Source organism: Longimicrobium sp., from assembly GCA_036377595.1.
Taxonomy (GTDB): domain Bacteria; phylum Gemmatimonadota; class Gemmatimonadetes; order Longimicrobiales; family Longimicrobiaceae; genus Longimicrobium.
Window position 1 is genome coordinate 1 of record DASUYB010000023.1, and the last position, 54,781, is coordinate 54,781.

Here is a 54,781-nt window from a genome sequence, read left to right on the forward strand (position 1 = left end):
CTGGTTCTACGACCTGGACCTCCTGTGGCGGCCGCTGTTCTGGTCGTCCAACGGCGGCACGCTGAGCTCGCTGTACGTGTTCCTGGGCGGCGGCGGTCTGACGTCGGACCCGGTGGGCCAGCGGCAGTGCGTGAACTACGCCCTGTTCATCCTCAACGGCGTGTGCGTGCCGGACAGCCCGAAGATCGGCACGGTGGGGCAGGGTGTCGCGGGCCTGGGCCTCGACATCTTCCCGATCACGCCGGCCATCGGGATCTTCCTGGAGGCGGGCGTGCACGGCTACGACTCGCCCGCGCACGTGGGCGAGACGTCGCAGAACGCGTCGGACAAGTTCGCCTTCACGCCGTACGGCGTGCTGGGGCTGAAGGTCGGGTTCGGCAACATCATTCCGCCGCCCCCGCCCCCGCCGCCCCCGCCGCCGCCGCCCCCGCCGCCGCCGCCGCCCCCGCCGCCGCCCCCGGTGACGGAGCAGCCGGTGACCGTGTGCGTGGTGCAGAACGGCGCGCTGAGCACGGTGACGGGCTCGTACAACCCGAGCACGGGTGACACCACCGGCCTGCCGGGGATGGAGGCCAACGCCCAGAGCGCGACCTGGTTCATCAACAACGAGCCGATCACGTTCAATGGTCACCGCTACGTGAAGTACGGCCTGCCGCGCGTGCTGAACGTGGGCGACGTGAACAACATCGGCACGTTCGAGGGGGTGGCGGTGTTCGCGGAGCCGAGCGCAGCCACGCCGCAGGAAGTGATCTACGTGCCGGTCGGTTCGCGCTGCGAGTTCCAGCCGTACCAGATCGAGCGCAAGGCGGGCGCGGTCCGCGGCTGACGCCGCAAGCCGCAACAGCCTGAGATCGACGGAAGGGCGTCCCCGCGAGGGGGCGCCCTTCCGGCGTCTGGTGCGTGAGTGTGTCGGAGTCCGTCGGAGTGCGTGAGTGCGTGAGTGCGTGAGTGCGTGAGTGCGTGAGTGCGTGAGTGCGTGAGTGCGTGAGTGCGTGAGTGCGCCGTCAGGGCGGTCGATGCGCACTGCCGCACTCACGCACTTCCGCACTTCTGTTCCATCCGCGTCCGCTCCCCGTACATTGTCGCGCGAGCGAAGACCGGACTTTCACATCAAACCGATGGCGATTGGATGGAGACGGCGGCCGGCGGCGCGGAGGCGCTGAAGCGGAAGGCGGCGGAGCGCGCGGCGGAGTGGATCCGCGACGGGATGACGCTGGGGCTGGGCACCGGGTCCACCGTGCGCCATCTCCTCGACGTGATCGCCGAGCGGCGCGCCGCGGGCGAGTGGCGGGAGATCGTGGGCGTGCCCACCTCGGTCGACACCGAGCGGCGGGCGCGTGCGCTCGGCATCCCCCTGGCCACGCTGGCCGAGCGGCCGCGCATCGACCTCACCATCGACGGCGCCGACGAGGTCGACCCCGAGCTGCGGCTGATCAAGGGGCTCGGCGGCGCGCTGCTGCGCGAGAAGATCGTGGCCGCCGTCAGCGCGCAGCTGGTCATCGTCGCCGACGAGTCGAAGGTGGTGGAGAGGCTGGGGACCAGGGCGCCGCTCCCCGTCGAGGTCGATCCCTTCGGCGAGCCGGTCCAGCCCGATTTCCTGCGCTCGCTCGGCTGCGAGCCGGTGCGGCGGACGGGCGGCGACGGCGGCCCGTTCGTCACCGACGGCGGCAACCACGTGCTGGACTGCCGCTTCGCTCGCGGGATCGGCGACCCCCAGGGGGTGGAGCGCGCGCTGGCGATGCGGCCGGGGATCGTGGAGTCCGGGCTGTTCCTGGGGATGTCGACCGCGGCGGTGATCGCCGCGGCCGGCGGCGTGCGCGTCCTCCGGCGCGGGGAGGTGGCGTCGTGAGGCAGGTGAAGCTGGCCCCGTCGATCCTCTCCGCCGACTTCACCCGGCTGGGGGAGCAGGTCCGCGAGGCCGAGGAGGGCGGCGCCGACTGGATCCACGTGGACGTGATGGATGGGCACTTCGTCCCCAACATCACCATCGGACCGCTGATCGCCGCCGCGGCCAAGCGGTCGACGTCGCGGGTGATCGACGTGCACCTGATGATCGAGCACCCGGAGCGCTACCTCGAGGCGTTCGCGAAGGCCGGCGCGGACCACCTGGTGGTGCACGTGGAGACCTGCCCCCATCTCCACCGCACCGTGCAGCAGATCCGCGAGCTGGGCGTGAAGCCGGGGGTGACGCTGAACCCCGCCACCCCCGCCGAGGCGCTGTCGGAGATCCTCTCCTACGTGGACCTGGTGCTGGTGATGTCGGTGAACCCCGGCTTCGGCGGGCAGTCGTACATCCCCACCAGCACCGCCAAGATCGCGAAGATCCGGAGGATGCTCGACGAGCGCGGGCTGGTGGACGTGGAGCTGGAGGTGGACGGCGGGATCGTCCCCGAGAACGCGGCGGCCGTCGTCCGCGCGGGGGCGACGGCGCTCGTGGCGGGCTCGGCGGTGTACAACGCGCAGGCCTCCGTTGCCGAGAACCTGCGGCGGCTGCGCGCGGCGGCGGAGTCGGCCCTGCAGTCGTGACGGTGGACCGCTCCGCTGGCGCCGGTTATCTTTGCACCGCCGCCGGGATGGTGGAACGGTAGACACAGGAGACTTAAAATCTCCCGGGCGCGAGCCCGTGCGGGTTCGAGTCCCGCTCCCGGCATCGCATCGACGACGAGCCCCCGCGAGCCGCGCGCCCGCGGGGGCTTCGCCATTTCAACGAATCCGACGAATCTGGAAATTGGGTCCGCAGGAGTGCGGAGCGGCCGTGCGGCCGACCATCGGGGCTCGGCAGGACCGTTGCGATGCGAAGCGGGAGCCGCGGAGTGGCGCAAAAGCGGTCCTGAGATCCAAGATCTGTCCTTTTGCAATCCCTGGCTGCCGGATTGCTTGACAGTGGTGCAAGGCTGCACCATTTTGCAGAAACCTTCAACATCAGTCTGAAAAGGGAATGAGCGCCTCGGGGGCGGGCAGGGGCCGGCCGCGGGGGGCGGGGTCCGTGCGGATGCCGTCCGCACGGGCGCACAGGCCGCGCGCACTTGCCGGGCGCGGCCGGTTGGGCTACCTTCCGACCTGACGGACCCCCTGGCCACTTCCTGAGCCGCACCTGCACTCCGCGCCTCTCCGGCCCGGTCCGCCTTCCGCCTGTCCTTCACTCGTAAAGCAGCAGCCGAATTGAAGTTACCGGCACTCTCGCAGGCTCGCTCCGGCCGCGCACCGGCCGCCGGCGCCCCGGCGCCCCGCCCCGGTGCCTCCGCGAGCCACGGCGGTGCGCCGCGCTCACCCCGCCCGCACCAGGGCACCGCCTCCCGGGAGGAGTGATGGGTCTGATCGAGAAGTGCAGCCGCTACACGCGGGCCCGCGAGGTCCAGGCGTCGGGGTTCTATCCGTACTTCATCCCCATCGAGGCCAGCCACGACACCGAGGTGGTGATCGACGGCAAGACCAAGATCATGGTGGGCTCCAACAACTACATGGGGCTCACGCACCACCCGTACGTGCTGGAGCGGGCGAAGGAGGCGCTGTACCGCTACGGCACCGGGTGCACCGGCAGCCGCTTCCTGAACGGCACGCTCGACCTGCACGTGGAGCTGGAGGAGAAGCTGGCCGAGCTGATGGGCACCGAGGCGGCGCTCGTGTTCAGCACCGGCTACCAGACCAACCTGGGCGTGATCTCCACCCTGGTGGGGCGCGGCGACCACCTCTTCCTCGACAAGCTGAACCACGCCAGCATCGTCGACGGCGCGTCGCTGGTGTACGGCACCGTGCACCGCTACGCGCACGGCGACCTGCGCGTGCTGGAGCGGCAGCTGCAGGCGGTGCCCGACACGGCGCACAAGCTGGTGGTGACCGACGGCGTGTTCAGCATGGAGGGCGACATCGCCGACCTGCCGGCGCTGGTGAAGCTGGCGGAGCAGTACGGCGCCGAGCTGATGGTCGACGACGCGCACTCGATCGGCGTGCTGGGCCCCGACGGCGCGGGAACGGCGGCGCACTTCGGGCTGACCGACAAGGTGCTGCTGACGATGGGCACCTTCTCCAAGAGCTTCGCCTCGATCGGCGGGTTCGTGGCCGGGCCGGAGCCGATCCTGCACTACCTGCGGCACCACGCGCGCTCGCTGATCTTCAGCGCCAGCATGCCGCCGGCCTCGGTGGCCACGGTGCTGGCGGCGCTGGAGGTGATGAAGCGCGAGCCGGAGCGGCGCGACGAGCTGTGGCGGCTGACGCGGCGCATGCAGGAGGGGCTGAAGTCGCTGGGCTTCGACATCGCCGGGAGCGAGACGCCCATCATCCCCGTGGTGATCGGGGAGATGGAGGACACCTTCGTGATGTGGAAGGCGCTCTTCGACGCCGGCGTGTTCACCAACCCGGTGATGCCGCCCGCGGTGCCCGAGAGCCAGTGCCGCCTGCGCATCTCGCTGATGGCCACGCACACCGACGACCACATCGACGCCGTGCTCGAGGCCTTCGCCACCGTCGGCCGCGCGATCGCGGTGATCTGATCGCCCTCGACAACTGCGGCAGGACAACGGCAAAGAGCCGCCGGACCCCGGGTCCGGCGGCTCTTCGCTTGGATCCAGAACAGAAGGTCTCTCACAGAGGACACAGAGAACACAGAGGTCGACATCTTTTCTCCGTGGCCTCCATGCCCTCTGTGAGAGAATCAAGGGATTCGAGGATCCGCGACGCAGGCGGCTTCACGGTGAGTTTCTCCGCGCCTCCGCGGCTCCGCGTGAGACTCATGGGTATCCGTACAGTGAGACGAAGGTGCGGCACGGCGCGGCGCACGGTATCTTCCGCAGGCTGCGGCCCGGCGTCGCACGGGGATTGCTCTGGCGACGGCGCGGCCGGGACGAGGAGGAGCTGAGGCGTGACGATGGACGACGACGATCTGGCGGCGGGGAGCAACGGCGCGGGCGGCGAGGGCGGCGACGCGGCGGCGGTCGCGGAGATGGTGGCCGAGGCCGAGTCGCTGGGCGCCGAGGACCGCTGGGAGGACGCGCGCGAGCTGCTGCTGGAGGCGCTCCCCGACCACGAGAACGACGCGCTGCTGCTCTGCTGGCTGGGGATCGCCTCGGAGCGGCTGGGCGACGAGGGCGAGGCCTACGAGTTCTTCCGCCGCTCGCTGGCGCAGGCGCCCACCGATCCGTTCGTGCTGGCGGCGGCGGGGACCGGCGTGTCGGTGTACGACGACCCCGACGCGGAGGGCGCGCTGCGGCTGGCGGCCATCACCGCGCCGCAGTTTCCCTTCGCGCGCTCGGCGTACGGCGCCTACCTGGCGCGCGAGGGGCTGTTCGACGACGCGCTGCGCGAGCTGGAGGCCGCGCGCGACCTGGCGCCCGACGACGCGGCCATCCGCGCCGAGCTGGGGGTGACGATGCTGCTGGCGGGGCGCACGGCGGGCGGGGTGGACGAGCTGGAGGAGGCGCTGTCGAAGATCGACGAGCCGTGGCTGCGCGGGCTGTACGGCCTGGCGCTGCTGGAGACGGACCGCCGCGAGGAGGGCGCCGAGCAGCTCCACCGCGCCTCGAACGAGCGTCCCGAGGACGTGGAGATCCACCTCCTTTCCGCCCTGGCTTCCGCCGTGGAGGGGTGGGAGGACGAGGCGTGGGCGGCCATCGCGCGTGCCGAGCTGGCCGCCGAGGCGCTGGACGCCGACCTGATCCGCGAGGTGGAGGAGGCCGTGGAAGACGGCCCCGAGGCCGCGCGCCTCCTCCTGCGAGAGCACCTGGGCCCCTCGCTGCTGCGCGAGCGGCTCCACCAGCGCGACTGAGACACGACCCTGGCTCCGCTCTTTTCCCCCGGCCCCGGCGCGCCGCCGCCCGACGACGACCGCACGCTGGCGTACGGCGAGCCGCCGCCCGCGCCCGCCCCGCGCCCCGAGCCGCGCGCGCGCCGGCGCGACCGACGGCCGCGTGCGCCGCTGCCGGTGCGGCTGGTGCGCGGGGTGCTGCGCCTGCTGCTGATCCTGGTGGCCATCTGGGCGCTGCTGCTGGCGGCCATCGCCGTGTACGGCCGGCGCGACGAGGCGCGCGCGGCGGACGCCATCGTCGTCCTCGGCGCGGCGCAGTACAACGGCCACCCGTCGCCGGTGCTGGAGGCGCGGCTGGAGCACGCCCTGGAGCTGTACCGCGCGGGGCACGCGCAGGCGCTGATCATGACCGGCGGCCAGGCGCCCGGCGACACGGTGAGCGAGGCCGTGGTCTCGCGGCGCTGGGCCGTGCGGCACGGCGTGCCGCGCGGCGCCATCCTGGTGGAGACGTCGGGGATGACGACGCGCGAGTCGATGCGGGCGGTGTCGCGGCTGATGCGGTCGCGCGGGATGCGGAGCGCGGTGCTGGTGAGCGACCCGTTCCACATGCTACGGCTGAAGCTGCTGGCCAGGCAGATGGGGGTGCGGGGCTTCACCTCGCCCACGCACACCAGCCCGATTTCGCGCAACCCGGCGCAGGAGCGGAAGTTCCTGCTGCGCGAGAGCATCGGGCTGCCGCTGGCGCTGCTGGGGATGGCGTAGGGGGATGCAGGGGACAGGGGACAGGGGACAGGGGACAGGGGCGGACGGTCGGCGACGCAGGTCTCGGCCGGGCAGGGGATTGCCGGGCCGGAGAGATGCCGGGGCGAATGAATTCGCGGCAACAACCACACGAAGTCCGCCTTCGCGGACTACAGGCTCGGGCGCGGGTGAGATGGCGGTGCGCGCGGCAGGACTCGCCGCTGGGCTTGAGGATCTCCCCCCGCGCCGACGCGTGAGGGATGCGCGCCCGGAGGGCCGGGACACCGCCGCGCGTGACGGGATGCCGGGGGTCCGCATCGATGCCTGGCGCGGCGGGGGCCCGGCGCGGTTGGGCACAGTCGTATCGTGCCCTACCGCGCGCGCAGCCCGGCCCGGAGCGCAGCGGAGGGACACGCCCGCATCACGCAGTTGCAGTTGCTGTTGCTGTTCTCCCGACGACGCAGAGACCGAGAACGAGAGCGAGAGAGCACGGACGGAATGCAGATCCCGATCGAACGATACGAGCTGGACAACGGGCTGAAGGTGGTGCTGAGCGAGGACCACTCCACGCCCGTGGTCGCGCTCAACATCTGGTACGACGTGGGAAGCCGGAACGAGCTGCCGGGGAAGACCGGGCTGGCGCACCTGTTCGAGCACATGATGTTCCAGGGCACCGTGCACGTTCCCGGCACCAACCACATCGCGCACGTGGAGCGCGTGGGCGGCTCGCTGAACGCGTCGACCTACCTGGACCGCACCAACTACTACGACACGGTGCCGTCGGACCGGCTGGAGCTGGTGCTGTGGCTGGAGAGCGACCGGCTGGGGTTCTTCCTTCCCGCGCTGACGCAGGAGAAGCTCGACCTGCAGCGCGACGTGGTGAAGAACGAGCGCCGCCAGCGGGTGGACAACCAGCCCTATGGCGACTGGGACGAGCGGCTGCAGGCGCTGCTCTATCCCCCCGACCACCCGTACCACCACCCCGTGATCGGCAGCATGGCGGACCTGGACGCCGCCAGCCTGGACGACGTCGCCGACTTCTTCCGGACCTACTACGCGCCCGACAACGGCGTGCTGACGCTGTGCGGCGACTTCGACCCCGACGAGGCGCGGCGGCTGATCGAGCGCTGGTTCGGCCCCATCCCCCGCGGGCCGGGCGTGCCCCCGATTCCCGGGCGCCCCGTGCTGGAGCCGTTCAAGCTGGGGCGCGAGGTGCGCGAGACACGCGGCGGCGTGCCCCTCCCGCGCGTGTACCTGGCGTGGCGCGTGCCCGCGTACGGCACCCGCGACTACTACGTGGGCGACGTGGCCAGCGAGCTGCTGGCGGGCGGGAAGTCGGCGCGGCTGTACCGCTCGCTGGTGCGCGAGCGGCGCATGGCGCGCGGCATCGCCGCGTTCCTGCTGCCGGTGGTGACCGGCGCCAGCTCGCTGATCGCCCGCGGCAACGTGCCCGACGGCGAGGACCCCGCCGTGCTGGAGCGCGCCATGCGCGACGAGGTGGCGCGGCTGGCGTCGGGCGACATCACCGCCGCCGAGGTGGAGCGCGCGGTGACGGGGATCGAGGCGCGGCACCTGTTCGACCTGCAGAAGGTGAACGAGCGCGCCGACCAGATCTCGCAGCTCACCACCTTCTTCGACGATCCCGGCCTGATCAACACCGAGCTCGACCACTACCGCGCCATCACCGCCGACGACGTGCGGACCTTCGCGGCCGAGTACCTGACCGACGACAACCTCGTGGTGCTGACCTACATTGCCGACGGGCAGGAGGCGGGCTCGTGAGCGCCGTCGACCGCGCGCTCGCGCCGCCGCGGGGGCCGCTGCGCCCCTTCCGCTTTCCCCCCGTGCACCGCCGCCGGCTGGCCAACGGGGTGAACCTGCTGGTGGCGGAGATGCACAGCTTTCCCGTGGTCACCGTCGACGTGGTGTTCGACGCGGGCGGGCTGACCGAGAACCGCGAGCACGCCGGCGTGGCCGCGATCACCACCGCGCTGCTGGAGAGCGGGGCGGGGGAGATGGACGCCGACGAGATCGCCGAGCGGGTGGACGGGCTGGGGATTTCGCTCGATTCGGGCGTGTCGTGGGACACCGGGCAGAGCGGCTTCACCTGCCTGCGCGCGCGGCTGGAGCCCGCGTTCGGGGTGCTGGCCGACATCCTCCGCCGCCCCACCTTTCCCGAGCGCGAGGTGGAGCGCGCGCGCGACGAGCGGATGGCCACCATCCAGCAGCGCCGCGGCACGCCCAGCACGCTGGCCGACGAGGCGGAGAGCCGCTGGGTGTTCGCGCCGGGCTCGTCGTTCGGGCGGCCGCTGGGCGGGCTGCTGCGCACCGTGGCCGAGGTGTCGCGCGACGCGGTGGCCGCCTTCCACGCCGCCCGCTACCGCCCCGCGGGCGCCACCCTCGTGGCCGCGGGCGACGTGACCGCCGACGAGGTGCAGGCGCTGGCCGAGCGCTGGTTCGGCGACTGGGAGGGCGCCCCGGACCCCGTGGCCCCCGCCGACGTGCGGCCCCGGCTGGACCGCACGACGATCATCGTGGTCGACCGCCCCGGCTCGGTGCAGAGCGAGATCCGCGTGGGGCACGTGGGGATCGAGCGCGCGGCGCCCGACTACTTCGCGGTGTCGGTGCTGAACGCCATCCTGGGCGGCACCTTCTCGTCGCGGATGAACCTGAACCTGCGCGAGCGGCTGGGCTACACCTACGGCGCCTCGTCGTCGTTCGCCTCGCGCCGCCAGCCGGGGCTGTTCACCATGTCGACGGCGGTGCAGACGGAGGTGACCGCGCACTCGGTGAGCGAGATGCTGCGCGAGATGCGGGAGCTGCAACACGAACCGGTGACCGGTGCGGAGCTCGACGACGCGCGCAACTTCCTGGCGGGCGTCTTTCCCCTGGGCCTGCAGACGACGGACGGGGTGGCGTCGAAGCTCAGCACCATCGTCACCTACGGGCTGCCGGACGACTACTACGACGGCTACCGCGACGGCCTCCTCTCGGTGACCGCGGCCGAGGTGCAGGAGGCCGCCCGGCGCCGCCTGTGGCCCGACCGCGCCGCCGTCGTCATCGTCGGCGACGCGGAGAAGATCCGCGGCGAGCTGGAGGCACTGGACGTGGGCCCCGTGCAGGTGGTCGGCGCGGAGGAGATGGAGGCCTGATACGAAATCCGGGAATTTGGTTGATGCACCCGGACCGATCCCACGCTGACGTCATCCTGAGGCCAGCCAGACCGTAATCAGCGTCTGTACAAGCGTTTGCAGGCCGAAGGATCTATAATCGCGGCAGCACGAGGTTCGGTCGGACGCACCAATACTTCACCCGGATTCGGTATGACGCGGCTTTCGCACGCGGCCGGGAGACGGATCGATCTCACGCGGAGGCGCGGAGACGCGGAGGCGCACGCCGCGTCTCCGCGCCAGGCGATCTCCGCTCCTGCTGGGCAATTAGCATTGAGTTAACGTTCGTTCGAACGGGTTGAGCGGGGGCCGCTCGACCCGCATCTTCTTCCCGTAAGGTGACATGAGCGACACGCACGGCCCGGCCGGCGCGGGGATGGTCTCGCGCCGGCCGGTGCACAGGGGGCCGGTGGTGGACCTGGGGATCGACACCGTGCGCTTCCCCGACGGCTCCGTCGGCGAGCTGGAGATGGTGCGGCACTCGGGCGCCGCGGCGGTGCTCCCCGTCCTGAGCGACGCGGACGGGCCGGACCCGCAGGTGATGCTGATCCGGCAGTACCGCTACGCCACCGGCGGCTGGCTGTACGAGGTCCCCGCCGGGCGCCCCGACCGCCCCGGCGAGCCGTGGGACGACTGCGCGCGGCGCGAGCTGCTGGAGGAGACGGGGCTGGTCGCGGGCGAGCTGCGGTACCTCACCACCATCTGGACCACGCCGGGCTTCACCGACGAGCAGATCCGGCTCTACCTGGCCACGAATCTTTCCGGGGGGCCAGACCTCGTACGATCAGGACGAGTTCGTGGAGCTGGTGCCGATGCCGCTCTCCCGCGCGCTGGAGATGGTGCGCGACGGCGGGATCAGCGACGGAAAGACGATCTGCACGCTCCTCTACGCCGCCGGGTTCGTGTTCGGGATGTAGGCGTGTCAGACTGCCACGGCCGGGCGCGTTCAAGGGAGCAGGACGGCGGCCGGTGTGTCTTCCGGCGACGCACCGCGTCCCCCGCGGTGGACAGCCGCGCGACAGGGGCGGATGGGGCGGGCGGGAAAAAACGAGGCAGAATCAGGGCTTCAGCGCCTGCGGCCGCCGGGTACGACCCGTGCCTTTCCTCCGCATCCGGAAGCCTGCCACACAAGCGGTTCCTCACGAAGGGGGTTCCATGTTCGAAGTGCTGACCCACAGCCACTCGCCGCCCCGGCGCGGCCTCAAGACGCTGGACGACAGCGAGGTGGTGGCCGCGTTCCTGGCGGGGAACCGCCGCGCCTTCGACGAGCTGGTCGAGCGCTACCAGAACCGGCTGCTGAACTTCGTCTACCGCACCACCGGCGACCGCGAGCGCGCCGAAGACCTGGTGCAGGAGACGTTCATCCGCGTGTACCGGCACCTGCACCGCTTCGACCAGACCAAGAAGTTCTCGACCTGGATCTACACCATCGCCAGCAACCTGGCCAAGAACGAGCTGCGCAACCGCTCCCGCAACCCGCTGGTGCTGTTCCAGACGATCCTGAAGAACCGGCAGGAGGACCAGCGCCCGCTGGAGTGGGAGGACAACACCTACCGCCCCGACGATCTGTTCCGGAAGCGCGCGCTGAAGGCCCAGGTGGACGCCGCGGTGGACCAGCTTCCCGAGCATCACCGCACCGTCTTCATCCTGCGCGAGATGGAGGGGAAGACGTACGAGGAGATCGCCGACATCACCGACACCAACCTGGGCACGGTGAAGAGCCGCCTGAACCGCGCGCGCAACAGCTTCGCGCGGATCATCGCCCCGCTGCTGGACTGACCCCCGGCAAGGAGACGCGTTAGCGACGCTACCTGGTCCGACGAACGACGAGAGGGCGGGCTGCCGAGACGGCGGCTCGCCCTTCTCCGTCTCGGGCTATCTTGACAGAGAATTCTCACGCAGAGTCAGCAGGGTCAGCAGAGAACTGCGGTTTTTTAACTGCTAACCCTGCTGACTCTGCGTGAGCCAATAGGGATGTATGGTCGGGCACGAGGTCAGGAGATCTCGCCGGAGCTCACGTCCACCCCATCTTCATCTTCCCCTAATCTCGCTGGAACTCCAGAACGGGGCGCGCGTACAACGCAGCGTTGCCGGCCCACGGCGGGGCCGCACGGCCAACCAGCGGTGCTACCATGATCGACTGCGATACCTACCTGGCGCGCTACTCGGACTACCTCGACCACGACATGACCGTGGCCGAGCGCGACGAGATGGAGGCCCACGCCGACGAGTGCCCCCACTGCGCGCATTACGACCGCGTGGTGCGCCGCGGCACCGACGTGCTGCGCGACCTCCCCGAGCTGGAGGTGTCGGAGGACTTCGCCGACCGGCTGCGCTGGCGCCTGTACGCCGCCGACGAGGAGGAGCGCCGCGGCCGCCGCCTGGCCACGCCGTCGCAGGCCGCCGGGACGCTCGTCATCGCCGCCGTGCTGGCCGTGGCCGCGTGGGTGCCGCTGATGCGCCCGCGCCCGCACGTGGGCCAGCTTCCCGCGGTGGCCGCCTCGGCGCCGCGCGAGGGGACGATCCTCCGCCGCCTGACCGCGGGGCCGCTGCATCAGGAGGCCACCAGCCTGACCTCGCGGCTGGCGCAGATCGGCGTGAGCGTGCGCGAGATGCCGTATCACGACGTGGTGTTCCGCACGCAGGGGCCGCTGGTGGGGCAGCTCGCCGTGTTCTCGCCGCAGGCCGCCGCGGCGCAGCAGCCGTAACCCGTTCGCACTCCTCACGATCCACCGGCGTGCCGCAGATCTCCTACGACCAGCTGCAGCGCACTCTCCGCGACCGGGCCGCGGGGGGTGCGTTCTTCTTCCACGGCGACGAGGACTTCTTCCGCGAGGAGGCGGTCGGCCGGGTCGTGTCGACGTACCTGGACGAGGCCACGCGCGACTTCAACTTCGACCAGCTGCGCGGCGGCGACGTGGACGGCGACGCGCTGGCCTCCGTCCTCGCGACGCCGCCCATGATGGCCGAGCACCGCGTGGTGGTCGTCCGCGACGCGCAGGGGCTGGGGCAGAAGGCGCGCGAGGTGGTCGAGGCTGCGGTCAAGTCGCCCGAGCCGGGGCTGGTGCTCGTCATCTCCGCCTCGATCCCCTCGGGCTCGAAGGCCAAGTTCTACGACGAGCTGAAGAAGCACGCCACCTCCGTGGAGTTCAACCCGCTGGCCGCGGACGACGCGCCGGGGTGGCTGATGGAGGAGGCGCGCGGAACGCACGGGGTGGAGCTGGACGCCGACGCCGCCCGCGCCATCGTCGGCGCCATGGGGGTGGAGCTGGGGATGCTGGTGAGCGAGCTGAAGAAGCTGGCCGCCTACGCGGGCGACCGGAAGCGCCTCACCCTCGACGACGTGAAGGCGGTGGGCGGCGCCATCCCGCGGCAGGACCGCTGGGCCTGGTTCGACCTCGTCGCAGAACGCCGCTTCCGCGAGGCGCTGGACGCGCTTCCCGTCCTCCTCGAGCAGGGGGAGAACGGCGTGGGGCTGGTGATCGGGATGGGCGGGCAGCTGCTGAAGGTGGGGATCGTCTGCGCCGGCGGGCAGGGTGCGCTGGAGCGCGAGCTGAAGCCGTTCCAGCGGTGGATGGCGCGCCGCATCGTCCCCGTTGCTCGCAAGTGGACGCTGCCGGAGGTCGACGCCGCGCTAGCCGAGCTGCTGCGCACCGACCGCCTGCTCAAGTCCGCCTCCATGAGCGACCGCCAGGCCATGGAGGAGCTCCTCCTCCGCCTCTGGGCCATCCGCCCCGAGCGCGAGGGGCGCGCGGCGTAGGGTGACCGCGAACACCACCTGGATGCAACGGAGCCCGTGTCGCCCCATGGCGGCACGGGCTCGGTGCGAGTAGGAGACGCGCGTATCCGCCTAGTTCCCGTCGTTCACGGCGGCCCGGAATCCGGGGGCTCGCGTGCACCTACAGTTCCCACCTGGTGACGCAGTTGGCAGAAGCATCGGCCCGCGCCGGCGACGGGGGATTGAAGAAGCGCCTGTCCCAGTCCTCTGTGCCTCCGCGATCTCTGTGTCCTCTTGTGAAAATTAAGATCGTCCGACGCCCGAACGATCTTTCGGATTGGGGGATGACGATCATCCTCAGGGATGATGCGCGGATCTGCTTGCTCTGTGCATCTCCAAGGTCGTCCGGAGTTGCCGTCCGGCGGCCGCATGCGTAGATTCCGGCCACTTCCCGCGACCGATTCGCAGTCCCTGCGCCGGGCCTCCGGCGCGCTCCCCTCGCCCCGCCCGATGGCGTCCGACGACACTCCGCTGATGCTGCAGTGGCGCGAGGTGAAGGCGCGCCACCCGGATGCGCTCGTCTTCTTTCGTGTCGGCGACTTCTACGAGCTGTTCAACGAGGACGCGGTGGAAGGGTCGCGCCTCCTCGACCTGACGCTCACCTCGCGCAACAACGGCGGGTCGAAAGCGCCGCTCGCCGGCATCCCCGCGCACGCGCTGGACACCTATCTCCGCCGCCTCGTCGCGGCCGGCCGCCGCGTGGCCATCTGCGACCAGGTGGAAGACCCCGCGCTGGCCAAGGGGCTGGTCAAGCGCGCGGTCACGGAGATGGTGACGCCCGGCGCCATCTTCTCCGACACTCTCCTCGACGCGCGCCGCAACAACTTCCTGGCCGCCATCGCCGGGGATGCGGCGGGGGAGGGAAGCGTCGGCCTGGCGCTGGGCGACCTGACCACGGGGGAGATGACGGTGCGCCGCCTCTCCTGGGACGATCTCCCCGACGCGCTGGGGGTGTTCCAGCCGGCGGAGATCCTGCTGCCGCGCACCTGGGAGCTCTTTCCCATCCCCGGCGCGGCGGAGGTGACGCGGACCTATCGCCCCGACTGGCTGTTCGACGCGCGGACGGCGGCGGAGGAGCTGGGGCGGCACTTCCGCGTGGCCAATCTCGCCGGCTACGGCTTCGAGCCGGGCGACGAGTCGCTAGTGGCCGCCTGCGGCGCGCTGGTCGCCTACCTGGCCGAGGTGCAGCCGGCGGGGTTCGGGGGCCTGCGCCCCCCGCGGATCGAGCGGTCGGGGCACGTGATGGTGCTGGACGAGATGACGCGGCGGAACCTGGAGCTGGTGGAGCCGATCCGCGGCGCGGGAACGCAGGGGACGCTGCTGGGGGTGCTCGACGAGGCGCTGACGCCGATGGGCGGCCGGCTGCTGCGGAGATGGCTCCTCGCCCCGCTGGTCGACGTCCCCGCCATCGACGCGCGGCTGGACGCGGTGGCCGAGCTGGTGGAGTCCGACGCCGTGCGCCGCGGCGTGCGCGACGCGCTGGGCGAGGTGCGCGACCTGGAGCGGCTGGCGGTGAAGGTGGGCTCCGGCCGCGCGAACCCGCGCGAGATGCTGGCGCTGGCCGCCTCGCTCGGCCGCATCCCCCTCCTTCGCGACGCGCTGGGGGACGTGCGGTCGCCGATGCTGCGCGGCCTGCTGGACGGGCTCGATCCGCTCGACGAGGTGAGGGAGCGGATCGAGTGCACGGTCGCGGCCGACACGCCCATCTCCACTGCGGAGGGCGGGGTGATCCGCGGCGGGTGCCACGCCGAGCTCGACGAGCTGCGCGGGGTGCGCGACGGCGCGGTGGACTTCATCGCCCGGCTGCAGGCGCGCGAGCGCGAGCGGACGGGGATTCAGACGCTGAAGGTCGGCTTCAACCGCGTCTTCGGCTACTACCTGGAGGTCACCCGCACGCACGCCGAGCGCGTCCCCGGCGACTACATGCGCAAGCAGACGCTGGCCAACGCCGAGCGCTACTTCACCCCCGAGCTGAAGGAGTGGGAGGAGAAGGTCCTGGGCGCCGAGGAGAAGATCAACGCGCTCGAGGCGCGCCTCTTTTCCGAGCTGCGCGAGGCCGCCGCGCGCGAGGTGCCGCGCATCCAGGCCGTCGCCGAGCGGGTGGCGGCGATCGACGTCCTCTCCGCGCTGGCCGAGGTCGCCGTCCGCCGCGACTTCGCCCGGCCGGAGGTGGACGGCGGCTTCACGCTGGAGGTGCGCGGGGGACGGCATCCCGTCGTCGAGACGATGATGCCGCGCGAGGAGTTCATCCCCAACGACGTGCGGCTGGACCACGACGCGCGGGTGATGATCCTCACCGGGCCCAACATGGCGGGGAAGTCCACCGTCCTCCGCCAGGTGGGCCTAGTGGTCCTCCTGGCCCAGGTCGGCTCCTTCGTCCCCGCGCGCTACGCCCGGGTCGGCATCGTCGACCGCATCTTCACCCGCGTGGGCGCGTCGGACAACCTGGTCCGCGGGCAGTCGACGTTCATGGTGGAGAGGAACGAGACGGCGGCGATCCTCCATGGCGCCACGGCCCGGTCGCTGGTGCTGCTGGACGAGATCGGCCGGGGGACGTCGACCTGGGACGGGCTCTCGGTGGCCACGGCCACGACGGAGCATCTCCACGACGAAGTCGGCGCGAAGACGATCTTCGCCACGCACTACCACGAGCTGACGCGGCTTTCCAACCGCTTGCCGGGCGTGGTGAACTTCTCCGTCGCGGTCCGCGAGGTGGGCGACGACATCGTCTTCCTCCGCCGCTTGGTCGCCGGCGGCGCGGACCGCAGCTACGGCGTGGAGGTGGCGCGGCTGGCGGGGCTGCCCGAGAGCGTCGTGGCCCGCGCGCGGGAGATCCTGCGCGAGCTGGAGACGGCGGCCGCGCCGCAGCCCGAGGCGCCGCGGCACGAACCCGAGCTGCAGCTGGGGCTCTTCGGCCCGCCCATCCATCCCGCCGTGGAGAAGCTACGCGGGGTCGACGTGAACCGGCTGACGCCGCTGCAGGCGCTGAACCTGCTGTCCGAGCTCACCGACGCGGCGAAGGCATAGGCGCGCCGCTTCCATCCCCCCAGTGACAAAAACCCGCCGGCCGCGGCGAGCATGGGACGCTCGCCGCGGCCAACGCCGCCCTGGGGTGGAGCGCGCCGGCGGTGTTCGCCAACGCGCTGGGCGTGGGCGTGCTTGCCGGCGCCGACACCCTCCGCATCGAGCATCGCCCGGACGAGGCGGTGGAGGTGCTGGCCAGCGGCTCGCACGGCGGCGTACGGGGCCGCGGCGGCGCGCGCCGCCGGGTGGCGGGAAGCAGCTTTGCCGCGCCGGTCGTCACCGGGATCGTCGCCCTCCACCTGCAGCGCCATCCCGGCGCCCCGGCGGCCGGGGTGCACGACCTGCTCTCCCGCCTCGCCGTCCGTTCCGCGCCGTGAGCCGGGAGCGCCGGCCCGGGGGGCGGCGCGGCGGAGAGCGGCGGGTTGCTGGGACCGGCCGTCCGCGCCATCTTCCCGCGGAGATCGCCGCAGCGGCCCGCTGCGGCCTACCCGCACGCCGCAGCCGATGCTCGGACACGCCGCCCGCACCACCGCCCTGCTCGCCGCCGGACTGCTGCTCGCCGCCTGCGAGCGCGGGCCGGTGCCCGAGACGCCGCCGCGCCAGGTCTCCGCGTCGCCGTTCCAGTATCCCGAAGAGCTGTGGGACGCGCAGGTCGAGGGACAGACCACGCTCAAGCTCTTCATCTCCGAGCGCGGCACGGTGGACACGTCGAAGGTGGACCGCAGCAGCGGCTACCCGGCGTTCGACTCGGCCGCGCTGGCGGGAAGCCGCGAGCTGCGCTTCCGGCCGGCCACGCGCAACGGCCGACCCGTGGCCGCGTGGTTCCTCCTTCCCGTGCAGTTCGAGCTGAACGCGGCCGACTCGGCCGCCGCGCCGGCGACGGCGCCCGATACGCAGAGCCGGCAATGAGCGCCACCGAGAGCTTCACCGCGGCCGTGATGGCCGCGCCGCGCCACCAGCGGCCGTACGACAACGTGATGGCCACCATCGGGTGGACGCCGCTGATCCGCCTGAACCGCGTGGCCGCCGGGATCCGCACGCCGGTGTACGGCAAGGCCGAGTTCATGAACCCCGGCGGGAGCCTGAAGGACCGCATCGGCCCCGCCATCATCGAGGCGGCCGAGCGCGAGGGGCGGCTCCGGCCCGGCGGCACCGTCGTCGAAGGCACCAGCGGCAACACCGGCGTCGGCCTCGCCATCGCCGCCGCCATCAAGGGGTACCGCTGCATCTTCACCCTCTCCGACAAGTTCAGCCAGGAGAAGGTGCGGCTGCTGAAGGCGTTTGGCGCCGAGGTCATCGTCACCTCCGCCGCGCTCGCGCCCGACCATCCCGACAACTACGTGAACCTGGCCAAGCGCATCGCGCAGGACACGCCCAACGCGGTGCTGGCCGACCAGTTCTACAACCTGGCCAATCCTGAGGCGCACTACCGCACCACCGGGCCGGAGCTCTGGGAGCAGACGGAGGGGCGGATCACCCACTTCGTCTCGGGCTCGGGGACGGGGGGGACGATCAGCGGCGTCGGGCGATATCTGAAGGAGCGCAACCTGGCGGTCCGCGTCATCGGCGCGGACCCCGTGGGCTCCATCGTCAAGCAGTTCGCCGAGACGGGGGAGATGGGCGAGAGCGCGCCGTACAAGGTGGAGGGGATCGGGCAGGACAAGATCCCCGGCACGCTCGACCTCTCCGTGGTGGACGAGTGGCGCAACGTGGACGATCGCTCGGCGATGCAGCTGACCCGGCGGCTGACCCGCGAGGAGGGGCTGTTCGTGGGCGGATCGACCGGCCTGATCGCCCACGTCGCCCTGCAGGTGGCGCGGGAGGTGGACGACCCCGACGCGTGCGTGGTCTTCGTCCTCTGCGACACCGGCGAGCGGTACCTGAGCAAGGTCTACAACGACGAGTGGATGCGCGAGAACCGGCTGATGGACCCCGCGCGCCTCTCCGCCGACGACGTGGTGCGCGGGAAGAGCGAGACCTCGCCGCCGCAGCTGATCGCGGTGGCGCCCGAGACGCCGGTGCGGCAGGCGCTGTCGTTCATCACCCAGCACAACGTCTCGCAGCTTCCCGTGGTGTCCGAGGGCGACTGCGTGGGGCACGTGGGCGAGACCAGCCTGATGGGGAAGGTGCTGGAGAACACGGCCGTGCTCGACCAGTCGGTGCAGCACGTGATGGACGCGCCGCTCCCGGTGGTCGACGGGCACATCGAGCTTCCCGCGGTCACGCGCCTCCTCTCGCGCAACCCGGCGGTGCTGGTGCGCCGCGGCGGCCGGCTGGAGGGGATCGTCACCCGCTTCGACGTGATGCGCTACGTGACGAACGGCGCCTGATCTCGAGTCCCGGGGAATCGTTCGGGGCCGGCGGTCGTTTGATTTCACGCGGAGGACACGGAGATCACGGAGGCACGGAGGACCACGGTGAGTTCTCCGTGCCTCCGTGTCCTCCGTGTGATGATTCTTTCCAGGGACGGTCCAGGGCGATGTCGGCACCGTCGGCGACCTGACGTAAGTGCGCGTAAGTGTCACCCGGAGAGTGCACCCGCGGGTTCGCGAGGGCGCGTGGGGAGCGCGCCGGGAGCGGGGCCGCGGCGAGGTGTGGCGCAATCGTCCAGACGTGGCGCGGAAGGACGACGAAGTCCTTGCAACAAATTACCTAACAGTTACATTTTCGGCGTCCCCCGGGGTACTCTGATACGCTAGGTTGGCGCAGGACCTCCATACGGGGACGGATCCCCCATCATCACCACTCCAGAGGTACACTCGATGAAACGAGTTTCGCAGGCGGCAGCCTGGCTGCTGTGCGCGTTCCTGCTGGCGTTCGGCGCCGCGGGCACCGCGCACGCGCAGGCGGTCACCACGTCGGCGCTGGCCGGGCGCATCACCAACGAGCAGGGAGCCGGCGTGCCCGGCGCCACCGTGCTGGTGGTGAACACGGCGACGGGGACCACGAACCGCGGCGTGACCGCGGCCGACGGCCGCTACTCGGTGCAGGGGCTGCAGCCGGGCGGGCCGTACCGCGTGACCGTGAGCGGGCTGGGGCTGGCCACGCAGACGCGCGAGAACCTCCGCCTGGCGCTGGGTGCCACGCAGGAGCAGAACTTCCAGATGGCCGGCCAGGCGGTGGCGCTGGCGGGGATCACCGCCACCGCCGAGCGCGGGGCCGTGATCTCGCCCACCCACACCGGCGCGGCCGCCACCATCAGCGACTCGGCCATCAGCCGCATGCCGACGCTGACCCGCGACTTCACCGACTTCACCCGCCTGGTGCCGCAGGTCAGCACCAGCGGCGCGGGGACGAACGGCGGCGGGCGCAACAACCGCTTCAACAACATCCAGATCGACGGCGCGGTGAACAACGACCTGTTCGGCCTGGCGGCCAGCGGCACGCCGGGCGGGCAGGCGGGCACCAAGCCCATCACCCTGGAAGCCATCCAGGAGTTCCAGGTGGTGCTGGCGCCCTTCGACGTGCGCCAGGGCGGCTTCACCGGCGTGGGGATCAACGCGGTGACCAAGTCGGGGACCAACAAGTTCGACGGCACCCTGACGTTCTTCGGCCGCAACCAGGACCTCACCGGCCGCTACCGCTTCACGCAGGGCGACAGCTCGGCCATCTCGCCGCGCTTGGCCGACTTCAAGAACTACGAGACGGCCTTCTCGCTGGGCGGCCCGATCGTGCGCAACCGCGCCTTCTTCTTCGTGGCGGGCGAGCTGGCCCGGCGCAACGCGCCGATCGGCACCTTCATCGGCGGCCCCGGCATCACGCTGCGCCAGACGGCGGTGGACTCGGTGGTCAACTACCTGTCCACGCTGGGCCTCGACCCGGGGACCACGGCCGACGTGAACCTGCGCCGCCAGAGCAACAACGTGTTCGGGCGCCTGGACTTCAACCTGGGTGGAAGCAACCGCCTGACGCTGCGCCACAACTACGTGGACGCGTGGGACGACAACTTCGCCACCCGCACCGACGCGTTCTACCAGCTGACCAACGGCGGCTACCGCTTCAACAGCAAGACGCACGCGACGGTGGCGCAACTGAACAGCACCTTCTTCGGCACGCTGTTCAACGAGTTCCGCGCCGGCTTCACCACCGTGCGCGAGAGCCGCGACGTGGGGCAGTCGCCCTTCCCGCGCATCGAGGTGCTGATCCCCGGCGGCTGCTCGGGCGGCACCTGCCTGGTCACGGCCGGGCCCGAGAACTCGTCGGTGGCAAACGCGCTGGACCAGGACATCCTGGAGATCACCAACGACGTGAACTTCTCGCTGGGCGCGCACAACCTGACCATCGGCACGCACGACGAGTTCTTCAAGTTCAGCAACCTGTTCGCGCAGAACATCTACGGCCTGTACCGCTTCACCAACCTCGACTCGCTGAGGGCGGGGCGGCCGCAGCGCTACGACTTCACCTTCTTCAACGACTCCACGCCGGGCGCCAGCCGCCGCGCCGAGTTCCCGGTGCGCAGCTACTCGGTGTACACGCAGGACAAGGTGGCCTTCGGCAACCTGAACATCACCGCGGGCGTGCGGCTGGACTGGACCACCCTGCCGAAGAACCCGGGCGACAACGTGCGGTTCGCGCAGCGCATGGACAGCGCCTTCACGGCCAACGGGTTCCAGTGGGGCGGGCGCCGCACCAGCCAGATCCCCAGCAACAACTTCCTGATCAACCCGCGCATCGGCTTCAACTGGGACGCCATGGGCGACGGCTCCACGCAGGTGCGCGGCGGCGTCGGCCTGTTCTCGGGGCGCACGCCGTACGTGTGGATCTCGAACGCCTACGGCAACACGGGGCTCGACTACACCAGCTTCGCCTGCACCACGGCGGCGCAGGCGCCGAACTTCTCGTCGGACCCGTTCAACCAGCCGCACGGCTGCCGCACGTCGGGCGGCGGGATCTCGCTTCCCTCGCTGGCGCCGAACAACATCAACACGGTCGACCCCGACTTCAAGATGCCGCAGGTGCTGCGCTACTCGCTGGCGCTGGACCGCGAGCTTCCGCTGGGGCTGATCGGCACGCTCGAGGGGCTGTACACCAAGAGCATCAACGACGTGACCTACCGCGACCTGACGGTGGTGGGCTTCCGCACCACCGCGGCCGGGGCCGACTCGGTCATCGAGGGCCGCCGGGTGATCCGCCGCATCACGGCGCCGGGCTTCGGCAACGTGTACGACGTGACCAACACCGACAAGAACTACAGCTACAGCCTGACGGCGCAGCTGCAGCGGCCGTTCAGCAACGGCTGGAGCGGGTCGCTGGCGTACACCTTCGGGCACGCGTACGACCTGAACGCCACGCGCTCGAGCACCGCGCGCAGCCAGTTCCGCTTCAACCAGGTGCCCGAGAACCCGAACGACCCGCCGCTGGCGCGCTCGGACTACGACGTGCGGCACCGCATCGTGGCGGACTTCTCGCGGCAGTTCATGTTCATCCGCCGCGCGCCGCTGGACCTCTCGCTGATCTACGTGGGCGAGAGCGGCCGTCCGTACTCGTACACCTACTTCGGCGACGTCAACGGCGACAGCCAGGACTCGAACGACCTGATCTACGTGCCGGCGTCGCAGAGCGAGGTGCGCTTCGCCGGCACCTCGGCGATCTCGGCGGCGCAGTCGTGGCAGAACCTGAACGACTTCATCGAGCGGGTGGACTGCCTGCGCGAGAACCGCGGCAAGGTGCTGAAGCGCAACGCCTGCGAGCAGCCCTGGAGCAACCGCCTGGACGTGCGCGTGGCACAGACGCTGCCCACCATCCGCGGCCAGGGGCTGCAGCTGACGATGGACATCCTGAACTTCGCCAACCTGATCAACTCGGAGTGGGGGCGGAGCCAGTTCATCAACAACCAGTCCGAGACGCTGCTGTCGCGCTCGGGCACCACGGACACCGGCGGCCACGTGCTGCTGAACGCCTTCGCGGCCAAGCCGGGCGTGTTCCAGAACAGCGACCTGAGCTCGCGCTACCAGATCCAGGTCGGCATCAAGTACAGCTTCTGATGGCTTCGGCCTGACGGAGTGACGAAGCGGGGGCGGCGCCAGCCGCCCCCGCTTCTTTTGTATGAGTAGATTCCTCTCACGCGGAGACGCGGAGGCGCGGAGAAACCAACCGTACGCTGAGTTCTCCGCGTTCTCCGCGTCTCCGCGTGAGGCAAAATCGGTTCTTGAGAAGTACGGAAGTCCGCCGTTGGTGGTGGGGCGATTGCGCGTTTTGCCAAGTATACATACGTTTACAGACGATAAATAGATGTAGATCGAATCCCGCAAGGCTGGCCTTCCGTGTCGCCGGGGGATCGGGCTGCCTCTCGTCCGCTTCACGACAGGAGGACCATGTCCGCCAGACGTACACGTCTTGCCGCCGGCGCCGTGGCGGCCCTCTTCCTTGCCGCCTGCGGCGACCAGCGCTCGCCGGTGGCGCCCGCGGACGAGGTTCCGGCCGCCGATCTTGCCGCGCTGCGGACGCTCGGGTTCTCGGACGCCGGCGTCGTCGACCACGGTGACTACTACGTGGTCGAGGGCGACGTCGAGGTGAGCAAGAGCACTCTCCGCGCCACTCCGTCGATGCAGCCCGCCCGGCGCATCGTGCTGCGCGGCGACGTGGCGGCGATGATCAACCCACCCGTGACCGGGGCCACGCGCGGTTGGAGCTGGCACGCGCCGCGGCTCAGCGCGGCCCCCGGCGATCCGCGCATGCAGTGGCAGACCTGGGCCATCGTGTCGGCCTCGCGGGCGCGGACGATCCACGTGGACCTGTCGGCGATCGCCTCGTCGACGGACTGGCAGGACGCCGCCCGGTCGGCGCTGCAGAACTGGACGAACATCCTGGGTTCGGCGGTCACGATGGTGGAGGGCGGGGGCGCCGACATCACCATCCGCTTCGAGAATCTCAACGACACCACCGAGATCGCCCGGGCCTCGTGGCCCAGGGACGCCACCGGCGGCGGCCCCGGCCCGCTCATCCGCATCAACACCTACTTCCTCAACGGGCTGTCGGTCTCGCAGATGGAGCGTGCAATCACCCACGAGCTGGGCCACACGATCGGCTTCCGGCACAGCAACTGGCAGGCGCGCGGCGAGACGAACGGCGATCCCGGCGCCGTGCGCATCGGCGACACGCCCGCGACCGACGCGGCCTCGGTGATGAACGCGGTCAACACCTTCTGGAACGGCTTCAGCCCCAACGACGAGCGCGCCGCCATCATCCTCTATCCCGACACCACGCAGGTGACGGTGACGAACTCCGCGGGGCAGCCGTTCCTTTCGTGGAACGCGCTCACCGGCGCCACGAGCTACGGGGTGATGGTGGTGTGGCAGGGCGAGGAGAGCTGGACCGACCCCAACGACCGCGAGAACTCGTACACCACCTGGGTGGTGGACGGGATGGAACTGGTGAGCTCCACGACCGCGACCACGTTCCTCGACACGGTGACGCCGTGGACCGGCACCAGCACCTGCTGGCGCACGAGCTCCACCGATCCCGCGTGGAGCGGCGGCGAGAAGACCTCGAGCTACTGGGTCAGCGCCGCCTTCCAGAACGGGACCACCAACACCAGCGTGGTGGCGCCCGTCTGCCAGAGCAACTGATGGCAGGTCCGGATGAAGTATTGGTGTGCCCGACCGGTTCTCGTGCTGCCGCAGTTATAGATCCTTCGGCCTGCAAGCGCTTGCGCAGACGCTGATTGCGGTCTGGCCGGCCTCAGGATGACGCCGGCGTGGGATCAGTCGGGATGCATCAACCAAATTCCCCGGAGTACGTCGCGAACGGCGAGCGGGCATCCTTCCCTGGGGGAGGATGCCCGCTCGCCTCTTCGCGCTACCGTCCGACGCCCATCCTGCGCTCCAGCTCCTCGACGCGGGTGCGGCTGACCTTGAGCTTCACGCCGTTCTTCAGACGCACCGCGTAGTCGCCGCCGCCGCCGCGCAGGAGGGTGTCGATGGTGTCGAGCCGGACGATGATGGAGCGGTGGATGCGCAGGAAGCGCGCGGGGTCCAGCCGCTCCTCCAGCGCCTGCATCCGCTCGCGGATGACGTAGCCGCGCTCGGACGTGTGCAGCTCGGCGTAGGGGCCGCTGGCGGTGATGTACTCGATCTGCTCCACCGGCACCACCCGCACCTGCCCCCGCATCTCCACCGCGATCCGCTCGGTCCACGGCGACGGAGACTTCGTCGCGGCCGGACGCGGCTCCGTTGCGGGAATCGCATCCGCCGCAGGCGTGGGAGACGGCGCGCCGTCTCCGCCGAGGAGGGCGCGGAGGCGGCCGGCCAGGCGGCCGACCTCGGAGAGCTCGGCGATCTTCTGCGCGCGGCGGAAGGCCTGCTCGAAGCGCTCGTCGTCGTACGGCTTCAGCAGGTAGTCCACCGCGGCCACGTCGAACGCCTGCAGCGCGAACTGGTCGTACGCGGTGACGAACACGGTTGCGGGCATCCGCTCGGGGCCGATCTCGCGCACCACCTCCATCCCCGTCTTCCCCGGCATCTGCACGTCCAGGAAGACGAGATCGGGGCGGAGCGTGCGGATCGCCTCCACCGCCTCGTCGCCGTCGGCCGCCGTCCCCACCAGCTCGGCGCCCTCCTCGCGGGCGAGCAGGTCTTCCAGCCGCTGGCGGGCGAGCGGCTCGTCGTCGACCACCAGGACGCGGAGCGGCGGGGCGCCCATCATCACCCCACCACGCCCACGCCGGCGGCGTGCAGGTCGCCGGCGGTGTGGTAGGGGAGGACGACCTCGGCCTCCACGCCGCCGCCGTCCGCCGGCCGGAGCACGAGCGCCTGCGCATCGCCGTACAGCTGCTCCAGGCGCTGGCGGGTGTTGCGCACGCCCACGCCCTCGCGCGGCGTCTCCGCGCCCAGCCCCGGCCCGTTGTCGCGGACGGAGAGGACCACGCGGCCATCGTCGCGCCGCGCGGAGATGTGGATGCGGCCGCCGGACTTCATCCGGCTGACGCCGTGCTTCACCGCGTTCTCCACCAGCGGCTGCAGCACCAGGTTGGGCACCAGCGCGTCCATCACCCCGCCCTCCACCTCCGTCTCCACCTCGAGCGTGCCCTGAAAGCGGATGCGCATGATCTCCAGGTAGCGCTCCACGAACTCCATCTCCTTGGCCAGCGTCACCTCCGCATCCCCCGCGCCCTCCAGCGAGTGGCGCAGGAGCTCGCTCAGCCGCGCGATCATCCTCCTCACGCCCTTCGGGTCCCGCTCGACCAGCGCGGAGACGGCGTTCAGGGTGTTGAAGAGGAAGTGGGGATCGACCTGGCTGCGGAGCGCGGAGAGGCGCGCCTCGGCCAGCTGGGCGCGGAGCTGCGCGGTCTCGGCCTGCAGGCGCGTGGCCTCGTCCTGCCGCTGGCGGTAGCGCAGCGAGTAGTCGCGCGCCACGCCCGCCGCCACGATGCCGCAGTAGACGACCATCTCCCGCAGGAACCAGAGGTGGGTAATGGCGCGCAGCGGGTCGGAGAAGAAGTTGTGCCGCTGCGGGAGCCCGAGCAGCCACCAGCGGGTGACGTCGAGCACCAGGTCCACCAGGATCGACGCCGCGACGCCGGTGACGGCCAGCGCCGCCACCAGCGTCCAGCGCCGCTCGCGCGCGGTGAAGAAGCGGCGGCTGAGCAGGAAGATCGCGCAGGTGACCACCGCCCAGACGAGCGACTCGGCGAAGGCGAGCGCCACCGGGGCGGAGGGGAAGGTCGGCTGGATTCCCGGCGGGCGGCGCGGGTCGAGCAGGCGGTTGGCGGCGGTCAGCACCGCCATGAACAGCCAGAACGCGAAGATGGCCAGCACCTCGCCGCGCGTGAGCCGGGCGCCGTGGGACGCCGGCTCGTGCGCGGCGGCAGCGCCGGCGGAGCTCGCGGGATTCGGATTCACCATCGGACAGCATCTCTTCCGTGCGCGCGCGGGAATGCGCGTGTACGGCGAAACGATGTGTCCCGTCCTTATTCCGCGCAAACTGTGGCGGCACGAACTGCACCGGCACCACTCTCACCTGCACCTCGCGCGCACGAACTCTCGGAGAGCACAGGGACGACGTCTCCCGGCCGCTACGCGGTCCTCAATGCGAGGGAGTGAGATTTACGTAATCCCAACGGCGCCGGTGGACGCGCTCACGCGACGCTCGAGATTTCGTCCAGGATCGCGGGGATCTCCGGGAAGTAATTAAACCAGATGACGTTCAGGCCAAGCGTATTCGCGTCCTGCTCCTCCAACAGCTTCGCAACTCTGTCGAGTCCGTCTCCGTTGGACATCCGTGGAATCTCCCTAAGGATGTAATGAGACGGGGTCTTATCGACACGCCTGCGCATCGCTACGTCCAACAACCGGCGCAGGTTCGGGTCTTTCAAACTGATCCCGACGAGCAGACAGGTGGTGTGTGTCAGCTTCGTAAGCTGGATCAGATTCGACCAACTGAATGGATCAATGAATTGGCTGTGATACGCATCTTCGCTGAACACGATGTTGGACGTTTCCGGGATTTTCGCTTGTCGCGGAAGGTATCCGTGAACGTGATAGATCGGAATCTCATCGGACTTGTGGGTGAGCTCTTCCGAATAGATCGGACATGCCTTGGTACCATTCGAGCGCAACGTCTCCTCGATCAGGTCGTCGAAATTGAAGGTAATGATCGAATCGAAGGGTAGGCGGTCACGTTCAGGCTTCACCATGCGGCCGATGCACTCGAGCAACTTGGAGGATCCAGGTGGGGCTGCATAGAGTGCATCGCGTAACTCCCGAAGGAATTCGTTACCAAGCGTGTTCTTCAGGTACTTTCCAACGATCAGCGATGACGAGCCATGCCTCCGGTCGAACTCATCTGCGGCTTCGTCGTCCAACGTCAGTGCATGTGTCTCCGCAATCCGGTGCATCATACTGCGGAGGAGTCTGACCAAGAGTTTGCGCCAGGACGGAATTCCTGCTTCTACCGATACACCAGCGCCGCATACGAGGGTGAGACGACCGCGACCGAATGCTTCGCGCAACTTCCGGATCTGCGCGCCACGTCCATCTTTCCCTGGAGTGGCTCCGGTACTGATATCAGCGCCTCCTGATTCCGTGATGCCGTCCAAGGTTGTGGTCAAGGTGGCTAGCCCGGACTCGAAGTCACCAGCCATGTCGATGTACACGTGCGTAGGCAAGTATCCAGGAAACTCGCTGTGATCAATTCGGACAAGAATGATCCGCAGCTCGCGGTTGGATACCTGCTGAAAAGCGATTGCGGAGAATTGGCGCTGGACGTCCGCGGAGCGAAACGAATTCTTACTCGCGACGAGAATTACAGCGTCCACACTTACACGTTCGAAGAGTAGCCTGATCTCTCCAATGATGTTTTCCTCCGAAGCAGGTTTGAACCAATCAACCCAAACGTTGTGACCGTGGCCTATCAGATGTTGCGCAATCTCCCCAACGACCGGGCTATCTTTGGGACTATAGCTCATGAGGATGCGCATAAGTCCGCCTCCAGGTTAATGATATCCTCTCCATCGTGAGATCTGTGTCAACATCCACGAATTTAGGCCGGTGTGGACCGGTTTTCCAAGGATATCATATCCCCGGTCGAAGGATGAGGATGAAAGGATGGGGCGGTCACGCCCGAGTGCCTCTGCCGGCTCGGCGCCCTTCGGTGCGCGCCCAGCTCTCCGCATCTCTGCTGCTCCGCGCGAGGGCTTCGGCGGTTAACTTGCGCGCGGGCGTTCGTGTCTCGCGAAGTGCAGTTCGGAACATCGCGGTGCAGGTGGAATCGGAAAGGGGACCGCGCTCGCGCGGCAGACGCTATACTCGACGTCGAAATCGCGAGGCCGCACGGCGCGGTCCCGCGGTTCGGAACCACCGAGGACGACCATGAAGACCATCCGTATCGCCGCAGTGGCCCTGGTGCTGGTGCTTGCCACCGCAGCCTTCTTCTTCCTGCGCAAGTCCGGCTCGGACGAGAGCTCGGAGTTCCGCACCTCCGCCGTCACGCGCGGGAACCTGAGCTCCAGCGTGTCCGCGACGGGATCGCTCAGCGCGGTGACCACCGTGCAGGTGGGCACCCAGGTGTCTGGGCAGGTGTCGGCCATCTACGCGGACTTCAACGACCGCGTGAGGCGGGGGCAGCTGCTGGCGCGCATCGACCCCACGCTGGCCGAGCAAGCCGTGGCGGACGCGCAGGCGGGGCTCGAGCGCGCGCGCGCCGGGGTGCAGCAGGCGCAGGCCGACTACGAGCGCAATCGCCCGCTCTTCGACAGCAAGGTCATCACCGCCGAGGAGTTCCAGGGCTACCGCTACAAGCTGCAGGTGGCGCAGGCCGACCTGAAGTCGGCCGAGGTGACCATGCTGCGCGCCCGGCGCAACCTGGGCTACACCGAGATCTACGCGCCCATCGACGGCATCGTGGTCGAGCGCAACGTGGACGTGGGGCAGACGGTGGCCGCCTCGTTCTCGGCGCCGCAGCTGTTCCTGATCGCCAACGACCTGTCGCAGATGCAGATCCTGGCGTCGGTCGACGAGAGCGACATCGGCGACATCCACCAGGGGCAGCCGGCCAGCTTCACCGTGCAGAGCTACCCCGACCGCACCTTCCACGGCACCGTGCGCCAGGTGCGCCTGCAGAGCAAGACCACGGAGAACGTGGTGAACTACACGGCGGTGGTCGAGGTGGCCAACCCCGACGGCAAGCTGCTGCCGGGGATGACGGCCACGGTGGACTTCGAGACCGGCGCCGCGCAGAACGCGCTGCTGGTGCCCAACGCCGCGCTCCGCTTCACCCCGAGCGACGAGGAGCTGAAGAAGGCGGGGATCGATCCCGACTCGCTGCAGGCCGCGCGCGCGCGACGTCAGGGCGCGAACGCGAACGCCCGCGCCGGCCAGGCCAACCAGGGCCCGTTCGGCGGCCCCGGCGGCGGCAACGCCGGCCTCCGCGCGGCGGGCGGGCGCGGCGGGCGCAGCAGCTTCGGACGGATCTGGGTGCAGGACTCCACCGGCAAGCTGTCGATGGTCCGCGTGCGCACCGGGCTGACCGACGGCAAGAACACCGTCGTCGAGGGCACCGGGCTGAAGGAGGGGATGAAGGTGATCGTGGGCTCCAACGTGGCCTCCACGGCGCAGACGCAGCAGACCAGCAATCCGCTGGGCGGGCAGCAGCGCGGCGGCGGCGGCCGCGGCCCGGGCTTCTGAGGCGGGAGCATACGATGAGCGTCATCCACATCGAGAACGTGACCAAGGTCTACGGCCACGGCGAGAACGAGGTGCGTGCGCTGCGCGGCGTGGACCTGACCGTGGAGCCCGGCGAGATGATCGCCGTGATGGGCTCTTCGGGATCGGGAAAGAGTACGCTGATGAACATCCTCGGCTGCCTCGACGTCCCCACCAGCGGCACCTACCTGCTCGACGGGGTGCGGGTGGACGGGCTGGGGAAGAACGCGCTGGCGGACCTGCGCAACCAGAAGCTGGGCTTCGTCTTCCAGGGCTTCAACCTCCTCTCCCGCACCAGCGCGCTGGAGAACGTGGAGCTGCCCCTGCTCTACGACCGCAAGGGGCGGTGGAAGGACACGAAGGCGATGGCGGCCACGGCGCTGGAGCGGGTGGGGCTGGGGAAGCGGCTCGACCACCAGCCCAGCGAGCTCTCGGGCGGACAGCAGCAGCGCGTGGCCATCGCCCGCGCGCTGGTGACGCACCCCACGCTCCTGCTGGCCGACGAGCCCACGGGGAACCTGGACTCGCGCACCACCATGGACGTGATGGCGCTCTTCCAGGAGCTGAACGACCAGGGGATCACCATCCTGCTGGTGACGCACGAGCCGGAAGTCTCGCAGTACGCCAAGCGCATCGTGGAGGTGCGCGACGGCCGCATCCTGCGCGACCACCCGGTCGAGCGGCGGCGGAGCGCCGCGGCCGATCTCCGGGCGGCGCGCCAGGCCGAGGAGCTGGAGGAGGTGGCGGCATGAAGAAGCAGACGCTGGTGCGCATTGCCGCGCAGAGCATCCTGAAGAACAAGATGCGCACGCTGCTGACGATGCTGGGGATCGTGATCGGCGTGGGCGCGGTGATCGTGATGGTGGCCATCGGCCACGGCGCGCAGTCGACCATCGAGAAGCAGATCGGCAACCTGGGGACGAACCTGATCATGGTGACCCCCGGCGCCACCCAGCAGGGCGGCGTGAGCCAGGGCGCGCAGACCTTCAATCGCCTCACCGTCGACGACGCGGAGAAGCTGCAGCGCGAGGCGACCCTCGTGGCCGGCGTGTCGCCCGTGATCTTCTCGCGCGGCCAGGTCATCGGCGGCGACGGCAACTGGCGCACGCAGATCCAGGGCGTGTCCACCGGCTACCAGACCATCCGCGGGTGGGAGACCACGAGCGGCGAGTTCTTCAGCGACGCCGACCTGGCCGCCAAGCGCAAGGTGGTGGTCCTCGGCGCCACCGTGGCCGAGAACCTCTTTCCCGGGCAGGACCCGGTGGGGCAGCAGGTGCAGGTGCGCAGCGTTCCCATGACCATCGTGGGCGTGCTGGCCAAAAAGGGGCAGACGGCCAGCGGCAACGACATGGACGACGTGGTGCTCCTCCCCTACACGACCATGCAGGCGCGGCTGTCGGGGGGGATGTTCATCGGGCAGATCCTGGCCAGCACCGCGTCGGCCGGCGAGCTCCCCGCGGCGCAGGACGAGATCCGCGCCATCATGCGCGAATCGCATCGCCAGAGCGACGGCGAGCCCGACGACTTCACCGTGCGCAACCAGAACGACCTGGCGGCCGCGGCCACCTCGACCACGCAGGTGATGACGGCGCTGCTGGCGGCCATCGCCTCGGTCTCGCTGGTGGTGGGGGGGATCGGGATCATGAACATCATGCTCGTCTCCGTGACGGAGCGGACGCGGGAGATCGGGATCCGCATGGCCATCGGGGCGCGCGGCGGCGACGTGCTGCTGCAGTTCCTGGTGGAGAGCGTGGTGATGAGCCTGCTGGGCGGGATCATCGGGCTGGGGGTGGGCTTCGGCGCCGCGGCCCTGGTGGGGCGGCTGACCGGGTGGAGCACCTCCACCCCGCCGCAGGCGGTGGCCATCGCGGTGGGATTCTCGGCGGCCGTGGGCGTGTTCTTCGGGTTCTATCCGGCGCGCAAGGCGGCGGCGCTGAACCCCATCGAGGCCCTGCGCTACGAATGACGCTCCGTCCCAGCGACGGACGTGGACGATAGAGGAAGAGAGGCACTGATGTTCGACCGGAACGGAATCGCGCGGTGGGCGCGGCTCGCCATCGCCCTCGCGGCGGCGGCGGGCACGGCGCCCGCGCTGGCGGCGCAGACGGGGACGCCCCCGACGACGACGGCGGCGCAGGCGGCGGCGGGGCAGCCGCGCACCATCACCTTCGACGAGGCGGTGCGGATCGCGCTGCAGCAGAACGGCACGCTGCGCCAGGCGGTGAACTCCGCGGCGCTCGACACCGTGGCCGTGCGGCAGTCGAAGTCGCAGTTCCTGCCGGACGTGCGCTTCAGCACCACGTCGACGGGAACGTACGACCGCGCGGCGGGCTCGGGGAACGGGTCGGGGACGGCGCTCAGCCGCACCAGCACGGCGCTGAACGCGGGCGTCAGCAGCTCGCTGGTGGTCTACAACGGCGGCGCCAACTCGGCCAACCTGCGCGCCGCGCGCCTCACCCAGCAGGCGGGCGCCAGCGACGTGGAGCGGACGCGGCAGTCCGTGGTCTTCACCGTGGTCTCCAACTACCTGACGCTGATCGAGGCGCAGGAGCAGCTGCGGGTGCGCAACGAGACGCTGGCCAGCGAAGAGGCGCAGCTGCAGCAGATCAGGGCGTTCGTGGACGCGGGACGCCGCCCGATCGCCGACCAGTACCAGCAGCAGGCGGCGGTGGCCGCGGCGCAGCTGGCGGTGGTGCAGGCGCGCGCCGCGGTGGAGCTGGCCAAGGTGGACCTGATCCAGACGCTGCAGCTGGACCCGCGCGGCGAGTACGCCTTCCAGGCGCCGCCGGCGGGAACGGGCACGGCCGCCGTGGGGTCGCTCGACGCGCTGCTGGACCAGGCGTTCGCGCGGCGGGTGGACCTTTCCGCGCGGCAGACGGACCTGGCCGCGGCGCAGCAGGGCGTGCGTGCCGCGCAGGCGGGAAGGCTCCCCACGGTGACGGTGAGCGCCGGCTACAACACCAGCGTGAACAGCAACCAGGACCTGGGGCTGTTCGACCAGCTGAACGAGCGGCAGGGCGGGTCGGTGTCCGTGGGCCTCTCGCTGCCGATCTTCGACCGCGGCAACACGGCGGCCGAGGTGCAGCGCGCCCGGATCCAGCAGGACAACGCGCGGATCGCGCTGGAGAACCAGCGGCAGCAGGTGGGGCTCGAGGTGCGGCGCGCGCTCCTGGACTGGCAGTCGGCGCAGCAGCAGCTGGCCGCGGCGCAGGCGCAGGTGACCGCCGCGCAGCAGTCGCTGACGGCGACGGACCAGCGCTACCGCGCCGGCGTGGGCACGCTGGTGGAGCTGACGCAGGCGCGCGCCGTCCTGGCGCAGGCGCAGAGCCAGCTGGTGAGCGCGCGGTACAACCTCGTCTTCCAGCGCACGCTGGTGGATTACTACGTCGGGAATCTCGATCCGGACGCGGTGAGCATCGGGTGAGGACGGGGAGTCCTAAGTCCTGAGTCCTATGTCCTAAGTCCTGAGTCCTGAGTCCTAAGTCCTAAGTAATGGGAGCTGACGGAGATACGGAGGGCCGGGCGCGCGGATGCGTGCCCGGCCCTCCGTGTGTTCGGCGGCGATGCGCCCTCTCCGGCTCGCTGGGGCTCGCCACCTCTCCCGTACCGGGAGAGGTCGCCGGACGGGCATTCGCGCTGGCGGGAGACATTGTGCCCCGCCCGGCTGGCTCTCTCCCCTGTCCTGCCGTTGACTCCGGTGGGCGTTCAGCCGCAGGGGCTGAAGTCGCAGGAATAGGTGATCGGCATGTCGGGGCAGAACCTGCACGGCTCGGTGTCCGCATCGGACAGGCCGCTGTCGTGGCCACGCACCGTCCCACGCGCCGCGCCGACCGCCGGATCCGTCTGGAACTGCTCGACGCGGAGCTCCTCGACCTGCAGCCTGAGCTTCTTCTTCATTGCCGTTCTCCGAGCAAGGGTGGATTCCGGGCCTGAACGTTTGCCGGGTTTCCAAGAGTAATCCACCGATCATGAATGCGCCATCGCGAAGTAATCTGCTGTTTCTAAAGCGGCAATTGGATGCGCAAACTCGCACACCTGCGTGAGGGATGCGCGCCCGGAGGGCCGGGAACCCGCCGCGCGTGCACCGTCGCCGGCGAGCCGCGGAGATGGCTGGCGCGGCGGGGGCCCGGCGCCGTTGGCAACAGCGGTATCGTTGCCTACGGCGCGCGCAGCCCGGCCCGGAGCGCAGCGGAGGGACACGCCCACGTCCTTCCGTTCATCATCCTCCGACCCGGCCGCGAAAGATCCTGCCCGGAAACGGAACATCCGGGGGTGAGCGGGGTTCACCCGGACGCTCTGGCGGCCCGCCGGGAGGAATGCTAACCTTTTAGCCTCCCGGTGCATGGAAAATCTCACCAAGCGAAAGGCGAGCCCCGCATGAAACGCCTCGTCGTGCCCCTCCTTCTGGCGGCGGCCCCGCTGGCGGCGCAGGAGGTCAACATCCCCCACTCCACCTTCACGCTGCCCAACGGGCTGAAGGTGATCGTGGCGGAAGACCACTCGACCCCCGTGGCCGCGGTCAACATCTGGTACAAGGTGGGCTCGGGGTACGAGCGCCCCGGCCGCACCGGCTTCGCGCACCTGTTCGAGCACGTGATGTTCATGGGGAGCCGCGACGTGCCCCAGGGACAGTTCGACGTGTGGCTGGAGAACGCGGGCGGCAGCAACAACGGCAGCACCACCACCGACCGCACCAACTACTACGAGATCATGCCCTCCAACGCGGTGCCGCTGGCGCTGTGGCTGGAGGCCGACCGCATGGGCACGCTGCTGGACTCGCTCACCCAGAGCAAGCTCGACACCCAGCGCGACGTGGTGAAGAACGAGCGCCGCCAGCGCTACGAGAACCAGCCGTACGGGCTGATGTGGGAGACGGCGTACGACGCGCTGTATCCCGCCGGCCACCCGTACCACTGGACGACGATCGGCTCCATGGCCGACCTGTCGGCCGCGTCGCTCGACGACGTGAAGGGCTTCTTCCGCAACTACTACACGCCCAACAACGCCGTCCTCACCGTAGCAGGCGACGTGAACACCGCCGAGGTGCGGCGCTGGGTGGAGCAGTACTTCAGCTGGATCCGGCCCGGGCCCGCGGTCACCAAGCCGTCGGTGCCCATCCCCGCCATCGCCGCCACGCGCTACATCACCAAGGAAGACCGGGTCACGTTGCCGCAGATCTCCATGATCTGGCGCACCACCCCGCGCTTTTCGCGCGACGAGGCGGCGCTGACCGCGCTGGCGTCGATCCTGACCGACGGCAAGAGCTCGCGGCTGTACAAGCGCCTGGTGTACGACGCGCAGACGGCGCAGAGCACCAGCGCGTTCAACGACGGCAACCTCCTGTCCGGCGACTTCTGGGTGGTCATCCGCGGCAAGCCGGGGACGCACCTGGACAGCATGGAGGTGGCGGTGACCGAGGAGATCGCGAAGCTGGCCGCCACGCCGCCCACCGCCGAGGAGCTGCAGCGGGTGGTGAACCAGATCGAGACGGGCTTCGTGGCCGGGCTGGAGACGGTGGAGGCCAAGGCCGATCGGCTGAACGACTACGAGTACTTCGCGGGCGACCCCGGCTTCGCGGCGCGCGACCTGGCGCGCTACCGGGCGCTGACCCCGGCCGACATCCAGCGGGTGGCGCGCGAGTACCTGCAGGGGAAGAACCGCATCGTCATGAGCTTCGTCCCCCAGGGGCACACGGAGCTGGCCGCCACGGAGGCGCACTGATGAACCGCAAGATCCTCACTCTGGGCGCCCTGCTGGCCGCGGTTCCCGCCGCCGGCGCCGCGCAGCAGTTTCCCACCACGCCGCCGCAGCTGGGCCCGGCGCCGGCCGTGCGCCCGCCCGCGCCCGTGCAGCGGCAGCTGGCCAACGGGATGAAGGTGCTGTACGTCCGCCAGCCCGAGCTTCCCGTCGTCAGCGCGGTGATGGTGGTCCGCGGCGCGGGGACCACGCAGGACCCGGCCACGCTCCCGGGGCTGGCGAGCTTCACCGCGTCGATGCTGGACGAGGGCGCGGGCGGGAAGAGCGCGCTGCAGATCGCCGACGCGCTGGACCTGCTGGGCGCCAGCCTGGGCACCTTCGCCAACTACGACGCGGCGCAGGTGAACCTGTACGTGCTGAAGAAGAACTTCGGCCCCGCGCTGGGGATCCTGGCCGACGTGGTGACGCGCCCCGACTTTCCCGCCAACGAGGTGCAGCGGGTGCGCGAGGAGCGCATCACCAACCTCACGCGGGCGAAGGACGAGCCGGCGGCCATCGCCGGGAACGCGTTCCAGGCGCTGGTCTACGGGCAGCAGCACCCGTACGGCCGCTTCGCCACGGTCGAGGCGTCGCGCACGCTGGACCACGACAAGGTGACGGCCTTCCACCACGCCGCCTACCGCCCCGAGAACGCCACGCTGGTCCTGGTCGGCGACGTCGATCCGGCGTCGATGCAGGCGCAGATCGAGCAGGCGTTCGGCGCCTGGCGCGCGATGGGCGCCGCGCCCGCGATGGCCGGCACGCTCGCCGCGCCGCAGATCGGCAGCACCACCATCTACCTGGTCGACAAGCCCGGCGCGGCGCAGAGCGAGATCCGCATCGGCCACCCGGGCGTGGCGCGCAACACCCCCGACTACTTCGCGCTGCAGGTGCTGAACACGCTGCTGGGCGGCGCCTTCACCAGCCGGCTGAACCAGAACCTGCGCGAGACGCACGGCTGGACGTACGGCGCGCGCTCGGGATACAGCATGCGCGCCGGCGCGGGGCCGTTCACCGCGCAGGCGGCCGTCGTGACGGCGAAGACGGACAGCTCGCTGGTGGAGTTCTTCCGCGAGCTGAGCCGCATCCGCACCGAGCCGATCGCGGCCGAGGAGCTGGAGAAGGCCAAGCGCTACGTGGCGCTCGGCTTCCCGCAGCAGCTGGAGACCACGCAGGCGGTGTCGGCGCGGATGGCCGAGCTGGTGACGTACGGGATCGATCCCGCCTGGTTCGGCAGCTACGTGGGGCAGATCATGGGGGTGACCGCCGCCGACGTGAAGCGCGTGGCCGAGCAGTACGTGCGCCCCGGCAACGCCGTGGTGGTGGTCGTGGGCGACAAGTCGCAGGTGGAGGCGGGGATCCGGGCGCTCAACCTCGGCCCCGTGCAGGTCCGCGACGTCGGCGAGTTCGTGAAGTAGGGACGATTCGCGTCTGTGATGGAGAGCCCGGGCCCGTCCCGGGCTCTCTTTTTTCTCACGCAGAGTCAGCAGAGTCAGCAGTTGAACTGCAGTTCCAGCTGCTGACTCTGCTGACCCTGCGTGAGCCATCAGGAGCATTTCGATCTGCACCCGATTCCGCTTGACGCTCATGGAGAGGCGGGGTATTCTACCGCTCCCGAACGACCACCCCGAACGGACGAAACTCAGGACGATGTACGACGAGCATCTCGCCGACGCCAACCTGATGGTCCTCTCGGGCCGCTCCAACCGGCCGCTGGCCGAGAAGGTGGCCGCGCGCCTGGGCGTGCAGCTGGGCGAGGTCACCGTCCGCACCTTCTCCGACGGCGAGATCTTCGTCCGCATGGACGAGAACGTGCGCGGGCGCGACCTCTTCATCATCCAGAGCACCAATCCCCCCGCCGACAACGTGCTCGAGCTCCTGCTCCTGCTCGACGCGGCGCGGCGGGCCTCGGCGGCGCGCATCACCGCCGTGATCCCCTACTTCGGCTACGCGCGCCAGGACCGCAAGGACCAGCCGCGCGTGGCCATCGGCGCCAAGCTGATGGCCAACATGGTGGTCAGCGCCGGCGCCGAGCGCGTGCTCTCCATCGACTTCCACCAGCACCAACTGCAGGGCTTCTTCGACATCCCCGTCGACCACCTGTACGCCGCCCCCGTCTTCACCCGCTACTTCCGCGACAAGCATCTCGACAACCTCGTGGTCGTGGCGCCCGACGTGGGGAGCGCCAAGATGGCGCGCGGGTTCGCCAAGCGGCTGGGGGCCACCATCGGCATCATCGACAAGCGGCGGCCGGCGGCCAACGTCAGCGAGGTGATGAACGTGATCGGCGAGGTGGACGGGCGCGACTGCCTGCTCTGCGACGACATGATCGACACCGCGGGGACCATGGCGCAGGCCGCGCGCGCGTTGAAGGAGCGCGGCGCGAGGGACGTGTACGCCTGCGCCACGCACGCCATCCTCAGCGGCCCCGCGGTCGAGCGGCTGCGCGACGCGCCGTTCACCGAGATCGTGGTGACCGACACCATCGACATCCCCGCCGACAAGCACTTCCCGGCGCTCAAGGTGCTGTCGGTGGACGAGCTGGTGGCAAAGGCCGTGCGGTACACGCATTACAACGAATCGGTGAGCTCCCTGTTCGAGGCGGTCTGACCGGGTTTCCGGGCCCGGCGGGGAGACCTCGCCGGGCCTTTCTGTCTCTGTGAAAGGAGGTTCGAGGATGGCGAACGCGACGCTCCGCGCCACCCGGCGCGACGGCGGCGGCAAGGGGATGGCCCGCAAGCTCCGCGGCACCGGCCAGGTGCCCGCCGTGCTGTACGGCCACGGCGACCGCACCGAGTCGCTCTCGGTGGACGCGCACGACCTGGAGCTGCTGCTGCACCACGTGAACCCCGAGAACACGCTGATCGGGCTGGACATCGACGGCCGCCGCACCGACGTGCTGATCCGCGAGATCCAGAAGCACCCGTACCGTCCCGAGTTCCTGCACGTCGACTTCCTGCAGGTGCACGGCGACGAGGCGCTGAAGCTCGACATCCCCGTGCGCCTGAGCGGCGTTCCCGTGGGGGTGAGGGAGAACGGCGGGGTGCTGGACCAGGTGATCTACGACCTCCACGTCGAATGCCTCCCCGGCAACATCCCCGAAGCGGCCGAGGTCGACATCTCGGGGCTGAACATCGGCGAGAGCGTGCGCGTGGGCGACATCTCCCTCCCCAACGTCACCATCCTGATGGACGCGGAGCTTCCCGTGGCCTCGGTGCTGGCGGCGCGCGTGCACGAGGAGGAGGAGGCCGCCGAGGCCGCCGAGCCGGCGCCCGAGCCCGAGGTGCTGCGCGGGCCCAAGGGCGGCGAGGACGAGGAGTAGCGGTTGTGGCCGGCCCGGCTGCGCGCGCTCTTCCACCGCCCTGACGCGTCTTCGGATTCCGACGGCGAGGAGGGCGGCGTGGCCGGGCTGAAGGTGATCGTGGGGCTGGGGAACCCCGGCCGCGAGTACGCGCTCACGCGGCACAACGTGGGGTGGTGGCTGCTCGACGACCTCGCCGCCGAGTGGGGGATCGGGCGCTTCCGCCCCGACAAGGTCGCGGCGACGGCGACGGGGCGCGTCGATCCCTGGGCGATCCGGCTGGTGAAGCCGATCACCTTCATGAACCGCAGCGGCTCCGCGCTCCTCCCCTACAAGCGGATGAACGCGATCGACATCACCAGGGATCTCCTGGTGATCGTCGACGACGTGGCGCTGGAGCCCGGCCGCATCCGCTTCCGCCCCAACGGGAGCGCGGGCGGGCACAACGGCCTCAAGTCCATCGAGCAGGCGCTGGGGATGCGCGACTATCCCCGCCTGCGCATCGGCGTGGGCGCCAAGCCGCCGCAATGGGACCTGGCGGACTGGGTGCTCTCGCCGATGCCGAAGAAGGACGCGGAACTGGTCCGCGAGCGCTTCCCCGACTGCATCGCCGGCATCCGCCTGTGGATGGAGCAGGGGATCGAGGCGGCGATGAATCGCTACAACGCGTGAGTGCTGAGTGCTGAGTGCTGAGTGCTGAGTGCTGAGTGCTGAGTGCTGAGTGCTGAGTGCTGAGTGCTGAGTGCTGAGTGCTGAGTGCGGCGGGTCTCGGGGGTATAAAGGAGACGTCATCCTGAGGCCGGCCAGACCGCAATCAGCGTCTGCGCAGGAGCGTGCAGGCCGAAGGATCTATCGCCGACACGGCACATCGCCTGGGACCTCGCTGCGCCGCATCTCCCGCTCTTTCCTCTCTCCTGACCAATCCCATGGCCGACACGAGCGATCCGCGCGTCGAGGAGATCATCGCCCGGCAGGAGGTGATCGAGGCCATCGACGAGCTCTTCGTGGCGACGGACCGCTAAGGACTGGGGGGCCGTCCGCGCGGTGCTGGCGCCGCGCGTGCGCTTCGACATGGCGTCCGCGGGCGGCGGCCCGGCCAGCGAGCTGAGCGGCGAGGAGATCGCCGCCGCGTGGGAGCAGGGCCTCGCGCCGATCCAGGCGATCCACCACCAGGCCGGCAACTACCGCGTCCGCGTCCACGGCAACCGCGCGGAGGCGTTCTGCTACGGCGTAGCCTGGCACTACCGCCCCAACGCGTCGGGGCAGAACACGCGCGTGTTCGTCGGCAGCTACGATTTCGAGCTGGAGAAGATGGACAGCGGCCCCGCGATGTTGGACGCCTGGAGCTCGCCCCGGTGGCGCATCACCGCCTTCCGCTACAACCTCAAGTTCATCGACGGCAACCGCGAGTTGGAGAAGGATCACTAGCGACTGTCGAGATTTGTGAAAGCCCGACTAGGCGCATTTAACCAATGTCTCAAGAGAAGCAGCCTTCGACAGAACTGGAGCAATTGCATTCCAGCGTCGAATCATTGCGTGCAGTAGTAACCAACGCTTCCGTGGGCGCTTTGAACGCGGTGCCGCTCTTCGGAGGACTCCTTGCTGCATGGATTTCTCAGTTCCAGCAGCGAGAACTGCTCAAACGTCTGCTGGCCGTCTTGGATGATGCAGTCGCCCGTATTCACCAACTCGAAGAATCGGGACGAGAAATAAGAATCGACGACGAGTACATCGAGTTTGTTGGCGAAGCAGGCATTCTGGCTGCTCGGACACGTAGTGAGCAGAAGCGTCGATATTTTTCCGGTCTAATCGCCTGTGGTGCTGTGGAGTTTCGTTCGGGTGAAAGAGATCGTGGCAGAATGATGGCAACGATTCTTAACCAAATGGATGATGCTGCCTTGAATCTGTTTATTATGATCATGATAAGGCCACATACCCAGAACGTTCATGGATTTTGGGGTGCTTCCCGCCCGATGAGCATCAAGCTCAGTGATTTCCCAAGCGGTAGTGGGCGTGATCTTTCTATTTTGGTTGCCCACGGGTTGGTTGAATTAGGCGCAACCCGCGGCGCACGTGGCGATACGGTTCAAATGACTGTCACGCACTTAGGAATTTCTTTCTTCGAGTGGATTTCTACCGGGAACAAGTAAGTTCGACTACACTTCCTGAAGATGCGGCCTTCTGAACTCATGGAATTGAACTGGGCCGGATGCTTCGTTAGATTCATCGTCGCTGGGCCGGGCTCCCGCTGGGGCGCCCGGCCTGTTCGTTTGCCGAAATCGCCATCCGATCAGGATCGTTGGAGATATGCTGAAGCTGGGGATCGTCGGGCTGCCGAACGTGGGGAAGAGCACGCTGTTCAACGCGCTGACCGCGGCCGGCGCCGACGCGGCCAACTACCCGTTCTGCACCGTGGAGCCGAACGTCGGCATGGTGGAAGTGCCCGACCGCCGCGTGGACCTGCTGTCCGAGAAGGTGAAGCCGCAGCGCACCGTGCGCGCGGTGGTGCAGTTCGTCGACATCGCCGGGCTGGTGAAGGGCGCCAGCGAGGGCGAGGGGCTGGGGAACCAGTTCCTCAACAACATCCGCGAGACCGACGCGGTGGTGCACGTGGTGCGCTGCTTCGACGACGCCGACGTGGTGCACGTGATGGGGAGCGTGGACCCGGTGCGCGACCGCGAGGTCATCAACCTGGAGCTCGTCCTCTCCGACCTGGCGGTGGCCGAGAAGCGGCTGGAGCGCGTGCGCAAGGCCGCCAAGGGCGGCGACAAGGACGCGCAGGCCGAGGTGTCGCTCCTCGAGCGGCTCGTGGCCGCGCTGGGCGAGGGGCGCGCCGCGCGTACGGTCGACGCGAGCGACGACGAGTGGAAGCTGATCAAGGGCTTCAACCTGCTGACCAGCAAGCCCGTGCTCTACCTGGCCAACGTGGCCGAGGACGACCTTCCCGAGGGCGACAACGCGCACGTGCGCGCGCTCCGCGAGGCCGTGGCGGAGAGCGGCGAGGTGGCGGAGGTCATCCCCATCTCCAGCAAGATCGAGAGCGAGCTGGCCGAGCTGCCGCCCGAGGAGCGCGAGGAGTTCCTGCACTCGCTGGGGCTGGAGGAGCCGGGGCTGCACCGGTTGATCCGCGCGGGCTACCGGCTGCTGGGCCTGCAGGTGTACTTCACCGCGGGCGAGAAGGAGGTCCGCGCCTGGGAGATCCCCGTCGGCGCGAAGGCGCCCGAGGCGGCGGGGGTGATCCACAGCGACTTCGAGCGCGGCTTCATCCGCGCCGAGACGGTGGGATGGGACGACTTCGAGAAGACCGGCTCGGTGAAGACCGCCCGCGAGCAGGGGCTGATGCGCAGCGAGGGGAAGGAGTACGTGGTCAAGGACGGCGACATCCTTCTCTTCCGCTTCAACGTCTGACCGCTCGGTCCGGACGCATGAAGAGCCGCGGGGAAGCCATCTCCGCGGCTCTTCGTCATTTCATCTCACGTTCGACTGATCTTTTTTTGTCTCTCCTGCTGCTTCCGCCTATCGGCTGTGCATTCCCACGCCGGTCTCAAAAGCAATGAATCACACGGAGGGAACGGAGGACTGACGTGGTATCCTCCGTTTCCTCCGTTCCCTCCGTGTGAGACTTCTTTCAGGGCTTCGAATGCACAGTGACTCCTCCGATCGGGTATCACTGAGGCCATAGAGGAAACGAACGGCCGATCGGGACACGCCGCTATTCCTCTGTGACCTCCTGCGCCCTCTGTGAGAGACCTCTTCTCTTTTCCCCGTAAGGGTCGCGGCCAGCGGAGTGGGACGCTGCCCCGATCTCCCGCACACGGAAGGGGCGCGGGGGACACGGCGCGGCCCGATGCAAACGGTGGCGTCGCAAGCGGTTTGCGATGCGGGGCCGCTTCGCATCTCCGGCCTTGCGCCGGGCGCGGCACGCATTATCCTGTTAGCGGGTCGATCCACAATCTGTGCCGCTCTCGCCATCTCCCCACCCCAACCCGTCGTGCTGCACCCGCCGCACGTGGGGTGAACCGACGGCGCGGCGGCACGGGCCGATCATCACCGCAGCTCCTTTCCCCCCGCGCGCGAGAGATCATGGTTGCACCCCACCCGCAGGACCGCCGCCCGTACTCCCGCATCCTGATCGTCGACGACGAAGACAGCCTGCGCAAGGTGCTCCGCCTGGGCCTTTCGCAGGACGGCTACGACGTGCGCGAGGCGGAGAACGGCCAGGTGGCGCTGGATCTGATGACGCGCTGGGCGCCGGACGTGATCGTCTCGGACCTGCTGATGCCCGAGGTGGACGGGATCGAGCTGCTGCGGCAGGCCAAGGAAGCCGACGACACCATCGGCTTCATCGTGCTGACCGGCGTGGGAACGACCAGGCAGGCGGTGCAGGCGCTGCGGCTGAGCGCCGACGACTACCTGCTCAAGCCGTACGACGTGGACGAGCTGTCGATCTCCGTCGGACGTGCCCTCGAGCGGCGCGCGCTGGTCAAGCAGAACCGCTTCTACCAGCAGTGCCTGGAGATGCGGGTGTCGCAACTGGGCCAGCAGCTGGAGAAGCTGACCGCCGAGGCGCTGATCTCCCTCGCGGGCGCGGTGGAGGCGCGCGACGGGTACACGGGCGCGCACCTGGAGCGGGTCACGCGCTACGCGCAGGCGGTGGGGATGGCGCTGGAGCTGGACCGCGACCGGCTGCGCACGCTGTGGATCGGCGCGCTGCTGCACGACATCGGCAAGATCAGCGTTCCCGACAGCGTGCTGAACAAGCCGTCGGCGCTCAGCCCGCACGAGCTGACGGTGATGCGCGAGCATCCCAAGCTCGGGGCGGCCATCCTGGAGCAGAGCTCCTTCCTTTCCACCGCGGTTCCCGCCGTCCTCCACCACCACGAGCGGTGGGACGGCGACGGCTATCCGTATGGGCTGCGCCGGGGCGAGATCCCCATCGAGGCGCGGGTGCTGGCGGTGGCAGACACCTACGACGCCATCATCACCGACCGCGCGTACCGTCCGCGCCGGCCGGAGGAGGCGGCCATCGCCGAGCTGCAGCGCTGCAGCGGCTCCCAGTTCGACCCCGAGGTGGTGGACGCGTTCGTCGAGGCGCGCCACCACGGCTTTCCCGAGCCGGTGGCGCCGCGCTTCTGGCAGAGCGACGCCATGCTCCTTCCCGAGCCGGCCCTGGCATGAGCCCCGTGCGCGAGCCGCCCCCGGCCCAGTCCGCCGCGTTCGCCATCTTCTGCGGCGAGCTGGCCGACACGCTGGCGCGGCCGGCCGAGCGCAAGCGCAACCTGGTGCGGCTGGCCGAGGCGCTGGGCGCGCTGGCCGGCGGCTCGGCCGTGGTGCTCTTCACCCCCGCGCCCGACGGCGTGCTGCAGTGCGACGTGGGCACCGCCGCGCTGGCCCACCTGGAGGGCGATCTCGTCCCCGCCGACGGCACGCTCGAGGGCGAGGCGTTCACCAGCCGCGAGGCGCGCACCTCGCCCAACCTGCGCGCCGACCCGCGGGCCTTCCTCCCCGTGCAGCGCGCGCTTCCCAACGCGCCGGCGCTGGCCACTCCTCTCCTCTCGGCGAGCGGATGCGCGGGCGTGGCGCTGCTGGCCAAGCCGCGCCGCGACACCGAGTTCGCGCCGTCGGAGATCGCCACGCTGCAGCTGGCGGCCACGCTGGTGGGCGGCGCGCTGCAGAGCTTCGGCGAGCACGAGCGGGTGCGCGCCAGCCGCGCGGTGATCGAGATGTGGCGCGCCGGGCGGAAGGAGAGCGAGGGCGACGCCGATGCCGCGCGGAGCGTGCTGCGTGCCGTGCGCCACGAGCTGAACACGCCGGTGGCGGTCATCTCCAGCAATCTCCAGCTCTGCGCCTCGCCCGACCCGGCGGACTGGAAGCTCCCCGCGCCCGAGCTCTGGCAGGCCATGCGCGCCGGCGCCGCGCGGCTGGAGGAGGTCAGCCGCCTCCTGCGCGCGCTGGACGAGAGCGACGGGCCCATCGCGCTGGACGAGCAGGGGCGCTTCATCCTCCCCGGCAGCACGAACGGGCACCCCAAGTAAGAGAGTGGTTTCACGCAGAGCAGCAGAGGCAGCAGAGAACTCACTCCGCTGCCTCTGCTGCTCTGCGTGAGCCAGATCTTTTCAGGATTTTGGATCGGCGCTGTCGGCGGATGCCCGCGAGGCGGTATTTTCGCCCGCGTGGGTGTGGGGATGACGATCGAGCGTGGAGATGGAGCGCGGATGGCGACGGGAGACGGCGGGGCGGGGGAGACGCTGGGGATGCTGCTGGAGCTGCTCGACCTCGAGCGACTCGACCTGAATCTCTATCGCGGGCAGAACCGCGACATCGGCTCGGGGCGATTGTTCGGCGGGCAGGTGCTGGCGCAGGCGCTGGTCGCCGCCGGGCGCACGGTGGAGGAGGGACGGAGCGCGCACTCGCTGCACGGCTACTTCATGCTCGCGGGCGACCTCGACATCCCCGTGGTCTACCAGGTCGACCGCATCCGCGACGGGCGCAGCTTCACCACGCGGCGCGTGCTGGCCATCCAGGAGGGGCGCGAGATCTTCACCATGACCTGCTCGTTCCACGTGGCCGAGCAGGGGATCGAGCACGCCGCCCCGATGCCGGACGTGCCCATGCCCGAAGATCTCCCGCGCGAGCTGGACCTGGTGCGCGCGATGGCCGAGCGCATCCCCGAGCCCGTGCGCGAGATCTACACGCAGGACCGACCGATCGACTTCCGCACCGTCAGCCCCGTCGATCCCTTCGCGCCGGAGGTGCGGCCTGCGGTGAAGCACACCTGGTTCCGCGTGGACGGCCGCCTCCCGGACGACGCGATCCTGCACCAGGCGGTGCTGGCGTACGCGTCGGACTACGGGCTGCTGGGCACGGCGCTGCTGCCGCACGGGCTGTCGTTCATGATGCGCCGGGTGCAGGCCGCCAGCCTGGACCACGCGGTGTGGTTCCACCGCCCGTTCCGCGTGGACGAATGGCTTCTCTACGCGATGGACGCCCCCGCCGCCGCCGGCGCCCGCGCCTTCACCCGCGGCTCGCTCTTCACCCGCGACGGCGCCCTCGTCGCCAGCACCGCGCAGGAGGGGCTCATCCGGCTGCGGAGCGGCGGGCAGGCTTGACGGAGGGGTGCGGCGCGAGGATCTGGAACTGTGCGATACCATCACCATCTGCAATGGAGGTGATCGTGTACCCCACGCTTGATGAGCTCACGGAGGGAGGTCAGCTGGTCGTCGACGAAGCGACGGATTGGGAGGTCGGCCGCTGGTGGGCCAAGGCGAGCGAGTTCCGCCGCGCGTCCGATTTGCTTCAGGAAGATCCGGACAATGCTTTTCTGCTTGGCTACATCGCTGCGGTACAGGCCGCGACCGCAATCGTCCGGGCGGGTGGATATCGGGCCGTTGGGCGGACGCTGCATCACAACACCTTCGCTGGTGCAGTTGCGCTCAGTGGAGGACGATTGTCGAAAGCCGGTAGAATGTTGGACCGGTTAGGGCCCGTCTTCGGCTCAGTGGATCGGGGTGAGCCGAATGTGTCGAGACGAGATCTCGAGTTGCTGCGTGCGGCGTCGGACAGCCTGTTCCGCGAGGTCGGTCGCGACTGAGTGGGAGAGAGCACACGCACGAAAAGCCCGCCGACCTCGAGGGTCGGCGGGCCTTGTGCTGGCCTGTCGGTGCCGGGCGCTTACGCGCCGAGCTTGCCGATGAAGGCGGTCAGGCGGCTCTTGGCGCGGGCGGCCTTGTTGGGATGCACGATGCGCTTGCGCGCCGCGCGGTCCAGCAGCGAGGTGGCCTCGCGGAGCGCCGTGGCGCCCTCGCCGGCGTTGGCGGCCGTGCGCACCTTCTTCAGCGCGCTGCGCAGCCGCGAGCGGAAGGCCCGGTTGCGGGCGGCACGGATCTCGTTGGTCCGCATCCGCTTCTCGGCGGACTTGACGTTCGGCAAGGCTGGCCTCCGGAAAACATCGGCGCCCTGCACGGGCGCCCGATCGGGTTGATACGGTTGACGTACTGCTGATTGCCCGGAAAACGGGAAGCCGAATTATACCCGAACTGCCCGGTGGTGTCAACCCCGCGCCACGGCTCGTTTTGACAAGCAATCACCCCGCGTCTAACTTGGCCGGCATGGATCCCCAGCGCCTGCAGGACGTCCTGCTCAGCCTTCCCGTTCTGCTCCTGGCCTTCTCCGTCCACGAGTTCATGCACGCCTACGTGGCCCTCAAGCAGGGCGACGACACCGCGTACATGCTGGGGCGGGTGACGCTGGACCCGCGCGCCCACATCGACCCCATCGGCAGCCTGCTCTTTCCGCTGATCGGGGCCATCTCCGGCGCGCCGCTGATCGGCTGGGCCAAGCCCACGCCCACCACGCCGCGCAAGTACCGCAAGTACGTGCAGGGCGACATCCTGGTCTCCCTGGCCGGGATCTTCGGCAACTTCCTGCTGATCCTGCTCTTCGCCGTCCTCTTCGCGCTGGCGGCGTTCGCGTTCCGCGCCAGCGGCGGGAGCGACGTGGCGGTGACCGCCGCGCGCCTGTTCGAGAAGGGCGTGCAGCTGAACTTCTTCCTCATCATCTTCAACCTCATCCCCGTGCCGCCGCTGGACGGGTCGCGCGTGCTCTACCACCTCCTCCCCGCCAACCTGGGGAGCGCCTACCGGCAGCTCTCCTCCTTCGGCTTCGTCATCCTCTACGCGCTGATCTTCACCGGCGCGCTCAACCGGCTGTTCTACGCGGTGGCCGACGTGCCGCGCTGGTTCCTGGTCCCCGGGCTGATGGTGCTGGGGGGATGAGCGTGCAGCAGACGCTGGAGGTGCCCGCGGCGGGGGCCCGCGACCCCTTCGAGATCGACCTGGAGCGCTTCCACGGGCCGCTGGACCTGCTGCTGCACCTGATCCGCAACCAGGACATCGACATCTTCGACATCCCCATCTCGCGGATCACCAAGCAGTTCCTGGAGGCGATCCGCGGGGTGGAGCGGCTGGAGCTGGAGCGCGCGGGCGAGTTCCTGGAGATGGCGGCCACGCTGGTGCGCATCAAGGCGCAGATGCTCTTCCCCCGGCGCGGCGACGAGGAGGAGGAGGGCGAGGACCCGCGCGCCGACCTGGTGCGGCGGCTGCTGGAGTACGAGCACTTCCGCGAGGCGGCGCGGCTGCTGGAGAAGGCCGAGCGGATGCGCGCGCGCCTCTTCGCCCGCGGCTTCGTGGAGGTGCGGCCGCAGCCGAAGCTCTCGGAGCTGCCGCTGGAGACGACGTGGGAAGACGTGTGGGATGCGGCGCTCAGGATGGGCGAGCGCCTGGCCGAACAGGCGGCGGTGCACACCGTGCAGGGGCGGCAGGTGCGGATCGAGGAGAAGATGAGCGAGGTGGTGGACGCGCTGGCCGAGCGGAAGCGGGTGGAGTTCGCCTCGCTGGTCGAGCGCTGGGGGACGCGGATCCACGCGGTGGCCACCCTGCTCGCCTGCCTGGAGCTGGGGAAGCGCAACGTCGTTCGCCTGCGCCAGAACCTCCCCTTCGACCCGCTGTGGATCTACCGCGCCCGGGAGCGGCGCGAGCAGGAGGCCGAGGCGTGACGTCCGGCATCGCCAACTGCCTGTCTCACGCGGAGGCGCGGAGGACGCGGAGAACTCAGCGCGGGACGAACTTCTCCGCGTCTCCGCGTCTCCGCGTGAGACCTGCCGTTCTGGGGATGGGGAATTTGTCCATCCTCCGGCCGAATCGGGGGGGGCAGGGGTGAGGGCGAGCCGCATGGTCGAGGCGCTGCTCTTCGCCAGCGAGGCGCCGCTGAGCGCGGCCGAGCTGGCGCGGGCGGACGAGTCGCTCGACGAGGAGCAGGTGGAGGCGGCCATTGCCGAGCTGCGCGCCGAGTACGACAACGAGGAGCGCGCGTTCGGCATCTTCGAGGTGGGCGGGGGCTACCAGATCCTCACCCGGCCGGAGTTCGCGCCGGTGCTGGAGCGCTTCGACACCGTCCCCTCCTCGCAGCGCCTGTCCGGCCCGGCGCTGGAGACGCTGGCGATCCTGGCCTACCGCCAGCCGGTGGGCCGCGCGGAGGTGGAGGACATCCGCGGGGTGGGCGCCGGCGCGGTGCTCAAGACGCTGCAGGAGCGCGGGCTGATCGAGGTGGTCGGCCGCGGCGAGGGGCTGGGGCGGCCGCTGCTGTACGGCACCACGCAGTTCTTCCTGCAGCACTTCGGCTTCCGCTCGCTCGACGACCTTCCGCGCCCCGAAGACCTGCCCGTGGTGCTGGCGCGCCGCGAGCCACCCGACCCCCAGCTGCCGCTCGGCGATGCCGCGTAAGAACCCGCAGCACCATCCCCACGGCGAGGCGGTGCGCCTGCAGGCGTTCCTGGCGCACTCGGGCGTGGCCTCGCGGCGCCACGCCGAGGAGCTGATCGCCGGCGGGCGCGTGTTCGTGAACGGCGTGAGCGTCACCGCGCCGGGGACGAAGATCACGCCGGGGGTGGACCACGTGGAGGTCGAGGGTCAGCCGGTGGAGGTGCAGCCCATCACCTGGATCGCCCTGCACAAGCCCAAGGGCTACGTCACCAGCCGCGACGACCCGTACGGCCGCAAGACCGTCTACGATCTCCTCCCCGAGAAATTCCACGGGCTCTTCCACGTGGGCCGGCTGGACCGCGACAGCGAGGGGATCCTGTTGCTGACCAACGACGGCGTGCTGGCCAACCGCATGCTGCACCCGTCGTTCGGGGTCACCAAGGAATACTGGGCCGACGTGGAGGGGAAGCCCACGGCGGAGCAGATGCACCGCATCGTGGAGGAGGGGGTGGAGGACGAGGGCGAGCACCTGCGCGCCGAGTCCATCCGCCGCCTGCACCAGACGGGCGAGAACGAGCACCGCCTCTCCGTCGTGCTGCGCGAGGGGAAGAAGCGCGAGGTGCGGCGGATGCTGGCCGCGCTGGGCCACCCCGTGCACCGGCTGATCCGCCGCCGCTTCGGCCCGATCTCGCTCGGCGAGCTGAAGCCCGGCAAGTGGCGGGTGGTGACGGAGGCGGAGCTGGCCACGCTGCGAAAAGGACGTGGAGACATGGCACAGGGAACCGGGGACAGGGCGATGGGCGGCGAGCGCCCCCCGCGCCGCAGGCCCGCCGAGCCGGACACGGCCGATGCGGCTCCGCCTCGCCAGTCCACGGAGCGGAGGGCGACGCACGGGAAGTACGCGCGCGCCGACAAGTCGCCGCGCGAGACATTCACCCGCTTCGAGAAGCTCCGCCGCGGCGACCAGCCCGCGCGCGACGAAACGCCCGCTCGCGGCGGCGGGCGCGCGGAGAAGCCCGAGCGCGGCGCGAAGCGTGGGGAGCGTGCCGCCAGAGGCGAGAAGCCGGAACGCGGTGCGAAGCGCGCGGAACGCGTCCCCGGCGGCGAGAAACCGGAACGCGGCGGGAAGTCCGCTCGCGCGGCGAAGCCGGGAGATCGCACCCGCAAGCCGGCGGAGCGCGCGACCGCCTCTCGCCGCGGCGACGACAAGCCGCGGCGCGCCAGCCAGCGCGGCGACGACGAGCAGCGGCCGTGGGAGGCGCCGAAGCCGCGGAAGCGTCCGGCGCCCGGCAAACCGTCCCCGCGGCGCGAGCGGGACGAGGAGGAGACGCCGGCGCGCGGTCCCGGTGGCGAGCGTGGCCCGGCCGGCCGCGGTAGATCGGGCGATGAGCGCCCTCGCGCGCGGCGTGATCGGGACGAGGAGACGCCGCGATCGCAGAAGCCGCCGCGAACAGGCAGGCCGTCGCCGCGCCGCGATCAGGACGAGGAGACGCCGCGCCGCGGGCGGGGCGAGCGGGACGCGGATCGCCCCGCGAAGCCGGGGAAACCGCGCGGCGCCGCGCCTCGCAGCGAGGCGGAGGACGATGTACGCGGGCCGGGTTACGGCCGCCGCGGCACGACCAAGCCGGGCGTGCGCGCCGCCCGCGACCGCGAGGAGGAAGAGGCGCGGCGTCCGTCCCGTCCCTCTGGCGGCGGACCCCGCGGCGGATCGCGTCCCGGCGGCCGCGGCGGCGCGGCGAAGGGCGAATCTCCCGCACGCGGGGGTGGAAAGCCCGGTGGCGCGCGTCCCCCGCGCGGCGCATCCATGCGCGACGACGACGAGGGCGCGTCTCCGCGAGGCGGAGGTGGGCGGCCGCCGCGCAAGGGCGGCCCCCCGCGCGGGCGCCGCTGACCGATCCAGATCGAATCACCCTGACGTAACGTTCTCTTGGATATCCGCGACACGCGCATCGTCATCCTCGGCGGCTCCGGGCTGGTGGGGATGGCCATCGCCCGCGAGCTGCTGCCCATGCGGCCGGCGCTGCTCGTCATCTCCGCCCTCACTCGCCGCGAGGCCGACAACGGCGTGGAGGAGCTGCGCCGCCACGCGCCCGACGGGGTGGAGATTGTCGGTGAGTGGGGGAACCTGTTCGTCCCCGCCGCGCTGAAGGACGAGCGCCGCGACACGCTGCTCGACGACTCCGCCGCGCGCGCCGCCATGCTCGATGAGCTGTACGGCCCGCTCGACGAGTCGGCGCTGCAGCGCTCCGCGCTGGGTGACTTGGTCCTCCGCCATCGTCCCGACGCGGTGATCGACTGCATCAACACGGCGACGGGGTTCGCGTACCAGAACGTGTTCAAGAGCGCGTCCGCCATCCGCGAGGCGGCGCGCGGCGGGCCGGTGGACCTGGAGATGGTGGAGAAGCACCTGGCCACCATCACCCTGCCGCACCTGATCCACCACGTGTGGGTCGCCCTGCACTCGATGCAGGCGGTGGGCACGCGCGTGTACCTGAAGATCGGCACCGCGGGCACGGGCGGGATGGGGCTCAACATCCCCTTCACCCACAGCGAGGACCGGCCGAGCCGGCAGCTCCTTTCCAAGTCCGCCGTCGCGGGCGCGCACACGCTACTGCTGTACCTGATGGCGCGCACGCCGGGCGCGCCGGCGGTGAAGGAGATCAAGCCGACCGCCGCCATCTCGTGGAAGGGGATCCGCTCGGGCGACGTGGTGTGGCGCGGCGCGCCGATCACCCGCGTGGACGCGGTGGCCCCCGTGCCGCTCGCCGAGGCGTTCGTCCCCCACGCGGAGCCGGGGAAGAACGGCGAGCGGCGGCGGGCGAAGAAGGAGTTCGGCCGCGACACGCTCTGGCGCGACAGCGGCCAGGTGCTGCAGGGCGTCTACCTCGACTCGGGAGAGAACGGCCTGTTCAGCCCCGACGAGTTCGAGGCCATCACCTCGCTCGGGCTGATGGAGTTCATCACCCCCGAGGAGATCGCCCGCGACGCGGTGCGCGAGATCGTCGGCCACCCGACGGGGCGCGACGTGGTCGCCGCGCTGGACGCGTCCACGAGCGGGCCGACCTATCGCGCGGGCGTGCTGCGGCAGAGCGCGCTGGCGTACATGGAAGAGCTGGAGGCCAGCGCCGAGCACCGCAGCGTGGGGTTCGAGATGCTGGGCCCGCCGCGGCTGACCAAGCTGCTGTTCGAGGGCGAGATCCTGCGGCGGATGTGCGGCGGCCGGCTGGAGTGCGCCGCCCAGCTCGACCCGGCGAAGGCCGCCTGCGACGCCGGCGCGCTGGTGCAGGCCGACGCCGACCTGCGCACGCGCGTCCTCTCCGCCAACCTGGCCATCCTCCTCCCCGACGGCGAGCGCCTGCTGCGCGGCCGCAAGGTGGAGATCGAGCCCGCGCCGGGCGAGGGGGTCGACGAGACCGCGTGGAAGGGGTGGGTGGACCTGCGCGCGGCCAACTGGGAGGCGTGGCGCGACCGCGCCGTCAGCGTGCTCGCGCGCATCGGCGGCGAGCCGGGGCCGGAGGGCGGGAGCCAGTGGGACATGGAGCCCTGGCACCGCGAGCGCACCATCCGCCCCGGCGCCCTGGCCGCGTGGATCTTCCGGTACGAGGACGAGGGGGAGCGGATCAAGCGCTGAGTGCTGATTCGAAATCCGGGAACTTGGTTGATGTACCCGGGCCGATCCAACGCTGACGTCATCCTGAGGCCGGCCAGACCCTAACCAGCGTCTGCGCAAGAGCTTGCAGGCCGAAGGATCTATCATCGCGTCAGCACGAGATTCGATCGGACGCGCCAATGCTTCACCCGGACCTGGTATGAGAGGGCTGGCCGGTTGTGACGGACGCCCCCCGCGCGAATGTCATTCCGAGTGGGGCCGCTGCTCCGGACCCTCGTCCGCGTTGATTTCGAGCGGCCCCCGAGGAATCCATAGCCAGCGTCCGAGCGAAAATCCGGGCGTTCGCGCGGAAGCGTGTTATAGATTCCTCGGGAGCCGCGCGGATGACGGTGCAGGGGAGGCTTCGGCGCAGCGGCTCCTCTCGGAATGACATACCCGTGCATCACCGGGCAGTCTGGTCGAATCTCGTAGCATCGCCACACCGATGAGCGGATCGAAGACCGTCTCGCAGATCGTCGTCGACCTCGCCAAGGGGCACTCCCTGAGCGAATTCTATCCGCTCGTCCATCCCACCCTCGTCACCCAGCTCCACAAGCTCGAAGAGAACCTGCAAGCGTACGGCGACGACCTCGTCATCAACGTCGCGCCCGGCGGGCTGGCGGTGGCGGGCGAGACGATGGCGCGGCGGTCGCCGCACGTGCAGCGGCTGGCGTCCAAGCTCAGCGAGCACGGCGTCCGCGAGGTCGTCCTCCAGCACCACGTGCTGGCCGAGTCGCTGGGGCGCTTCCTCTCCGGCGTCGCCCTGCCGCCGCGCGTGGTCGCGGCCGCGGGCGGGCTGGACGCGGCGCTGTCGGCGGCGGGCGTTTCGCGCGTGGCGGTGAACGGGCAGACCATCACCCCCGCGCCGATCGTGGTGGCCGCCGCGGGGCCGGCGCTCCCCGTCCCCGGATCGGCGAAGAAGGAGAAGGGCGTCTTCGACGACGTGGCGCTGTGGAGCACGCACGACATGTATCAGCAGGTGCAGCTCTCGGCGCGGCGGGTGGAGACGGAGGACCTGGAAGAGCTGCGGAAGATGCTGCGCGAGGGGGCCGACAGCGAGCGCGTGGAGGCGCTGCAGCGGCTGGAGTACGTGGCCCAGTGGTGCCTCGAGCGGGCGATGGTGGACCGGGCCATCGGCGTGCTGGCCGACCTCCGCCGCGACGCTGACACCATCGCCAAGCGCAACCCGGCAACGCGCGGCAGCATCATGATGGCCATGCACCGCATCGCCAACCGCCACATCATCGAGGAGATGGTGGAGCGGCTGGGCCGCAGCAAGACCGAGGACGACCGCGCCGCCATCCGCGGCGTTCTCCTCGCCCTCGGCGCCGAGGTGGTGACGCCGCTGGTCCGCAGCCTCGTCGCGGCGAGCGACCTCTCGGCACGCCGCGCCTACCGCGACGCGCTGGTGGAGCTCGACCGCGTGGGAGTGCCCCTGCTCGAGGACATGATCGGCGACGAGCGCTGGTTCGTGGTGCGCAACATGGTGGGGATCCTGGGCGAGATCCGCAGCGCCGACGCGCCCGAGCACTTCGCGCGCACCATCCGCCACCCCGACCTGCGCGTGCGCCGCGAGACCATCATCGCGCTCAGCAAGTTCGGCGGCGACGAGGCGGTGCAGCAGCTGATCGTGGGGCTGGGGGATGCGGAGCCGTCGCTGCGGTCGGCGGCGGCGCTGGGGCTCGGGCTCACCAAGGCGGGGACGGCGGTGAACCCGCTGATCAAGCGCCTGGGCGAGGAGACCGACCAGGAGACGGTGATCGAGATCCTGCGCGCGCTGGGCCGCATCGGTGACGCGCGCGCGGTGGCGCCGCTGGCCGACCGGGCGAGCGGCGGCAGCCTCTTCTCGCGCGTCCCCATCCCCATCCGCGTCGAGGCCATCCGCGCGCTCGGCGACATCGGCGGCGAAGCCGCGCGCACCGTGCTCCAGCGCCTCATGCGCGACCGCAACGACGCCGTGCGCGACGCGGCCGTCGCCGCGGCGAACGTGGTCGTGGGGGACCAGACAGGGGACAGGGAACAGGGGATAGGGGACAGGGGACAGGAGTCAGAGGAAAGCGAACCGCCGGCGGAGTAGCCGTCGGCACGAGGATGCCGATGCAGCTGCCCTCCGCCGGGATTCCGGGGGAGGCTTTTTGCGTTTCAGGCGGGCGTCTTCGCGGCCGCGGGCGGCCCCCTCCCCCGGCCCCTCCCCCGCTGCGCAGGGGAGGGGAGAACTCAGCGCTGCGACCGGGGTGGCGTGGA

At 70.1% G+C, this 54,781-nt stretch carries 44 protein-coding genes, 1 tRNA gene and 1 pseudogene; 40 read left to right on the top strand and 6 right to left on the bottom strand.

The window, feature by feature from the left end; genetic code table 11:
- From VF092_03725 to VF092_03765, 9 genes are all read left to right on the top strand, one after another.
- Positions 1 to 826: hypothetical protein (locus VF092_03725; protein HEX6746401.1), on the top strand; the 826-nt coding region annotated here is incomplete at its 5' end.
- A gap of 303 nt (positions 827 to 1,129) precedes the next feature.
- Positions 1,130 to 1,849 carry a ribose-5-phosphate isomerase RpiA gene (gene rpiA, locus VF092_03730; protein ID HEX6746402.1) on the top strand — a complete coding sequence of 240 codons (720 nt, stop codon included), beginning with the start codon at positions 1,130 to 1,132 and terminating at the stop codon, positions 1,847 to 1,849.
- Positions 1,846 to 2,526: a ribulose-phosphate 3-epimerase gene (rpe, locus tag VF092_03735; GenBank protein ID HEX6746403.1), complete on the top strand. Its 681-nt coding sequence runs from the start codon at positions 1,846 to 1,848 to the stop codon at positions 2,524 to 2,526. Before rpiA ends, rpe begins: the two co-directional genes overlap by 4 nt.
- 41 nt (positions 2,527 to 2,567) lie before the next feature.
- Positions 2,568 to 2,650, top strand: a tRNA-Leu gene (locus VF092_03740).
- A gap of 658 nt (positions 2,651 to 3,308) precedes the next feature.
- On the top strand, positions 3,309 to 4,490 hold the full coding sequence (locus tag VF092_03745) for an aminotransferase class I/II-fold pyridoxal phosphate-dependent enzyme (GenBank protein HEX6746404.1): 1,182 nt from the start codon (positions 3,309 to 3,311) through the stop codon (positions 4,488 to 4,490).
- A gap of 374 nt (positions 4,491 to 4,864) precedes the next feature.
- A complete protein-coding gene (locus tag VF092_03750; GenBank protein HEX6746405.1) occupies positions 4,865 to 5,761 on the top strand; it encodes a tetratricopeptide repeat protein in 897 nt (298 codons plus the stop codon).
- A gap of 156 nt (positions 5,762 to 5,917) precedes the next feature.
- Positions 5,918 to 6,502 (top strand): YdcF family protein, encoded by a 585-nt coding sequence (locus tag VF092_03755; protein ID HEX6746406.1) that lies wholly within the window; start codon positions 5,918 to 5,920, stop codon positions 6,500 to 6,502.
- A 477-nt stretch (positions 6,503 to 6,979) separates the two neighbouring features.
- Complete coding sequence (locus tag VF092_03760; protein HEX6746407.1) at positions 6,980 to 8,263, top strand: pitrilysin family protein; 1,284 nt, start codon at positions 6,980 to 6,982, stop codon at positions 8,261 to 8,263.
- The gene (locus VF092_03765) at positions 8,260 to 9,633 is read left to right on the top strand and encodes a pitrilysin family protein (protein ID HEX6746408.1); all 1,374 of its coding nucleotides are present in this window, start codon (positions 8,260 to 8,262) and stop codon (positions 9,631 to 9,633) included. The genes VF092_03760 and VF092_03765 overlap by 4 nt, the downstream gene beginning before the upstream one ends.
- A 579-nt stretch (positions 9,634 to 10,212) precedes the next feature.
- Here the strand turns inward: VF092_03765 and VF092_03770 are convergent.
- Positions 10,213 to 10,374 carry a hypothetical protein gene (locus VF092_03770; GenBank protein HEX6746409.1) on the bottom strand — a complete coding sequence of 54 codons (162 nt, stop codon included), beginning with the start codon at positions 10,372 to 10,374 and terminating at the stop codon, positions 10,213 to 10,215.
- A 432-nt stretch (positions 10,375 to 10,806) separates the two neighbouring features.
- Here VF092_03770 and VF092_03775 point away from each other — a divergent pair, with 432 nt between their 5' ends.
- From VF092_03775 to VF092_03815, 9 genes are all read left to right on the top strand, one after another.
- Positions 10,807 to 11,430, top strand: a complete 624-nt coding sequence (locus VF092_03775; GenBank protein HEX6746410.1) for a sigma-70 family RNA polymerase sigma factor — start codon at positions 10,807 to 10,809, stop codon at positions 11,428 to 11,430.
- A gap of 353 nt (positions 11,431 to 11,783) precedes the next feature.
- Complete coding sequence (locus VF092_03780) at positions 11,784 to 12,359, top strand: zf-HC2 domain-containing protein (GenBank protein ID HEX6746411.1); 576 nt, start codon at positions 11,784 to 11,786, stop codon at positions 12,357 to 12,359.
- A 29-nt stretch (positions 12,360 to 12,388) separates the two neighbouring features.
- Positions 12,389 to 13,411 carry a DNA polymerase III subunit delta gene (gene holA, locus VF092_03785; GenBank protein ID HEX6746412.1) on the top strand — a complete coding sequence of 341 codons (1,023 nt, stop codon included), beginning with the start codon at positions 12,389 to 12,391 and terminating at the stop codon, positions 13,409 to 13,411.
- Between the two features lie 468 nt (positions 13,412 to 13,879).
- Positions 13,880 to 16,456 carry a DNA mismatch repair protein MutS gene (gene mutS / locus VF092_03790; GenBank protein ID HEX6746413.1) on the top strand — a complete coding sequence of 859 codons (2,577 nt, stop codon included), beginning with the start codon at positions 13,880 to 13,882 and terminating at the stop codon, positions 16,454 to 16,456.
- A gap of 101 nt (positions 16,457 to 16,557) precedes the next feature.
- Positions 16,558 to 16,830, top strand: coding sequence for a S8 family serine peptidase (locus VF092_03795; GenBank protein HEX6746414.1), 273 nt, complete (start codon positions 16,558 to 16,560; stop codon positions 16,828 to 16,830).
- A 127-nt stretch (positions 16,831 to 16,957) separates the two neighbouring features.
- On the top strand, positions 16,958 to 17,362 hold the full coding sequence (locus VF092_03800; protein ID HEX6746415.1) for an energy transducer TonB: 405 nt from the start codon (positions 16,958 to 16,960) through the stop codon (positions 17,360 to 17,362).
- Positions 17,359 to 18,783: a pyridoxal-phosphate dependent enzyme gene (locus tag VF092_03805; protein ID HEX6746416.1), complete on the top strand. Its 1,425-nt coding sequence runs from the start codon at positions 17,359 to 17,361 to the stop codon at positions 18,781 to 18,783. Before VF092_03800 ends, VF092_03805 begins: the two co-directional genes overlap by 4 nt.
- Positions 18,784 to 19,215: 432 nt before the next feature.
- Positions 19,216 to 22,437 carry a carboxypeptidase regulatory-like domain-containing protein gene (locus VF092_03810; protein ID HEX6746417.1) on the top strand — a complete coding sequence of 1,074 codons (3,222 nt, stop codon included), beginning with the start codon at positions 19,216 to 19,218 and terminating at the stop codon, positions 22,435 to 22,437.
- Positions 22,438 to 22,767: 330 nt separating this feature from the next.
- Positions 22,768 to 24,021 (top strand): M57 family metalloprotease, encoded by a 1,254-nt coding sequence (locus VF092_03815; protein ID HEX6746418.1) that lies wholly within the window; start codon positions 22,768 to 22,770, stop codon positions 24,019 to 24,021.
- Between the two features lie 229 nt (positions 24,022 to 24,250).
- Here VF092_03815 and VF092_03820 read toward each other — a convergent pair whose 3' ends face one another.
- The 3 genes from VF092_03820 to VF092_03830 form a co-directional block, all read right to left on the bottom strand.
- A complete protein-coding gene (locus tag VF092_03820) occupies positions 24,251 to 25,093 on the bottom strand; it encodes a LytTR family DNA-binding domain-containing protein (protein HEX6746419.1) in 843 nt (280 codons plus the stop codon).
- 2 nt (positions 25,094 to 25,095) lie between these two features.
- Positions 25,096 to 26,295, bottom strand: coding sequence for a histidine kinase (locus tag VF092_03825; protein HEX6746420.1), 1,200 nt, complete (start codon positions 26,293 to 26,295; stop codon positions 25,096 to 25,098).
- A 233-nt stretch (positions 26,296 to 26,528) separates the two neighbouring features.
- On the bottom strand, positions 26,529 to 27,869 hold the full coding sequence (locus VF092_03830; protein ID HEX6746421.1) for an SIR2 family protein: 1,341 nt from the start codon (positions 27,867 to 27,869) through the stop codon (positions 26,529 to 26,531).
- Between the two features lie 391 nt (positions 27,870 to 28,260).
- Between VF092_03830 and VF092_03835 the strand changes: the two genes are divergently transcribed.
- From VF092_03835 to VF092_03850, 4 genes are read left to right on the top strand one after another with little or no spacing between them, the layout of a single operon-like run.
- Positions 28,261 to 29,574, top strand: coding sequence for an efflux RND transporter periplasmic adaptor subunit (locus VF092_03835; protein HEX6746422.1), 1,314 nt, complete (start codon positions 28,261 to 28,263; stop codon positions 29,572 to 29,574).
- A gap of 14 nt (positions 29,575 to 29,588) precedes the next feature.
- Positions 29,589 to 30,344: an ABC transporter ATP-binding protein gene (locus VF092_03840; GenBank protein ID HEX6746423.1), complete on the top strand. Its 756-nt coding sequence runs from the start codon at positions 29,589 to 29,591 to the stop codon at positions 30,342 to 30,344.
- The gene (locus tag VF092_03845) at positions 30,341 to 31,558 is read left to right on the top strand and encodes an ABC transporter permease (protein HEX6746424.1); all 1,218 of its coding nucleotides are present in this window, start codon (positions 30,341 to 30,343) and stop codon (positions 31,556 to 31,558) included. The genes VF092_03840 and VF092_03845 overlap by 4 nt, the downstream gene beginning before the upstream one ends.
- Before the next feature lie 48 nt (positions 31,559 to 31,606).
- Positions 31,607 to 33,016, top strand: coding sequence for a TolC family protein (locus tag VF092_03850; GenBank protein ID HEX6746425.1), 1,410 nt, complete (start codon positions 31,607 to 31,609; stop codon positions 33,014 to 33,016).
- Between the two features lie 281 nt (positions 33,017 to 33,297).
- Here the strand turns inward: VF092_03850 and VF092_03855 are convergent, their stop codons facing one another.
- The gene (locus tag VF092_03855; GenBank protein ID HEX6746426.1) at positions 33,298 to 33,489 is read right to left on the bottom strand and encodes a hypothetical protein; all 192 of its coding nucleotides are present in this window, start codon (positions 33,487 to 33,489) and stop codon (positions 33,298 to 33,300) included.
- Between the two features lie 480 nt (positions 33,490 to 33,969).
- Between VF092_03855 and VF092_03860 the strand changes: the two genes are divergently transcribed.
- The 12 genes and pseudogenes from VF092_03860 to VF092_03915 all read left to right on the top strand — a co-directional run bounded on the left by VF092_03860 (position 33,970) and on the right by VF092_03915 (position 46,220).
- A complete protein-coding gene (locus VF092_03860; protein HEX6746427.1) occupies positions 33,970 to 35,313 on the top strand; it encodes a pitrilysin family protein in 1,344 nt (447 codons plus the stop codon).
- A complete protein-coding gene (locus VF092_03865) occupies positions 35,313 to 36,746 on the top strand; it encodes a pitrilysin family protein (protein ID HEX6746428.1) in 1,434 nt (477 codons plus the stop codon). The genes VF092_03860 and VF092_03865 overlap by 1 nt, the downstream gene beginning before the upstream one ends.
- A gap of 232 nt (positions 36,747 to 36,978) precedes the next feature.
- Positions 36,979 to 37,938 (top strand): ribose-phosphate pyrophosphokinase, encoded by a 960-nt coding sequence (locus VF092_03870; GenBank protein ID HEX6746429.1) that lies wholly within the window; start codon positions 36,979 to 36,981, stop codon positions 37,936 to 37,938.
- Positions 37,939 to 38,005: 67 nt separating this feature from the next.
- Positions 38,006 to 38,650: a 50S ribosomal protein L25 gene (locus VF092_03875; GenBank protein ID HEX6746430.1), complete on the top strand. Its 645-nt coding sequence runs from the start codon at positions 38,006 to 38,008 to the stop codon at positions 38,648 to 38,650.
- 3 nt (positions 38,651 to 38,653) lie between these two features.
- A complete protein-coding gene (pth, locus tag VF092_03880; protein HEX6746431.1) occupies positions 38,654 to 39,301 on the top strand; it encodes an aminoacyl-tRNA hydrolase in 648 nt (215 codons plus the stop codon).
- A gap of 360 nt (positions 39,302 to 39,661) precedes the next feature.
- Positions 39,662 to 40,057: pseudogene (locus tag VF092_03885) on the top strand (nuclear transport factor 2 family protein).
- 44 nt (positions 40,058 to 40,101) lie between these two features.
- The gene (locus tag VF092_03890) at positions 40,102 to 40,779 is read left to right on the top strand and encodes a hypothetical protein (GenBank protein HEX6746432.1); all 678 of its coding nucleotides are present in this window, start codon (positions 40,102 to 40,104) and stop codon (positions 40,777 to 40,779) included.
- 157 nt (positions 40,780 to 40,936) lie between these two features.
- A complete protein-coding gene (gene ychF, locus VF092_03895; GenBank protein HEX6746433.1) occupies positions 40,937 to 42,037 on the top strand; it encodes a redox-regulated ATPase YchF in 1,101 nt (366 codons plus the stop codon).
- A gap of 675 nt (positions 42,038 to 42,712) precedes the next feature.
- A complete protein-coding gene (locus tag VF092_03900; protein ID HEX6746434.1) occupies positions 42,713 to 43,807 on the top strand; it encodes an HD domain-containing phosphohydrolase in 1,095 nt (364 codons plus the stop codon).
- Positions 43,804 to 44,664, top strand: coding sequence for a GAF domain-containing protein (locus VF092_03905; protein ID HEX6746435.1), 861 nt, complete (start codon positions 43,804 to 43,806; stop codon positions 44,662 to 44,664). Before VF092_03900 ends, VF092_03905 begins: the two co-directional genes overlap by 4 nt.
- A gap of 150 nt (positions 44,665 to 44,814) precedes the next feature.
- A complete protein-coding gene (gene tesB / locus VF092_03910; protein ID HEX6746436.1) occupies positions 44,815 to 45,738 on the top strand; it encodes an acyl-CoA thioesterase II in 924 nt (307 codons plus the stop codon).
- Between the two features lie 53 nt (positions 45,739 to 45,791).
- Positions 45,792 to 46,220: a hypothetical protein gene (locus VF092_03915; GenBank protein ID HEX6746437.1), complete on the top strand. Its 429-nt coding sequence runs from the start codon at positions 45,792 to 45,794 to the stop codon at positions 46,218 to 46,220.
- An 80-nt stretch (positions 46,221 to 46,300) separates the two neighbouring features.
- On the opposite strand, the gene rpsT is transcribed toward VF092_03915, so the two are convergent.
- Entirely contained in the window at positions 46,301 to 46,558 is a 258-nt protein-coding gene (gene rpsT / locus VF092_03920) for a 30S ribosomal protein S20 (GenBank protein ID HEX6746438.1), read from the bottom strand.
- A 179-nt stretch (positions 46,559 to 46,737) separates the two neighbouring features.
- On the opposite strand from rpsT, the gene VF092_03925 reads away from it, so the two are divergent.
- The 6 genes from VF092_03925 (at position 46,738) to VF092_03950 (ending at position 54,614) form a co-directional block, all read left to right on the top strand.
- Positions 46,738 to 47,403, top strand: coding sequence for a site-2 protease family protein (locus VF092_03925; protein HEX6746439.1), 666 nt, complete (start codon positions 46,738 to 46,740; stop codon positions 47,401 to 47,403).
- The gene (locus VF092_03930) at positions 47,400 to 48,182 is read left to right on the top strand and encodes a segregation/condensation protein A (protein HEX6746440.1); all 783 of its coding nucleotides are present in this window, start codon (positions 47,400 to 47,402) and stop codon (positions 48,180 to 48,182) included. The genes VF092_03925 and VF092_03930 overlap by 4 nt, the downstream gene beginning before the upstream one ends.
- A gap of 160 nt (positions 48,183 to 48,342) precedes the next feature.
- Complete coding sequence (scpB, locus tag VF092_03935; protein HEX6746441.1) at positions 48,343 to 48,909, top strand: SMC-Scp complex subunit ScpB; 567 nt, start codon at positions 48,343 to 48,345, stop codon at positions 48,907 to 48,909.
- Positions 48,899 to 50,779 carry a pseudouridine synthase gene (locus VF092_03940; protein HEX6746442.1) on the top strand — a complete coding sequence of 627 codons (1,881 nt, stop codon included), beginning with the start codon at positions 48,899 to 48,901 and terminating at the stop codon, positions 50,777 to 50,779. Before scpB ends, VF092_03940 begins: the two co-directional genes overlap by 11 nt.
- A 36-nt stretch (positions 50,780 to 50,815) precedes the next feature.
- A complete protein-coding gene (locus VF092_03945; protein ID HEX6746443.1) occupies positions 50,816 to 52,519 on the top strand; it encodes a hypothetical protein in 1,704 nt (567 codons plus the stop codon).
- A gap of 463 nt (positions 52,520 to 52,982) precedes the next feature.
- The gene (locus VF092_03950; GenBank protein HEX6746444.1) at positions 52,983 to 54,614 is read left to right on the top strand and encodes a HEAT repeat domain-containing protein; all 1,632 of its coding nucleotides are present in this window, start codon (positions 52,983 to 52,985) and stop codon (positions 54,612 to 54,614) included.
- Positions 54,615 to 54,781: the final 167 nt, after the last annotated feature.

Coding starts and splice junctions, on each gene's coding strand:
- VF092_03860 (HEX6746427.1), top strand. CDS start 33,970: ATGAAACGCCTCGTCGTGCCCCTCCTTCTGGCGGCGGCCCCGCTGGCG.
- rpiA (HEX6746402.1), top strand. CDS start 1,130: ATGGAGACGGCGGCCGGCGGCGCGGAGGCGCTGAAGCGGAAGGCGGCG.
- VF092_03830 (HEX6746421.1), bottom strand. CDS start 27,869: ATGCGCATCCTCATGAGCTATAGTCCCAAAGATAGCCCGGTCGTTGGG.
- VF092_03775 (HEX6746410.1), top strand. CDS start 10,807: ATGTTCGAAGTGCTGACCCACAGCCACTCGCCGCCCCGGCGCGGCCTC.
- VF092_03900 (HEX6746434.1), top strand. CDS start 42,713: ATGGTTGCACCCCACCCGCAGGACCGCCGCCCGTACTCCCGCATCCTG.
- VF092_03855 (HEX6746426.1), bottom strand. CDS start 33,489: ATGAAGAAGAAGCTCAGGCTGCAGGTCGAGGAGCTCCGCGTCGAGCAG.
- VF092_03780 (HEX6746411.1), top strand. CDS start 11,784: ATGATCGACTGCGATACCTACCTGGCGCGCTACTCGGACTACCTCGAC.
- VF092_03950 (HEX6746444.1), top strand. CDS start 52,983: ATGAGCGGATCGAAGACCGTCTCGCAGATCGTCGTCGACCTCGCCAAG.
- VF092_03870 (HEX6746429.1), top strand. CDS start 36,979: ATGTACGACGAGCATCTCGCCGACGCCAACCTGATGGTCCTCTCGGGC.
- VF092_03845 (HEX6746424.1), top strand. CDS start 30,341: ATGAAGAAGCAGACGCTGGTGCGCATTGCCGCGCAGAGCATCCTGAAG.
- VF092_03810 (HEX6746417.1), top strand. CDS start 19,216: ATGAAACGAGTTTCGCAGGCGGCAGCCTGGCTGCTGTGCGCGTTCCTG.
- VF092_03890 (HEX6746432.1), top strand. CDS start 40,102: ATGTCTCAAGAGAAGCAGCCTTCGACAGAACTGGAGCAATTGCATTCC.
- VF092_03835 (HEX6746422.1), top strand. CDS start 28,261: ATGAAGACCATCCGTATCGCCGCAGTGGCCCTGGTGCTGGTGCTTGCC.
- VF092_03930 (HEX6746440.1), top strand. CDS start 47,400: ATGAGCGTGCAGCAGACGCTGGAGGTGCCCGCGGCGGGGGCCCGCGAC.
- VF092_03915 (HEX6746437.1), top strand. CDS start 45,792: ATGGAGGTGATCGTGTACCCCACGCTTGATGAGCTCACGGAGGGAGGT.
- VF092_03925 (HEX6746439.1), top strand. CDS start 46,738: ATGGATCCCCAGCGCCTGCAGGACGTCCTGCTCAGCCTTCCCGTTCTG.
- VF092_03805 (HEX6746416.1), top strand. CDS start 17,359: ATGAGCGCCACCGAGAGCTTCACCGCGGCCGTGATGGCCGCGCCGCGC.
- VF092_03905 (HEX6746435.1), top strand. CDS start 43,804: ATGAGCCCCGTGCGCGAGCCGCCCCCGGCCCAGTCCGCCGCGTTCGCC.
- VF092_03865 (HEX6746428.1), top strand. CDS start 35,313: ATGAACCGCAAGATCCTCACTCTGGGCGCCCTGCTGGCCGCGGTTCCC.
- tesB (HEX6746436.1), top strand. CDS start 44,815: ATGACGATCGAGCGTGGAGATGGAGCGCGGATGGCGACGGGAGACGGC.
- VF092_03760 (HEX6746407.1), top strand. CDS start 6,980: ATGCAGATCCCGATCGAACGATACGAGCTGGACAACGGGCTGAAGGTG.
- VF092_03750 (HEX6746405.1), top strand. CDS start 4,865: ATGGACGACGACGATCTGGCGGCGGGGAGCAACGGCGCGGGCGGCGAG.
- VF092_03840 (HEX6746423.1), top strand. CDS start 29,589: ATGAGCGTCATCCACATCGAGAACGTGACCAAGGTCTACGGCCACGGC.
- VF092_03800 (HEX6746415.1), top strand. CDS start 16,958: ATGCTCGGACACGCCGCCCGCACCACCGCCCTGCTCGCCGCCGGACTG.
- VF092_03940 (HEX6746442.1), top strand. CDS start 48,899: ATGCCGCGTAAGAACCCGCAGCACCATCCCCACGGCGAGGCGGTGCGC.
- VF092_03850 (HEX6746425.1), top strand. CDS start 31,607: ATGTTCGACCGGAACGGAATCGCGCGGTGGGCGCGGCTCGCCATCGCC.
- VF092_03825 (HEX6746420.1), bottom strand. CDS start 26,295: ATGGTGAATCCGAATCCCGCGAGCTCCGCCGGCGCTGCCGCCGCGCAC.
- VF092_03875 (HEX6746430.1), top strand. CDS start 38,006: ATGGCGAACGCGACGCTCCGCGCCACCCGGCGCGACGGCGGCGGCAAG.
- VF092_03815 (HEX6746418.1), top strand. CDS start 22,768: ATGTCCGCCAGACGTACACGTCTTGCCGCCGGCGCCGTGGCGGCCCTC.
- VF092_03820 (HEX6746419.1), bottom strand. CDS start 25,093: ATGGGCGCCCCGCCGCTCCGCGTCCTGGTGGTCGACGACGAGCCGCTC.
- ychF (HEX6746433.1), top strand. CDS start 40,937: ATGCTGAAGCTGGGGATCGTCGGGCTGCCGAACGTGGGGAAGAGCACG.
- mutS (HEX6746413.1), top strand. CDS start 13,880: ATGGCGTCCGACGACACTCCGCTGATGCTGCAGTGGCGCGAGGTGAAG.
- VF092_03745 (HEX6746404.1), top strand. CDS start 3,309: ATGGGTCTGATCGAGAAGTGCAGCCGCTACACGCGGGCCCGCGAGGTC.